The 57,671-nt window shown below is 60.3% G+C and carries 50 protein-coding genes and 2 pseudogenes (2 of these 52 cut by a window edge); 31 read left to right on the forward strand and 21 right to left on the reverse strand.

From position 1 onward, the window contains the following. Together PL597_RS14670 and PL597_RS14675 are read left to right on the forward strand one after the other, a co-directional pair. Positions 1-471, forward strand: partial view of a cache domain-containing protein gene (locus tag PL597_RS14670; protein ID WP_077983203.1) — the 3' end only. Its footprint begins 927 nt before the window's first position; 471 of the gene's 1,398 nt are visible here — the last part of the coding sequence; its start codon lies beyond the left edge, outside the window; the stop codon is at positions 469-471. Continuing rightward, positions 468-1,100 (forward strand): response regulator, encoded by a 633-nt coding sequence (locus PL597_RS14675; RefSeq protein ID WP_077983158.1) that lies wholly within the window; start codon positions 468-470, stop codon positions 1,098-1,100. The genes PL597_RS14670 and PL597_RS14675 overlap by 4 nt, the downstream gene beginning before the upstream one ends. A 62-nt stretch (positions 1,101-1,162) precedes the next feature. Here PL597_RS14675 and PL597_RS14680 read toward each other — a convergent pair whose 3' ends face one another. From PL597_RS14680 to PL597_RS14700, 5 genes are all read right to left on the reverse strand, one after another. Next, on the reverse strand, positions 1,163-2,275 hold the full coding sequence (locus tag PL597_RS14680; protein ID WP_077983157.1) for a TRAP transporter substrate-binding protein: 1,113 nt from the start codon (positions 2,273-2,275) through the stop codon (positions 1,163-1,165). 69 nt (positions 2,276-2,344) lie between these two features. Continuing rightward, positions 2,345-3,850, reverse strand: coding sequence for a TRAP transporter large permease (locus PL597_RS14685; protein WP_162520530.1), 1,506 nt, complete (start codon positions 3,848-3,850; stop codon positions 2,345-2,347). An 18-nt stretch (positions 3,851-3,868) separates the two neighbouring features. Beyond that, on the reverse strand, positions 3,869-4,417 hold the full coding sequence (locus PL597_RS14690; RefSeq protein ID WP_077983156.1) for a TRAP transporter small permease subunit: 549 nt from the start codon (positions 4,415-4,417) through the stop codon (positions 3,869-3,871). A gap of 326 nt (positions 4,418-4,743) precedes the next feature. Beyond that, the gene (locus PL597_RS14695; RefSeq protein ID WP_271365576.1) at positions 4,744-5,670 is read right to left on the reverse strand and encodes an MYG1 family protein; all 927 of its coding nucleotides are present in this window, start codon (positions 5,668-5,670) and stop codon (positions 4,744-4,746) included. A 327-nt stretch (positions 5,671-5,997) separates the two neighbouring features. Next, positions 5,998-7,131, reverse strand: coding sequence for an ROK family transcriptional regulator (locus PL597_RS14700; protein ID WP_269825282.1), 1,134 nt, complete (start codon positions 7,129-7,131; stop codon positions 5,998-6,000). A 291-nt stretch (positions 7,132-7,422) separates the two neighbouring features. Between PL597_RS14700 and PL597_RS14705 the strand changes: the two genes are divergently transcribed. From PL597_RS14705 to PL597_RS14720, 4 genes are all read left to right on the forward strand, one after another. Beyond that, positions 7,423-8,415: an ABC transporter substrate-binding protein gene (locus tag PL597_RS14705; protein WP_271365557.1), complete on the forward strand. Its 993-nt coding sequence runs from the start codon at positions 7,423-7,425 to the stop codon at positions 8,413-8,415. 102 nt (positions 8,416-8,517) lie between these two features. Further along, a complete protein-coding gene (locus PL597_RS14710; RefSeq protein ID WP_254229092.1) occupies positions 8,518-9,615 on the forward strand; it encodes an ABC transporter ATP-binding protein in 1,098 nt (365 codons plus the stop codon). Continuing rightward, positions 9,612-11,297, forward strand: coding sequence for an ABC transporter permease (locus tag PL597_RS14715; RefSeq protein WP_191217422.1), 1,686 nt, complete (start codon positions 9,612-9,614; stop codon positions 11,295-11,297). The genes PL597_RS14710 and PL597_RS14715 overlap by 4 nt, the downstream gene beginning before the upstream one ends. 81 nt (positions 11,298-11,378) lie before the next feature. After that, entirely contained in the window at positions 11,379-12,341 is a 963-nt protein-coding gene (locus tag PL597_RS14720; RefSeq protein WP_137411845.1) for a hypothetical protein, read from the forward strand. A 53-nt stretch (positions 12,342-12,394) separates the two neighbouring features. On the opposite strand, the gene PL597_RS14725 is transcribed toward PL597_RS14720, so the two are convergent. Next, entirely contained in the window at positions 12,395-12,565 is a 171-nt protein-coding gene (locus PL597_RS14725) for a helix-turn-helix transcriptional regulator (RefSeq protein ID WP_271365558.1), read from the reverse strand. A 7-nt stretch (positions 12,566-12,572) separates the two neighbouring features. Here PL597_RS14725 and PL597_RS14730 point away from each other — a divergent pair. Further along, a pseudogene (locus tag PL597_RS14730) lies at positions 12,573-12,725 on the forward strand (antibiotic biosynthesis monooxygenase); the annotation flags it as partial. A 45-nt stretch (positions 12,726-12,770) separates the two neighbouring features. On the opposite strand, the gene PL597_RS14735 reads toward PL597_RS14730, so the two are convergent. Continuing rightward, positions 12,771-13,691 (reverse strand): LysR family transcriptional regulator, encoded by a 921-nt coding sequence (locus PL597_RS14735; RefSeq protein WP_149148346.1) that lies wholly within the window; start codon positions 13,689-13,691, stop codon positions 12,771-12,773. 150 nt (positions 13,692-13,841) lie between these two features. Here PL597_RS14735 and PL597_RS14740 point away from each other — a divergent pair, with 150 nt between their 5' ends. The 8 genes and pseudogenes from PL597_RS14740 to PL597_RS14775 all read left to right on the forward strand — a co-directional run bounded on the left by PL597_RS14740 (position 13,842) and on the right by PL597_RS14775 (position 20,533). Then, a complete protein-coding gene (locus PL597_RS14740; protein WP_137411847.1) occupies positions 13,842-14,501 on the forward strand; it encodes a hydrolase in 660 nt (219 codons plus the stop codon). A 153-nt stretch (positions 14,502-14,654) separates the two neighbouring features. Beyond that, positions 14,655-14,861: pseudogene (locus PL597_RS14745) on the forward strand (glycerol kinase); the annotation flags it as partial. Between the two features lie 142 nt (positions 14,862-15,003). Continuing rightward, a complete protein-coding gene (locus PL597_RS14750) occupies positions 15,004-15,819 on the forward strand; it encodes a DUF2189 domain-containing protein (RefSeq protein ID WP_077983152.1) in 816 nt (271 codons plus the stop codon). A 278-nt stretch (positions 15,820-16,097) separates the two neighbouring features. Next, positions 16,098-16,913 carry a cytochrome c oxidase subunit II gene (locus PL597_RS14755; protein WP_137411848.1) on the forward strand — a complete coding sequence of 272 codons (816 nt, stop codon included), beginning with the start codon at positions 16,098-16,100 and terminating at the stop codon, positions 16,911-16,913. Positions 16,914-16,968: 55 nt separating this feature from the next. Further along, entirely contained in the window at positions 16,969-18,747 is a 1,779-nt protein-coding gene (locus PL597_RS14760) for a cytochrome c oxidase subunit I (protein ID WP_271365561.1), read from the forward strand. Beyond that, a complete protein-coding gene (locus tag PL597_RS14765; protein WP_271365562.1) occupies positions 18,744-19,448 on the forward strand; it encodes a cytochrome c oxidase subunit 3 in 705 nt (234 codons plus the stop codon). The genes PL597_RS14760 and PL597_RS14765 overlap by 4 nt, the downstream gene beginning before the upstream one ends. Before the next feature lie 12 nt (positions 19,449-19,460). After that, the gene (locus PL597_RS14770) at positions 19,461-20,186 is read left to right on the forward strand and encodes a heme-copper oxidase subunit III family protein (protein WP_191217423.1); all 726 of its coding nucleotides are present in this window, start codon (positions 19,461-19,463) and stop codon (positions 20,184-20,186) included. Between the two features lie 14 nt (positions 20,187-20,200). Next, complete coding sequence (locus PL597_RS14775) at positions 20,201-20,533, forward strand: cytochrome C oxidase subunit IV family protein (RefSeq protein ID WP_077983198.1); 333 nt, start codon at positions 20,201-20,203, stop codon at positions 20,531-20,533. Positions 20,534-20,549: 16 nt separating this feature from the next. Here PL597_RS14775 and PL597_RS14780 read toward each other — a convergent pair whose 3' ends face one another. Beyond that, entirely contained in the window at positions 20,550-21,596 is a 1,047-nt protein-coding gene (locus PL597_RS14780; RefSeq protein WP_165691217.1) for a GlxA family transcriptional regulator, read from the reverse strand. 86 nt (positions 21,597-21,682) lie between these two features. Between PL597_RS14780 and PL597_RS14785 the strand changes: the two genes are divergently transcribed. The 6 genes from PL597_RS14785 to purU all read left to right on the forward strand — a co-directional run bounded on the left by PL597_RS14785 (position 21,683) and on the right by purU (position 29,170). Continuing rightward, on the forward strand, positions 21,683-22,936 hold the full coding sequence (locus PL597_RS14785) for a sarcosine oxidase subunit beta family protein (RefSeq protein ID WP_149148341.1): 1,254 nt from the start codon (positions 21,683-21,685) through the stop codon (positions 22,934-22,936). Positions 22,937-23,004: 68 nt separating this feature from the next. After that, positions 23,005-23,325 carry a sarcosine oxidase subunit delta gene (locus tag PL597_RS14790; protein WP_149148340.1) on the forward strand — a complete coding sequence of 107 codons (321 nt, stop codon included), beginning with the start codon at positions 23,005-23,007 and terminating at the stop codon, positions 23,323-23,325. Continuing rightward, positions 23,322-26,312 (forward strand): sarcosine oxidase subunit alpha, encoded by a 2,991-nt coding sequence (locus PL597_RS14795; protein WP_149148339.1) that lies wholly within the window; start codon positions 23,322-23,324, stop codon positions 26,310-26,312. The genes PL597_RS14790 and PL597_RS14795 overlap by 4 nt, the downstream gene beginning before the upstream one ends. A gap of 13 nt (positions 26,313-26,325) precedes the next feature. Further along, positions 26,326-26,880: a sarcosine oxidase subunit gamma gene (locus tag PL597_RS14800; protein WP_173991459.1), complete on the forward strand. Its 555-nt coding sequence runs from the start codon at positions 26,326-26,328 to the stop codon at positions 26,878-26,880. A gap of 15 nt (positions 26,881-26,895) precedes the next feature. Then, positions 26,896-28,164, forward strand: a complete 1,269-nt coding sequence (gene glyA, locus PL597_RS14805) for a serine hydroxymethyltransferase (protein WP_137411856.1) — start codon at positions 26,896-26,898, stop codon at positions 28,162-28,164. Positions 28,165-28,285: 121 nt separating this feature from the next. After that, a complete protein-coding gene (gene purU, locus PL597_RS14810) occupies positions 28,286-29,170 on the forward strand; it encodes a formyltetrahydrofolate deformylase (protein ID WP_137411857.1) in 885 nt (294 codons plus the stop codon). 76 nt (positions 29,171-29,246) lie between these two features. Here the strand turns inward: purU and PL597_RS14815 are convergent, their stop codons facing one another. Beyond that, a complete protein-coding gene (locus PL597_RS14815; protein ID WP_137411858.1) occupies positions 29,247-30,476 on the reverse strand; it encodes an MFS transporter in 1,230 nt (409 codons plus the stop codon). A gap of 121 nt (positions 30,477-30,597) precedes the next feature. On the opposite strand from PL597_RS14815, the gene PL597_RS14820 reads away from it, so the two are divergent. The 9 genes from PL597_RS14820 to PL597_RS14860 all read left to right on the forward strand — a co-directional run bounded on the left by PL597_RS14820 (position 30,598) and on the right by PL597_RS14860 (position 40,547). Beyond that, on the forward strand, positions 30,598-31,191 hold the full coding sequence (locus PL597_RS14820; protein WP_162520527.1) for a TetR/AcrR family transcriptional regulator: 594 nt from the start codon (positions 30,598-30,600) through the stop codon (positions 31,189-31,191). A 246-nt stretch (positions 31,192-31,437) separates the two neighbouring features. Further along, positions 31,438-32,490, forward strand: coding sequence for an NAD(P)-dependent alcohol dehydrogenase (locus PL597_RS14825; RefSeq protein WP_137411859.1), 1,053 nt, complete (start codon positions 31,438-31,440; stop codon positions 32,488-32,490). A gap of 369 nt (positions 32,491-32,859) precedes the next feature. Next, positions 32,860-33,744, forward strand: coding sequence for an AraC family transcriptional regulator (locus tag PL597_RS14830; RefSeq protein ID WP_077983140.1), 885 nt, complete (start codon positions 32,860-32,862; stop codon positions 33,742-33,744). Between the two features lie 97 nt (positions 33,745-33,841). Continuing rightward, positions 33,842-34,753 carry an ABC transporter substrate-binding protein gene (locus tag PL597_RS14835; protein WP_077983139.1) on the forward strand — a complete coding sequence of 304 codons (912 nt, stop codon included), beginning with the start codon at positions 33,842-33,844 and terminating at the stop codon, positions 34,751-34,753. Between the two features lie 69 nt (positions 34,754-34,822). Further along, positions 34,823-36,325 (forward strand): sugar ABC transporter ATP-binding protein, encoded by a 1,503-nt coding sequence (locus PL597_RS14840; RefSeq protein ID WP_077983138.1) that lies wholly within the window; start codon positions 34,823-34,825, stop codon positions 36,323-36,325. Beyond that, on the forward strand, positions 36,315-37,292 hold the full coding sequence (locus tag PL597_RS14845) for an ABC transporter permease (RefSeq protein WP_137411860.1): 978 nt from the start codon (positions 36,315-36,317) through the stop codon (positions 37,290-37,292). Before PL597_RS14840 ends, PL597_RS14845 begins: the two co-directional genes overlap by 11 nt. Positions 37,293-37,331: 39 nt before the next feature. Continuing rightward, positions 37,332-38,063 (forward strand): SDR family oxidoreductase, encoded by a 732-nt coding sequence (locus PL597_RS14850; RefSeq protein WP_065654942.1) that lies wholly within the window; start codon positions 37,332-37,334, stop codon positions 38,061-38,063. An 88-nt stretch (positions 38,064-38,151) separates the two neighbouring features. Continuing rightward, positions 38,152-39,762, forward strand: a complete 1,611-nt coding sequence (locus tag PL597_RS14855; protein WP_137411861.1) for an FGGY-family carbohydrate kinase — start codon at positions 38,152-38,154, stop codon at positions 39,760-39,762. 59 nt (positions 39,763-39,821) lie between these two features. Next, positions 39,822-40,547, forward strand: coding sequence for an SDR family oxidoreductase (locus PL597_RS14860; RefSeq protein ID WP_080794037.1), 726 nt, complete (start codon positions 39,822-39,824; stop codon positions 40,545-40,547). Positions 40,548-40,642: 95 nt separating this feature from the next. Here PL597_RS14860 and PL597_RS14865 read toward each other — a convergent pair whose 3' ends face one another. Continuing rightward, complete coding sequence (locus PL597_RS14865) at positions 40,643-40,939, reverse strand: PRC-barrel domain-containing protein (RefSeq protein ID WP_003522015.1); 297 nt, start codon at positions 40,937-40,939, stop codon at positions 40,643-40,645. 274 nt (positions 40,940-41,213) lie between these two features. On the opposite strand from PL597_RS14865, the gene PL597_RS14870 reads away from it, so the two are divergent. Continuing rightward, on the forward strand, positions 41,214-42,350 hold the full coding sequence (locus tag PL597_RS14870) for a polysaccharide biosynthesis/export family protein (protein ID WP_137411864.1): 1,137 nt from the start codon (positions 41,214-41,216) through the stop codon (positions 42,348-42,350). Between the two features lie 11 nt (positions 42,351-42,361). Here PL597_RS14870 and PL597_RS14875 read toward each other — a convergent pair whose 3' ends face one another. From PL597_RS14875 to tssC, 11 genes are all read right to left on the reverse strand, one after another. Continuing rightward, positions 42,362-43,267: a protein kinase domain-containing protein gene (locus tag PL597_RS14875; RefSeq protein ID WP_137411865.1), complete on the reverse strand. Its 906-nt coding sequence runs from the start codon at positions 43,265-43,267 to the stop codon at positions 42,362-42,364. Then, the gene (gene tagF / locus PL597_RS14880) at positions 43,260-44,663 is read right to left on the reverse strand and encodes a type VI secretion system-associated protein TagF (RefSeq protein ID WP_137411866.1); all 1,404 of its coding nucleotides are present in this window, start codon (positions 44,661-44,663) and stop codon (positions 43,260-43,262) included. Before tagF ends, PL597_RS14875 begins: the two co-directional genes overlap by 8 nt. A gap of 81 nt (positions 44,664-44,744) precedes the next feature. Beyond that, positions 44,745-48,224 (reverse strand): type VI secretion system membrane subunit TssM, encoded by a 3,480-nt coding sequence (gene tssM, locus PL597_RS14885; RefSeq protein ID WP_137411867.1) that lies wholly within the window; start codon positions 48,222-48,224, stop codon positions 44,745-44,747. Further along, complete coding sequence (gene tssL, locus PL597_RS14890; protein WP_191217425.1) at positions 48,221-49,723, reverse strand: type VI secretion system protein TssL, long form; 1,503 nt, start codon at positions 49,721-49,723, stop codon at positions 48,221-48,223. Before tssL ends, tssM begins: the two co-directional genes overlap by 4 nt. Further along, a complete protein-coding gene (tssK, locus tag PL597_RS14895) occupies positions 49,720-51,060 on the reverse strand; it encodes a type VI secretion system baseplate subunit TssK (RefSeq protein WP_137411869.1) in 1,341 nt (446 codons plus the stop codon). Before tssK ends, tssL begins: the two co-directional genes overlap by 4 nt. Continuing rightward, a complete protein-coding gene (locus tag PL597_RS14900; protein ID WP_170985646.1) occupies positions 51,050-52,255 on the reverse strand; it encodes a type VI secretion system-associated FHA domain protein in 1,206 nt (401 codons plus the stop codon). Before PL597_RS14900 ends, tssK begins: the two co-directional genes overlap by 11 nt. Before the next feature lie 4 nt (positions 52,256-52,259). After that, positions 52,260-53,264: a type VI secretion system baseplate subunit TssG gene (gene tssG, locus PL597_RS14905; protein WP_137411871.1), complete on the reverse strand. Its 1,005-nt coding sequence runs from the start codon at positions 53,262-53,264 to the stop codon at positions 52,260-52,262. Between the two features lie 9 nt (positions 53,265-53,273). Continuing rightward, complete coding sequence (gene tssF / locus PL597_RS14910; protein WP_271365565.1) at positions 53,274-55,055, reverse strand: type VI secretion system baseplate subunit TssF; 1,782 nt, start codon at positions 55,053-55,055, stop codon at positions 53,274-53,276. After that, the gene (tssE, locus tag PL597_RS14915) at positions 55,048-55,557 is read right to left on the reverse strand and encodes a type VI secretion system baseplate subunit TssE (protein ID WP_077983194.1); all 510 of its coding nucleotides are present in this window, start codon (positions 55,555-55,557) and stop codon (positions 55,048-55,050) included. Before tssE ends, tssF begins: the two co-directional genes overlap by 8 nt. After that, a complete protein-coding gene (locus PL597_RS14920; protein ID WP_137411873.1) occupies positions 55,550-56,374 on the reverse strand; it encodes a type VI secretion system accessory protein TagJ in 825 nt (274 codons plus the stop codon). Before PL597_RS14920 ends, tssE begins: the two co-directional genes overlap by 8 nt. After that, a protein-coding gene (gene tssC, locus PL597_RS14925; protein ID WP_137411874.1) for a type VI secretion system contractile sheath large subunit crosses the window boundary here: on the reverse strand, positions 56,371-57,671 show its 3' portion. 94 nt of this gene lie beyond the right edge of the window; the window shows 1,301 of its 1,395 coding nt (coding positions 95-1,395); its start codon lies off the right edge, out of view; it ends in the stop codon at positions 56,371-56,373. The genes PL597_RS14920 and tssC overlap by 4 nt, the downstream gene beginning before the upstream one ends.

Below are 57,671 nucleotides of genomic sequence, written 5' to 3' on the forward strand. Positions count from 1 at the left end.
CACGATCTTCGCCCGCGTGTCCTCGACGATCTGGGGCTGACGGCAGCTCTGGAATCCCTGATCTCGAGTTTTTCCGAACGCACGGGAATTGCGGCGACGCTTGAATCCGTGGCCTTCAAGCATATGCTTGTCCCGGAGGCGCGGGTTGCGCTTTACCGTGTCGCACAGGAAGCGTTGACCAATATCGAGCGCCATGCCGGCGCGACGCAGGTCGCCATCCGGTTTTCCAGCCGCGATGAACGGGTCCAGATGGATGTCAGCGACAATGGTCGTGGATTTCCGGCCGTTCGGAAGGAGAACGGGATGCCGGCAAGCAAGGGGCTCGGTTTGAGAAACATGCAGGAACGCATGACGCATTTCGGCGGCAGGCTGGATGTCGAAAGCTCCGCCAGGGGAACCGTTCTGCGCGCGGTGCTGCCCATCACTGCCATGAAGGATCGCAATGACGGCTTACAGGAGGCCGCCGAGTGACCGTTCATCCGATCCGTGTGTTGTTGATCGACAACCATCCTCTGGTTCTGGACGGGTTGAGGGCCGTCCTTGAGACTTACGAGCATCTCGAAGTCGTTGGAACCGCGGTATCCGCCATGGCCGGTATCGATGCGGCTGTCGCCACGCGGCCCGATGTGGTGCTGATGGATATCAATATGCCGCAGATCAATGGCATCGATGCCCTGGAACTGTTCAAGGAAAAGCAGCTTTCCGCCCGGGTGCTGATGCTGTCGATGCATGACAGCCGGGAATATATATCTACATCGGTGATGTATGGTGCAGCCGGTTACATTCTGAAGGACGTGGCGACCGAAGAAATAGTCGCCGCAATCGAAACCGTGGCTGCCGGCGGCACCTATTTTTCCTCTGGCGTTCGCGATGTGCTAATGGAGGGGGCGTCCGGCAGGCTGAAGGCGCTGACGACACGCGAACAGGAAGTTCTGCTGCTGATCGCGCGCGGAAAGAGCAATCGTGACGCTGCGCTGGCGCTCGACATTGCCGAGCGCACGATGGAAACCCATCGCAAGAACATCAAGAGGAAACTGGATATAGCGACGACTGCCGGTCTCATCCGTTATGCGATCGATAACGGGCTTATCAAAGAATAGCCGCCAAAGGCCAGAGGCCCCGGAATGTCGCCATCCAGGGGCCTCGTAAAGTCTATGCCTGCTTATTTGCCGGCCGTCTGCATGGCATAGCCGTAGCTGTCATAGGTATATTCGGCGACGCGGAACCATTCGAAGCTCTCGTCGCGGAACTTCTTCCAGCCCGGATAGATCTTGGCCCATGCGGGATGCTTCTGGGTGTACTCGTCATAAAGCTCGAAGGTCGCCTTATAGGCGGCGTCGAGCACATCGCGGGGCAGCGGGCGAAGCTGCGTGCCCTTGGAAACCAGCGAGCGGATCGCATCCTTGTTCTTGACGTCGTACAGCGCCTGCATGTTGATGTTGGCGGCCTTGCAGGCGGTGTCGAGCGCTGCCTTGTATTCATCAGGCAGTGCTGCATACTGGTCCTTGTTGATGAAGAAGTGGATCGTCAGTCCACCCTCCCAGAACGCGGGATAATAGTAGTATGGCGCGATCTGGTAGAAGCCGAGCTTTTCGTCGTCATAGGGACCGACCCACTCAGCGGCATCAATGGTGCCCCGTTCCAGCGCCGGATAGATGTCGCCGCCCGGAAGCTGCTGCGGCACCGCGCCAAGCTTGGCGAGCACCTGTCCGGCGACGCCGGCAATACGCATCTTCAGGCCCTTGATATCCTCGAGGCTCTTGATCTCCTTGCGATACCAGCCGCCCATCTGGGCACCCGTCGCTCCACCGGGAATGCCGATGACGCCGTAGTCGGAGAGAAATTCGTTGTAAGCCTCGTTGCCGCCGCCATGGTAGAGCCATGCGTTCTGCTGGCGGGCGTTCAGGCCGAAGGGGATGGTCGAACCGATGGCGAATGTCGGATCTTTCCCCGTGAAATAGTAGCCGCAGGTATGGGAAATCTCGACGGTATTGGCTTTTACGGCGTCGATGGCCTGGGCTCCTGGAACGATTTCACCAGCCTGAAAGACCTGGATTTCGAACTTGCCGCCCGTAATGGCCTTCAATGCATTGGCCATGACCACGGCGCCGCCATAGATCGTGTCCAGATTGTTCGGGAAGCCGGACGTGAGACGCCAGCGAATAGTTGGCAATGACTGGGCTATGGCGGGTGTCGCAAGTGCCGAAGCAGCCGCAGCCGCTCCTGCAAGTACGCCGCCCGACAAGAGTTGTCTGCGACCTGGGTTGACCTTCATAGATTACCTCCTCCTATTGAATGTCAGCGATGTTTGTTACGGGGGGCGCTTTCGCGCCCGGCCGATTTGTCAGGGCGCGCCCGGCTTTCCGAAGCTCGGTGCGCTGTTGCCCGGCGCCAGGAAAGGATTGGCGAAAGGATCGGCGTCCGTACCTGCGCCCGGCATCGGTACATTGATATGGACGGCGGAAGGATCGGCCTGTTTCACGCCTGACTTGTAGTGCATCACGATGCCGGGGAAGGCGATGATGATGATGACCATGGTCAGCTGGATGAACAGATAGGGAATGGCGCCCAGATAGATCTGGGACGAGGTGACCGGCTGGATGGTCTGTCCGGTGATCCGGTCCTTGTAGGCGCGCGTGGGTGCAACGGACCGCAGGAAGAACAGCGAAAAGCCGAAGGGCGGGTGCATGAACGACGTCTGCATGTTGACGGCCAGCATCACGCCGAACCAGATCAGATCGATGCCAAGCGCATCGGCGACCGGCGCCAGCAGCGGGATGATGATGAAGGCCAATTCGAAATAGTCGAGGAAGAAGGCCAGGAAAAAGACCAGCAGGTTGGCGACGATCAGAAAGCCGATCTCGCCGCCCGGAACCGACGTCATCAGATGCTCGACCCAGACATGGCCGTTCACGCCATAGAAGGTCAGGGAAAAGACACGCGCGCCGAGCAGGATGAGCAGAACGAAGGACGACAGCTTTGCCGTGGCGTACAGAGACTGCTGGATCAGCCCGAAATTGAGCTTGCGGTTGGCAAGCGCAAGGGCGAGCGCGCCGACAGCACCCATGGCGCCGCCTTCCGTGGGGGTGGCGATGCCGAGGAAGATCGTGCCAAGCACGAGGAATATCAATACGAGCGGCGGTACCAGCGAGGTTATGACCTTGAGCAAGAGCTTGGTGCCGCGCAGGGTCCGCGCCTCCGGCGGCAGGGCCGGGACTTTCGTCGGACTGATGATCGAGGTCACGATGATATAGACCGTATAGGCGGCCACGAGCATGAGACCCGGAACGAGCGCGCCCTTGTACATGTCGCCCACTGAGCGGCCGAGCTGGTCAGCCAGCACGATCAGTACGAGGCTGGGTGGGATGACCTGCGCCAGTGTGCCGGAAGCCGCAATCGTGCCGGCGGCGACCTTGCGGTCATATCCATAGCGCAACATGATGGGAAGCGAGATGAGGCCCATCGAAATAACCGAGGCGGCGACGACGCCGGTGGTGGCGGCCAGAATTGCCCCGACGAAGATGACGGCGAAGGCGATGCCGCCGCGGACCGGTCCAAACAGCTGGCCGATCGTGTCCAGCAAGTCCTCCGCCATGCCGCTCTTTTCAAGAATGAGCCCCATGAAGGTGAAGAACGGGATGGCCAGCAGCGTTTCATTCGACATCTGGCCGAATATGCGATCGGGGATGGCCTGGAACAGCGTCACTGGCAGCAGGCCGAGCTCTATTCCGACAAAGCCGAAGAAAAAGCCGACGAAGGCCAGGGCGAAGGCGACGGGGTAGCCGAGCAAAAGCACGATGATGAGCGCCGCAAACATGATGGGCGCGAGATTTTCCGCAATGAATGCCATTGTTGTTGTTTCCTTCGATCAGAGCAGTGCGGCGGCGGCGTCAGCCGCTGCAACCGGATCGGGGATATCGCCGCGCAGGATCGCGACACGCTTGATGAGTTCCGAAACGCCCTGAATGGCCAGCAGGCTGAAGCCAATCGGTATCAGCGCCCAGACGGGCCATTGAATGAGGCCGCCCGTGTTGTTTGAAACCTCACCGGACGCAAGTTTCTGCAGAAACACCGGCCAGGAGAGATAGACCGTGATGAGGCAGAAAGGCATGAGAAAGAAGATGGTCCCGAGAATATCGACCCACAGCTGCCCCTTGCGCGGAAGACTTCCATAGACCAGATCGACCTTCACGTGCTCGTTGTTGAGAAGCGTATAGGCGGCGGCGATCAGAAACACGGCGGAAAACAAATACCACTGCGATTCAAGCCAGGCGTTGGAGCTCATCGAAAACGCCTTGCGCATGGCTGCATTGACGGCGCTGATAAAAATGGCCGCGAGAAGCAGCCAGGAAACACCTTTGCCAATGGCTGCATTGGCGGCATCAATGGCACGCGAAGCGGCCAACAGAAATTTCATGACATCCTCCCCGAAAGCGGTCGCGTATTCCTCAATACGTGTGTGACCGCCATAATTCGGGCAGGATAACCACGGCGGCCCGATGCTCAAGGGCGCGCGCCGGCGAACTTCTCAGGACGTACCAAGAACTGGGTATGGGCAAGATCAAAACCCACATCCAAGCATATGTTTCGCCTCCCGCTGTTTGTTCCAGGAGGCGTTTTTGCGACGCGTACGGTCAGTATCGCGATCGGCGATCTCAAAACCGCCCAGGCGGCGCCACCGACATTCGACGACAAGCACGGCTTTGGCAATGCAGATTTGCCGCTTGATTGGCGACCATGCCACTATTTGGTTGCGGTCGCCTCTTTTACCGCCAACGCCGCCATGGCCAGTGCAGCATCGCGGGTTCTCGCCGCTGCGACAAACCGGCCGTTGTGGCAGAAGCTTGCGCCTTCGACGCCGCAAACCGCTTCCAGATCATTATCCGTCAGGCCTGCCCAGGCGGCCGGCAAATCCGCCCGCAGCTCAAAACCTTCATCCGCGCGACGAATGCCGGTAAGGCACCAGTCGTTGTGACGCGGATGAACGACGAAAAGCAAATGGTCCGCCCCCGCCTTCACGATGGCGGGCCGGAACGGCATGCCCACCGGCAGTTCCAGAATATGACCCTCGCCGGCATCCGCGATAGCCCGGTTTACCAGCGTCTCGGCCCGCAATTTCGCGGCGCTGTTGGCAATCTTTGCCTCCACGAAGCTGCGGGCGATGGCCAACGCCGCGTGGAAACTGCGATTGTCCGCTTCGGGATCTGTCTCGTCGAAAACAGGCTTCAGAGTTTCGAGCAGGACGGGCAGGGTCAGTCCCGCGAGCGGCCCGGCTGTGGAGGGGCTGAGCGCACCGTTGTCGACCAGATCGACCGGCAGCACGAAGCTGGCGTCGAAAGAGGCGTGAATGGTTTCGATATGGTCTTCCGGAACGCCAAAGGCGGCAAGATAATCGCGGCCGAAATGCTTCCAGATCAGTCCGAACGAACTATAGGGCTGACCGTCCTTGCGCAACGGCGCGCCGCGCTGGTGGTGATCAAAGGCTCCCTTTGCTGCGTCATAAGAGCCGCCGACGTCGTAGACGATGCGATCTGCGCCGGGTGCGATCCATTCGGGCGCCCTGCTGCGGATCAGGCGTGCCTGCGGGAAAAGCTGCGTCAGCACAACGCTCGACAGCAGTTCGTCGGCATGGAAGCCACCGGAATGGGTGACGAGGAAGTCCGGTATCATGTCAGGATGCGCCTTGTTGTTTGCGGAAGGTCCGCCTGAGAGTGGCACCTGATACCCTTTGCCGGAGGTCATCTCAACCCGCTATTCGCCATGGAGGCTAAAAGCAATGACATGCTGGATGTGGTGATGTGTGGGAAGGGTGGTTTGCGAAAGCGCCAAAGAATTTGCCGGGTCGTGTGCGCTGCTCGCCATCTTCGACGCCAACGCGGCGATTTCATTTAACACAAAGGGAGCGGAATCGCGCGGTGACTTCTATATTCAGGGGCGTTTCTGGACGATGGAGGCTCTTCTGGACAATACACTGGGGCACGTAACGGCCATGAGGCGTTATGCCCAGCCCTTCAGCGCCCGCCCGGAATAATAGCTGGGCGTGATGGCGCGGTAGATCGGTATGCTGGCGGCGCCCAGGTGAGGCAAGTCGCTCATGATCGATTTGCGTATCTCCGGCGGCTCGACGAAAAAATCCTCGCCGAGTATATCCAGAGAGCCGATACGCCGCACGATATGTTCGACAATCCAGTCCGGCAGCGATCCACCGAAAATGATGGCTGCCGGATCCATCGTGCGGGCGACTGTCAAAGAAAGCAGGCGAAGCTGATCCGTTGCCCGTTCAAGCCAGGACGCCACGGCGGGATGGTCGGCATAACTCTCGTCAATATCCTTCAGACGTCGAATGGCGACGCCCTGAGCAGCCAGAGTGTCGCACAGGTCCTGTCCCGAGGGGCGGGGATGGGATTTTGGAAACAGTCCGCCGAACTCGCCGGCATTGCCATTGGTGCCGCGATAGAGATGGCGCTGCACCACCAGCGCACCGCCGATGCCATATGTCAGCCAGATCATCGCGAAGTTTCGGATATTGCGGCCTGCACCATAATAGAGTTCGGAAAGAATGACGGTATTGCCGTCATTTTCGTGAAAGACCGGGAAATCGAAATAGGGCTGAAAGTCCTTGTCGACGTCGATATCGCGCCAGCTTTCGAACTGCTTGATGCGGAAGACATGGCCGCGATCCCGCTTGAAATGGCCGGGAAAGCTGATGCCGCAGCCTAGCACATCTTTTTTTCTTATCTTCGCTTTTTCAAGCACTTGCCGGGCGGCCGCCTCGGCCATCTCCATAATGTGCTCGAAACTGTGCCCCTCCAGTTCCGATCTGATTTCCTGTCTTATAGTGCCATTGAGATCGGCCACGCAGACACGCAGATCGTCAGGATTGAAGTAGACCCCCAGCGTGAAAAGCCCGTTCGGGTTGATTTCGATGGCTGTGGACGGTTTCCCCCGTTTGCCGTCATTGCGGGCTTCCTCCGCTTCGATGATGAGGCCGGATTCCAGCAGATTGGCCGTCAGGCGGGTAAGGGTCGGTGCGGAAACATCCATTTCGCGCGCCAGTTCGATGCGCGACATGCCTCCCTTACCGCGCAAAATCTCGAGCAGACGCCGCTCATTATAGCCGAGATCGATCAAACAAGTCTCCCGCGAGAAATCATGTCGGATGATTAGCGAAAATTACGCGATTGTACACCGCGTTTCGCCGTAAATCGCGCCATTGAAACTGCGCGTCTGTAAATCGAAATCAGGGAATGATGTGTTTTTTCAATAGGATATTTTATTGTCATAATCGAAATAAATTTCGGCTTGACTAATTAATTTACGTAAAGAAAATAAATAGCAGACAACGGGTAGCGACAGGCAAAACCAAAAAGAAATCATGTCGCCGGGCCGGTCTGTCAGGGAACAAAAAAACGGAGCCCCCTCATGCGTCAATCATGCACTATTTTCGCGCGCCTTTTTGCCGGCGCCACTTTCCTTGCCAGCGCGGCTTTCGCTCATGCCGAAGGCAGCGTCGTGGTCTATTCCGCTGCCCCGCAGCAGCTCATGGACGAATTGCTGCCCATGTTCGAAAAGAAAACCGGCACCAAGGTCGAGCTTGTCAAAGCCGGATCGGGCGAGCTGATGAACCGCATCAAGGCGGAGAGCGGCAAGCCGGCGGGCGACGTGATCTGGAGCGTCGACGGGACGGTTATCGATTTCTCCGCCGACCTTTTCGAGCCATACAAGCCGGTTGAGGCTGCATCGATCAACCCTGCCTTTTCACCGAGCGCGAATTGGGTGCCTTTCACGGCTGTCGTCACGGCCTTTATCGTCAATAAGGAGGCCCTGAAAGGCGCTCCCGTTCCGACGTCCTGGGCCGATCTGGCAAAGCCGGAATATAAGGGCCTGATTTCTTCGGCCCGCGCCGATCAGTCCGGCTCGGCTTATATTCAGATGGCAACGGTATTGCAGGATTTCGACAGCGAGGAAAAGGGCTGGGAAATTTATACCGGCATCCTCACCAACTCTGTTCTTTCCACCTCTTCAGGCGCGGTGCCGCGTTTCGTCAACGATGGCGAACAGGCTGTTGGCATTACGCTGGAAGATGCCGCGCTGCGCTACAAGCTCGGCAACGCGCCGGTCGAGATCGTTTATCCGAAAGAGGGTACGGCAATCGCGCCTGACGGCATGGCGCTCGTCAAGGGAGCGCCGAATGCTGACAATGGCAAGGCTTTCATCGATTTCATCGTCTCCAAGGAAGCGCAGGAAATCGTGGTGAAGGCGGGTCGTCGCTCGGTTCGAACCGATGTTCCCGCCAATCCGGCGCTTGTTCCGCTGGCCGATGTTCCCGATGCGAAATACGATTTCAAATGGGCTGCAGACAATCGCGCGGGTCTGATGGAAAAGTGGAACGAGACATTGCTCGACGTTCAGTAAGATAATTGCCGGGGACGGCGCAGCGGCGACCGTCCCCCTTTATTTCATTCACAATTCGCTTTTCGTTTGTCCAGCGTGGTCACGGGCCGTGCAGGATCTGTCATGGAGCAGCACATGGCCGCCGTGGAAATTACCAGCATCAAGAAAAGTTACCGGGATGTCGTCGCTCTCTCCGACATCAATATCTCCATCCCCTCGGGATCGTTCTTTACGCTTCTCGGTCCGAGCGGATGCGGCAAGACGACCCTCCTGCGCACGATTGCGGGGTTTCACCAGCAGGATAGCGGCAGTATCAGCATCGAAAGACAGGCGATCGAACATGTGCCCGCACACAAGCGCGATGTCGGCATGGTTTTTCAGGATTATGCGGTCTTCCCGCATATCTCCGTCTTCGACAACATCGCCTTCGGTTTGAAGCAGCGCAAGGCGTCTTCCCCCGAGATTCGCGAACGGGTCGGCAAGATTCTCGACATCGTGCAGCTCGCTCCCTACGCCAGGCGCATGCCGCATGAATTATCCGGCGGTCAGCAGCAGCGTGTCGGCCTTGCGCGTGCGCTCGTCATCAATCCCAAAGTGCTGCTGATGGACGAGCCGCTATCCAACCTCGATGCGAAACTGCGTGTGGATCTGCGGCGCGAGCTGCGCGAAATCCAGCAAGCCATGAACATTACCACGGTTTATGTGACCCATGATCAGGAGGAGGCGCTTGCCATGTCCGATCTCGTCTGTGTGATGTATGGCGGCGTCATCCAGCAGGCCGCAGCGCCCTGGGAGGTTTACAACAACCCCGCCAATCGTTTCGTCGCCTCCTTTGTGGGGGCAAACAATTTCCTGACGCTGGATCGTGCGGGTGGGCGGACCTCCATTTCCGGGCACGGCGTAGGGTTGCCGCAGGTCGACGCCATTGCGCCGCAACGAACGGTCGTTGCCGCCATCCGTCCCGAAGCCATTACCGTCGGTTCGCCTGCGACAGATGGTCAAGGCCGCATCGAACTGCCTGTCACCATAAGGCAGGTCAGCTTCACCGGCCGCGAGATGAATGTCGCCGCGGTGCTGTCGTCGGGAGAGGAAATCGAGGCGATCACCAAGCCGTCGCCTGACATCATCGCCCTTCAGCCCGGCCAGAAAACGGTTTTCTCCTGGTCTGCCGGTGATACCAAGCTCTTCGGTGAAGGCGTTACCGGGGAGCGCCTGTCATGACGGATATGACCGCGACTTCAATGCCCGGAGGGTTTCGTTTGCGGCTGCCGGGTTTCTGGACAAGCGTGACGGTGCTTGCCGTTATCCTTTTGGCTGTCTTCCTGGTCCTGCCGATCTTTAGCGTATTCTTCATCAGTTTCTTCGACGCCAAGACGGGTGCTTTCGGTTTCGGCAACTATGTGCAGGTGCTGACGCGGCGTTTTTATACCGTGGCATTGTGGAATACGTTGGTCATCGGCGTGCTCGGCATGTTGGGGGCCTGCCTGCTCGGTATTCCGCTTGCCTTCTGCACCTCGCGTTACCGCATTAAGGGCCGTACATTCATTGCCACCTTCGCGGTGCTGGTTCTATGTGCACCGCCCTTCATCGGCGCCTATGCCTGGATCATGCTGTTCGGCGCCAACGGCGCAGTCACCAATCTCCTGTCTTTCGCCGGTATTTCCTTGCCGACCATTTACGGGATACCCGGCATCGTGATGGTCTTCAGCCTGAAGTTCTTTCCCTATATTTTCCTGATGACGGAAAATGCGCTGAACACCATCAACAAATCTTATGAGGATGCGGCGGAAAACCTCGGTTGCACGGCGTTCCAACGGTTCCGCAAGATCACCTTGCCGCTGGTCTTTCCGGCAGTCAGCACCGGCGCGATCATCTGCTTCGTCTTGTCCATCGCAGATTTCGGAACGCCGGCAATCCTCGGCAAGGGCATCAGGACGCTCTCGACCATCGCCTATGCGCAATATACCTCCGAAATGGCGGGCACGCCGACCATGGCAGTCACGATTTCCATGGTGATGATCGCTATTTCCATGGCCGCACTTCTGTTGCAGCGGCACATTCTCTCCAAACGCCGTTACGCCAGTTCTTTGACGAACCGGCCGGTTAAACAGCCCATGCGCCCGTTGAAATCGTTCATCGTGCATGGCTTCTGCTATCTGGTCGTCTTTGTCGCCATGCTACCGTCCCTTACGGTCATCTACACATCGTTCCTTGCGACGAACGGCCCTGTCTTCACAGGCGGTTTCGGGTTGGACAGCTATGCCCGCATTCTTCGCGATTCACCGCAGGCGATTGCCAACAGCTTCACCTTTGCGATTGCAGCCGTGGTGTTGATCGCCATCGTTTCCGGCCTGCTCTCATTCATCGTGGTCAGGCGGGACAATGCAGTATCGGGCTCGCTCGATCTTCTGCTGATGGTACCCTATCTGATACCCGGCGTCGTCATGGCAATCGGCTACGTCACGACGTTCCGTTATCCGCCTTTTGACATCACTGGCACGGCGCTCATCATCATCCTGTTGGTGTTTATCCGCCGCCTGCCTTACGGCGTCCGCTCCACGACCTCGATCCTGCGGCAGATCAAACCCTCCATCGAGGAGGCTGCGGTCAATCTCGGCGCTTCTCCGGCAAAGACGTTCATATCGGTGACGGTGCCGCTGATGTTGCCAGGTCTCATCATCGGTTCCTTGATGAGCTTCATCACCGCCATAAACGAATTGTCCTCGACGCTGATCCTCTACACGGCGCGGACGATTACGATGCCCGTGCTGATCTATATTCAGGTGATTGACGGCGAGTTCGGCACGGCCGCGGCTCTTTCCACCTTGCTTCTCGTCAGCACCGGACTTTGCGTCTTCGTCGTCTTCCGGCTTTCGGAGGACAAGGAAGCCTCTTTCGTCTGAAGCCATCAAACAACATTCAAAACTGCAGCAGCGGCGACCCATGTGTCGCCGCCAGCCTCCCTCTGCAAGGACACCGGAAAGATGAATATCGCGAGCTTTTCGCAATCGAAATACAAGAACGCCGCAAAGCCGGGGGACGATGTGGCGCTTCTCATTCCCGGACGGGTTCTGGCCGTTTTCGACGGCGCGACCGACCCGACCGGAGCAAATTACGGCGGGCTGACTTCCGGCCGCATTGCGGCTCTCGCCGCCGCCAATGCCGTGGCTGAGATGAGCCTTGACGGCAGGCTGGAAACGCTTGCCGCGCCCGCGCTTTTTCAGAATATCAGCGATATCCTGAAAAAGGAGGCGCAGCGCATCAATGCCGGCCATCCGCCATCGACCACCCTGGCGATCGTGGCGGATATGGGCGACAGCTTCCGCCTGCTGCTTGCCGGCGATTCCGGCGTCAGGATCAACGGCACCCGTCTGTTTCAGCACACGAAGCTGATCGATACGGTAAGTACTTCGGCGCGTATATTCGTATTCAAACAGCTTCTCGCCGTCATCGGTGACGGTGATGCGGCTGAAGCAAGAACGCGTGCGACGATCTTCTCCGGCCTGCGTTCGGCGGTCGCAAACGGTATCATGACGGCGCGGGATGCGGAAAATGCCGTCACTGCCGCAGCCGGGATGAGCGGTCTTGAGAACGACGTTGAAACGGTCGAGGAATTCCTGATGGGCGGCATCCGTGTCCAGCCGCAATTCGCAAACCAGCATGGGCATGTGCTGGGTTACGCCTCGGTGAATGGCGGAACGGTCATGCAGGAGGGGACGGTTGACCTCCGCATTGCCAAAGACGGGCTCTCGAGCGTTGAAATATTCTCCGACGGCTATTTGTCCTTGCCGGCTGGGACGGATGTTGCGGCCTGGGAAGCGGAATTCGCGCGTGTCGAGGCGGCGGATTTTCACAAGCTGGGCGAGTATCCGTCCGTCAAAGGTTCGACAACGGCGGAGTTCAGTGATGACAGGACCGTCATTTGCCTCAACCTGGCTCAAGGGTAGTCCAGTTTACGAACCTCATGTGAGCCGGCCGACATCGCATATCGATGTCGGCATCATTCGCGATTGGTCAGCTTGAGATGTTTGCTGACGGAGACGGCCATGCCGCGCCGGCTGGCGCCAAGTTTCGCATAGATGGTCTTCAGGTGGAATTTCACGGCCGCTTCCGAAAGGCCGAGATCGTGAGCCATTTCCTTGTTGCTGCGGCCTTTGGAGAGAAGTTTCAAAACGGTGGTGGTTAATGTCGATGCCGTTCAGGGAGCAGGAAATGTCAACGAGTTCTGTTCCGATCCGCAATTCGTCGGAAAATTCCGGAAACTGGACGCCGTCTGTAGGAGCAAGTTTCACACATACACCGTCGGCAATTTGTTTCTCCCGAAACCCATGCCCGAAAAAACCGATAGGGTGCGCTCGGTTTTGAAAACGTGCCGGTCAGGTGGCTGCCGGGGGGCTTCCTCCGGCATTGGAACGGAACGCCGTCGCCGCGCCATGGTCAAAGCACTCGATCAGAATTTCGGTCAGCACCCGGATTTTTCTTGCAGGATGCTGGCCGGGCGGTCTGACGACAAATATTCCCGCCGGCGGCGGCGGATAGCGTTTCATGACGCGGACCAGCTCGCCGGAGTCCAGATGATCCTTGATGAGATCGTCGGGCAACACGGCTATCCCCAGACCGGCGGTTGCGGCGACGGCGAGGGCGGCCCCGTTGTCGGCCTTGAAACGTCCCTGTGGACGAATGCTTGTCACCCCGTCTCCATCCATCACCTGCCAGGTCTCCGTTCCTTGCATGAGAGCCTGATGGGTTAGGAGTTCTTCCGGTGTCTCGGGAGAGCCATGGACCCTGATATAGTCCGGGCTGGCGACGAAACTTCCGTAGAGCGGGCCGACGCGTCTGGCGACAAGGTTGGAATCCTGAAGGTGGCCCACCCGGATCGCACAATCATACCCTTCTGCGATCAGATCCACGAAACGATCAGTGTAACAGGTCTGAACCTGGAGTTGGGGATAGCGGCGCGCCATTTGCGCAATCACCCGTGCGAAATGCGTCGGGCCGAAAGAAAGCGGCGCAGCAATCCGCAGACGCCCGCGGAGCTCGCCAGCCGGAAGAATTGTCTCCCTCGCCACATCGATTTCAGCTGAAATCCTTGCCGCATAGTCCCGGAAGGTTGCGCCTGCTTCTGTCAGGGAAGCGCCGCGTGTGGATCGGGCCAGAAGCTGGACACCAAGCTCGGCTTCAAGCCTTAAGAGCCGCCGGCTGACCATCGACTTGGAGATGCCGAGCCGCAGCGCGGCCGAAGTGACGCCTCCCGCATCTGCAACTTCGACGAATGTCCGAAGATCTTCGATATCCACTCAGCGTTCCTCATTCTGCGACACAGCTCAACGCTGACAATGACTACCGCATCATAAACAGGAATGACAAGTTTCGCCCCGCGGCAACGCCCGAAGGGGTGCATGTCTTTGCGCAAGCGCTTCAATAAAACGCCAACATAGGATGAACCCATGACCTTTCGTAACGGCCTCGATTCACTTCTCCGCCCTGAAGATTCCGTCCTCGTTCTGATCGATCATCAGCCCTATCAGCTCGCAAATCTCAACAGCCACGATCCGCAGGCTGTGGTCAACCTCACGACCGCACTGGCGAAGCTGGCAAAAGCCTTCAATGTTCCGACGGTTCTCACCAGCGTAATCGCGGCGCGCGGCGGACTGCTCTTCAAGCAGATTACCGACGTGTTTCCGGACCAGGAAGTCATCGATCGCACCTGGGTGAACACCTGGCAGGATGAGAATGTGGTGAACGTCGTCAAGGCGACCGGCCGCAAGCAACTGATCATTGCGGGTCTATGGACCGAGGTCTGCGTTGCAATGCCCGTCATCCAAGCAGCCGGCGAAGGCTGGGACGTAACCGTGATCACCGATGCGTCTGGCGGGATTTCCAAGGAGTCTCACGAGGTCGCCATTCAGCGCATGATCGCAGCCGGCGCGAACCCGATGACGGTAATGGCGCTCGCCGGCGAATGGCAGCGCGATTGGGCGCGCACCGAGCATGTCGAGGAACTGACCGAAATTCTCATCCAGCACTTCGGCGGCAGCGGCATCGCCTATCTCTGGGAACAGCAGCTTCTCAACACGCCGGCGCCGGCCATAAAGGGCGGCCAATAGAGCCGGAGAGGGATGGTGCGGGCGTCTATTGGCTCCCGCATTCCGTCGCCTCAAGCTTATTCTCTGACCCTGCAAACGAAGTCGGCGCAGCCCCATGGTAAAGGGAGGCCCCCGGCTTTGATCGCTTGCCTATGGGCGCGCGCATAGGCAAGCGAGTTGACGGCGCTCGGTCTGGCGGAACTGTGCGGCGTCGATGTTGCGGCCCTGCGAGGCGATGCCGAGATATTCGCGCCCGACGGATCGGTCGATGCCGAAGACCATGCCCGCTTCGTACGCGCCATAGACACTGCGCGGAGCTGGCAACGATCCAAAACCTGCGCAAGTGCGGCTCTGTCGGTTGTGCCGACGGCGGGCATCTGATGTCTCCAATTTAAACAACAGGCGACAAAGGCGCCAGAATTTGATAAATTACAAAACAGCCGGTTGCGGTTTTACGCCTCGATAGAAGTCACCGAGCGTTCCTGTACCGCCAGCCGGATCATGGCGCAGGAGGAGAAGTGCTATGACGGCATTCCATGTCATGTCCGGTGCAAGTGGTGAATTTGCCCGCCCGGAAGTCCGCAAGATTGGCATCCCGGATATCGTGGATGCGTTGAAGCTGGGACTTGAGGACTTTAAAGAAAAGCCGTCCCACTATGTTTTTCTCTGTCTTATGTATCCGATCGCCGGTGTTTTTCTGGTGATGTGGAGTTCCGGCGCCAATTTGCTGCCGGTTATTTATCCGCTGATGTCGGGTTTTGCACTGATTGGTCCGATCGCGGCCATCGGGCTTTATGAAATCAGTCGGCGGCGCGAAAAGGGGCTGGATAGCTCCTGGCGGCATGCACTGGAGGTTCGTCACTCTCCGGCCCTGCCGTCTATCATCGCGGTCGCCGTCATGCTGTTGGTGCTTTTCGTCGTCTGGCTGATTGTTGCGCAGAGCATCTACACTGCGACTTTCGATGCGACCGGTCCGGTTTCGCTCTCTACCTTTCTGTCGGACGTATTGACGACCTCGCAAGGTCTCTCCCTCATCATCTGGGGGAATCTCGCGGGTTTCGTTTTCGCGGTCGTCGTGCTGGCGACAACGGTGGTGGCGTTTCCGCTGCTGCTCGACCGGGATGTCGGCGCAGTCGCGGCGGTGGATGCGAGCATCCGCGCCACGCTTGCCAACCCGGTTCCCGTGGCGCTTTGGGGATTGATCGTCGCGGCCTTGCTCGTTGTCGGCACGATCCCGGTTTTTATCGGCCTCGCGGTCGTCATGCCCATCCTCGGCCACTCGACCTGGCACCTCTATCGGAAACTGATCGTGTCCGATTATCCGAGCCGTACGCCTTGAATTGATAGAGGAAATATATCCGTAGATCATCCTTCCTGCCGTTGCGGCCCCGCTGAGGGGAGCCGCGGCGGTTGGAATGGCCACGCAGAGTGCGGGGACGCCATGTGGTATCGTTTTCTTCAGATCCGTCTGCTTTTCGCGATTGCCTTCCCGATTGAAGCAGGCGCACAGGAAGGAGCCGCTACCATAATTGCTCGCCCGACTCATTTATGAGATAATGCTAATATATTTTGCGATGGGTTTTGGAAGCAGTCGTGGCCGGGTCACGGGAGGAGACGATGGCTGTCGTTGTGGTTCTCGTTCTGCTGGTAGTGGGATCGATCGTGTTCCACCTGCTGAGCCCGTGGTGGTGGACGCCGATAGCGTCGAACTGGAGCTATATCGACAATACGATCATCATCACTTTCTGGATCACCGGCTTCGTTTTCTCCGCCATCGTGCTGTTCGTCGCCTATTGCGTGTTCCGCTTCAGGCACCGCGCCGGAAATCGGGCGGCATATGAGCCTGAAAACAAGCGCCTGGAATGGTGGCTGGCGGGCGGGACCGGGGTTGGGGTGGCGGCGATGCTTTTGCCGGGCCTCTTCGTATGGAACCAGTTCGTAACCGTCCCTGACGGTGCGAGCGAGGTGGAGGTCGTCGGTCAGCAATGGCAATGGAGTTTCCGGCTGCCGGGAGCGGACGGACGGCTCGGGCGGGCGGATACGCGCGCTATTGGACCCAACAATCCGCTCGGCCTGAACAGGAACGATCCCGCCGGAATGGACGATGTCATCGTTGAAGGCGGCGAGTTGCATCTGCCCGCCGGCAGGCCGGTGAAAATGCTGCTGCGCGCGGTCGATGTCGTGCATGATTTTTACGTGCCGGAGTTCCGGGCAAAGATGGACATGATCCCCGGTTCGGTCACCTATTACTGGTTCACGCCGACCCGGACGGGGACATTCGAGGTTCTCTGCGCGGAACTGTGCGGTGTGGGCCATCCGCAGATGCGCGGCACCGTCGTCGTTGATACCGACACCGATTATCAAGCCTGGCTGGAGCAGCAGCCGACTTTCTCGAAATTGCTGGCCTCGGCGGAAACGTCGGCGGCCAGATGAGCGTCGTGCATATTGAGAGGGGAAGACCGCATCGGGGGAACAGGGAGGATGGAACATGGTCGAGATTGGATCTGGCGCCGGGCAGGTCATTCAGCCCGCTGAAGTCGAGGACGTCGAGCTTTATCACCCGAAAAGCTGGTGGACGAAATATGTTTTCAGCCAGGACGCCAAGATCATCGCCATTCAATATTTCCTGACAGCCATCGCAATCGGCATGCTGGCGCTGGTGCTTTCCTGGCTGATGCGCCTGCAGCTCGGTTTTCCCGGCTATTTCTCCTTCATCGACGCGGAACATTATTATCAGTTCATCACCATGCATGGCATGATCATGGTGATTTACCTGCTCACCGCGCTGTTTCTTGGCGGTTTCGGCAACTATCTGATCCCGCTGATGCTCGGCGCGCGCGACATGGTGTTTCCCTATGCCAATATGCTGAGCTACTGGCTCTACCTCTCCGCCGTCCTTGTGCTGGTGGCCGGTTTCTTCGCACCCGGCGGGCCGACGGGCGCCGGCTGGACGCTCTATCCGCCGCAGGCGCTTCTTTCTGGAACGCCGGGCGGGCGCGACTGGGGCATCATCCTGATGCTGTCATCGCTGATCCTGTTCATCATCGGCTTTACTTTGGGCGGGCTGAATTACGTCGTCACCGTGTTGCAGGGACGCACGCGGGGCATGACGCTGATGCGCATGCCATTGACGATATGGGGCATATTCACGGCGACCGCCATGGCGCTGCTCGCTTTCCCGGCGCTCTTCGTCGCCGCCGTCATGATGCTGTTCGACCGGCTGCTCGGCACGAGCTTCTTCATGCCGGCCATCGTGGAGATGGGCGAACAATTGAAGCAGGAGGGCGGCAGTCCCATCCTGTTCCAGCACCTGTTCTGGTTCTTCGGCCATCCGGAAGTCTATATCGTCGCACTTCCCGCCTTCGGCATCGTCTCGGATCTGATCAGCACCCATGCGCGCAAGAATATCTTCGGCTACCGCATGATGGTCTGGGCGATCGTCATCATCGCGGCGCTGAGCTTCGTCGTCTGGGCGCATCATATGTATGTCAGCGGCATGAACCCGAATTTCGGGTTCTTTTTTGCAACCACGACGCTGATCATCGCGGTGCCGACGGCGATCAAGGTCTATAATTGGGTGCTGACGCTCTGGCGCGGCGATATTCATCTCACCCTGCCGATGCTATTTGCGCTCGCCTTCATCGTCACCTTCATCAATGGCGGATTGACCGGCCTATTCCTTGGCAATGTCGTCGTCGATGTGCCGCTTTCGGATACGATGTTCGTGGTCGCCCATTTCCATATGGTGATGGGGGTCGCGCCGATCATGGTGATCTTCGGTGCGATTCACCACTGGTATCCGAAAGTCACGGGCCGGATGCTGAACGAGGCGATGGGGCACGTCCATTTCTGGATCACCTTCCTTGGTGCCTATGCCATCTTCTTCCCGATGCATTATCTCGGGCTGATGGGCGTGCCGCGCCGCTATTACGAGCTGGGCGAAACCGCCTTCATTCCAGATTCGGCGCACACGTTGAACATATGCATCACCGTGGCCGCGCTCATTGTCGGTGCGGCGCAATTGCTGTTCGTGTTCAATCTCGAGTGGAGCCTGCGGTGGGGCAAGAAGGCCGTCGGCAATCCGTGGCGGGCCACGACACTGGAATGGCAGACGCCGCAGACGCCGCCGGTTCATGGCAACTGGGGCAAGGAACTGCCGGTCGTTTATCGCTGGCCGTATGATTACAGCGTGCCTGGCGCGGCTGAGGACTTCCTGCCGCAAAACCAGCCGGCTTCGGCGGGGTCGTCCGAGAGGGCCTTGTCATGAGCGCCATCCTTGTCTTCATGGCCGGTATCGCCGGCATCATCGGCTGGTGGATGGCGCGGCAGCGGCTGGCCTCGAAGCCCTGGTTGGAAGTTGGTCTGGCAGGCGATGCGCCGGAGATGCAGGGATCGTCGGTGACAATTGCGAAGCTCGGACTTGGGATATTTCTGGCGGTGGTCGGTGCATTGTTCACCTTGCTCATCAGCGCCTATCTCGGCCGCATGGGCGGCGCCGACTGGTGGGGTATTCCGCTCCCCGGACTGTTATGGGTGAACACCGCGGCGCTCGCCGCCAGCAGTCTGGCGCTGCAATGGGCGAAAACCGAAACCCGTCCGGATCATCGCGACAGGCTGAATGCGGCTCTTGTGACAGCCTTTGCGACGGCTGTTTTCTTTGTGGCCGGTCAATTCCTGGCGTGGAGGCAACTTATCTCCGCAGGCTATGTTCTGGCGGATAACCCATCGAACAGCTTCTTCTACATGATTACCGGCCTGCATGGCCTGCATATATTGGGCGGGCTCCTCGTACTTGGGCGCACCGCAATCCGTGCCCGGAGAGAGCCCTTGTCGGCAAGAATGCGCCTGAGTGTGGAGCTGTGCGCGATCTACTGGCATTTCATGCTGGTCGTCTGGCTCATCCTTTTTGCGCTTTTCGCCGGCTGGGCGAATAGTTTTGCCGATCTCTGCCGTCAATTGGTCACCTGAGGAGTGTCGATCATGGCCGCATCCAGGGAGGAAAGACCGATTAGTGATCCGCATCTGCGGCCGGCTGGACTGCGCGGCGTCGCCGCCGATCTGTCATCGGACCAGCGGGCGTTCAAGAACGTCTCCTGGGGCAAGGCAATGATGTGGATATTCATTCTGAGCGATATCTTCATTTTCGGCTGTTTCCTGCTGGCCTATATGGCGGCGCGCATGTCGGCCACCGCGGCCTGGCCCAATCCGAGCGAGGTTTTCGCGCTCACGATTGCCGGCAGGCACATTCCGCTGATCCTGATTGCCATCATGACCTTTGTTCTTATCAGCAGCAGCGGCACGATGGCCATGGCCGTCAACTTCGCATATCGCCGCGACCGTCGCAAAACCGCCGCGCTGATGGTGGCGACGGCAGCGCTTGGCGCGACATTCGTGGGAATGCAGGCATTCGAATGGAGCAAGCTGATCGCTGAGGGTGTTCGTCCCTGGGGAAACCCGTGGGGTGCAGCGCAGTTCGGTTCGGTTTTCTTCATGATCACGGGCTTTCATGGCACCCATGTTTCCATCGGCGTCCTGTTTCTTCTCATCGTCGCGCGCAAGGTGTGGCGGGGAGATTTCGATGAGGAAAGGCGGGGGTTCTTCACCAGCCGCAAGGGGCAATACGAGATCGTCGAGATAACGGGGCTTTATTGGCACTTCGTGGATCTGGTGTGGGTCTTTATCTTCGCATTCTTTTATCTGTGGTGAGTGAGGATGGCATCATGGCGCAGCAACAGTCACAACAGGGACAGCAGCATCCGATAAGACTTTACATGGTGGTCTGGGGGCTGCTTTTCGTTCTCAGCGCCTTCTCCTATATGATCGATTATCTCGGTATCCAGAGCTATCCGAGATGGTCTCTCATCATCCTGTTCATGATCCTGAAGGCGGGGTTGATCATGGCGATTTTCATGCACATGGCCTGGGAACGGCTGGTCCTGATCTACGCAATCCTGTTACCGCCGGTTCTCGTGCTCGTCTTTGCAGCCCTGATGGCCTCGGAATCCAGCTATACGGCTCTTACCCGGCTGACCTTCATGGGGGCGGGTTCCTAGAACCGACGCAAGATTTTCAGGATTGTGGAAGCAGCACGCCGACGGCGAATTCCTCGTCGGTCGCGACGTGGCCGACCTGAGTCTTGCGGTATTCGCTGGGGGTGAAACCGCGCTCGGCTCTGAGCGTGCGGGAAAGGTGCGGCGCATCGCAAAAACCGGTGGCGAGCGCAATCTGGGTGATGCTGTCACGCGTCGTGCGCAGGAGCGACAAAGCGCGATCAAGCCGCAGTTCGAGATAGACCTTTGAAGGCGTTGCGCCCAGGTCGGTGAGGAAACGCCGTTCGAGGCTGCGGCGGCCAAGGCCGAGATCACTCGCCAGTTCCTGCACGGTTCTCGGAACCTCGATATTCTGCTGCATCCGCAGGATCGCTTTTTTGATGAGGGGATCGTTGGCCTTGCGCGCGCTCTGCTGGCCGGGTTGAGGTTTTTCGCCGCTCAGCGCACTGTCGATCATCATGATGTTGAGGCTCTTGATGGCGGCGGACTGGCCGACATGGCGCTCGACAAGGAACGCCGCCAGATGCGCTGCTCCATGGCCGCCGGAACAGGTCAGCCGGTCGCGGTCGATGACGAAGATCTGGTCGGAAATCATCTGGACGGTATCGAAACGGTCGAGAAAGTCCTGGCGGTGGAACCAGCTCACGCAGCAGCGATAGCCATCGAGCAGGCCGGCCTCATGCAGGATGAAAACGCCGGTGCAGAGCCCGACGATGGGAACGCCGGCCGCTGCCCGCTCTTTCAGGAAGCGCAGCGCTTCATGCGGCAGGGCGCTGTGATCGCTGATCAAACCGCCGACAACGACGATATAGTCGTAATGCGCAGCGTCCATCAGCCGCGTGTCCGGCTGCACCTTCACGCCGCAGCTCGACTGCACGCTGCTCAAACTTGCCGAGAGCACCGACCATTCGCACAGGATAGGCCGTGAACGGTCCGCCTCATCGGCCGCAAGGCGCAGCACATCGACGAAATTCGCGAAGGCCGACAGCGTGAAGCGGTCGGCAAGCAGGAAGGCGACGCTGAGGCGTTTTCTGGCGCGGTGTGAGGTCATGACGCAAATATTCATGCAAACAGACGCGATTGTCCAGCCGGGGCGCGGCAAATGCTCCTAGCTTTTGCGACACGAGATTTTCCAACCATCGGGTCCCGCTCATGACGCGTTTTAATGCCTTCAATCTTTTGCGGAATGCTCTGACCGGCCACAAGGACTGGGACGAGCAATGGCCCGACAGTCAGCCGAAAGCCGAATATGACGTGGTCATCGTCGGTGCCGGCGGCCATGGTCTGGGCGCTGCCTATTATCTGGCCAGCCAGCACGGCATCACCAATGTCGCCGTCATCGACAAGGGCTGGCTCGGCGGCGGCAATACCGGCCGCAACACCACGATCATCCGCTCGAACTATCTCTATGACGAGAGCGCCCGTCTTTACGATCACGCCGTCGATCTGTGGGAGAACCTGAGCCAGGAATTGAACTACAACGTCATGTATTCAAGGCGCGGCGTGTTGATGCTGGCGCATAATGTGCACGATGTGCAGAGCTTCAAGCGCCACATCCATTCCAACCGTTTGAACGGCGTCGACAATCGCTGGCTCAGCCCGGAAGAGTGCAAGGATTATTGCCCGCCGCTCAGCATTGCGCCGAATGCGCGTTACCCCGTCATGGGCGGCGCGCTTCAGGAACGGGCCGGCACGGCGCGACACGATGCGGTCGCCTGGGGTTATGCGCGCGGCGCCGCAGCCCGTGGTGTCGATATCATCCAGAACTGTCCGGTCACCGCCATTCGCCGTAACGCCGATGGCTCCGTCGCGGGCGTCGAGACGGCGAGGGGCTTCATCAAGGCGAAGAAGGTTGCGGTCTCGGCCGCCGGTCACACCTCGGTCGTCATGGACACGGCCGGCGTGCGTCTGCCGCTTGAAAGCTATCCATTGCAGGCGCTGGTGTCGGAGCCGATCAAGCCGATTTTCCCCTGCGTGGTCATGTCGAACGCCGTCCACGCCTATATCAGCCAGTCCGACAAGGGCGAGCTGGTCATCGGCTCGGGCACGGACCAGTATACCTCCTATTCGCAGCGCGGCGGCCTGCCGCTGATCGAACATACGATCGCGGCCATCGTCGAAATCTTCCCGATCTTCAACCGCATGCGGATGCTGCGCAAATGGGGCGGCATTGTCGATGTGACGCCGGATCGCTCGGCCATTCTCGGCAAGACGCCGGTCGACGGGCTCTACGTCAATTGCGGCTGGGGAACCGGTGGCTTCAAAGCAACGCCGGGCGCCGCCCACACGTTCGCCTGGACCATCGCCAAAAACGAACCGCACCCGATCAACGCGCCGTTCACGCTGGAACGCTTCCGCTCCGGCCGCCTGATCGACGAGGCCGCCGCCGCCGCCGTGGCGCATTAATTTCCACGCATTTTCCGGACGTAAAACCGCTTCGCACTTTTACTGGAAATGCTCCGAGGATTTGAACCATGCTTTTGATCCGCTGTCCCTATTGCAACGAAACGCTGCCCGAAGCCGAATTCACCTATGCCGGCCAGGCCCATATCGTCCGCCCGGCCGACCCGTCGTCGCAAAGCGATGAACAATGGGAGGAATTCCTGTTCATCCGCGAAAACGTCAAAGGTCCGCATTTCGAGCGCTGGCGGCACCTGCACGGCTGCGGTCGCTTCTTCAACGCCGTGCGCGACACGGTGAGCGACCGGTTTCTCACGACCTATCGCGCGGGTGAGCCGCGCCCTGAACTGTCTACGCTGACACGCGCACCAGCAAGCTCAGAGGTGTCGAAATGAACTCCTATCGCGTTTCCGGCCGTGGCCGGGTGGATGCTGCCCGTTCCGTGAGCTTCACCTTCGACGGCAAGACCTATCGCGGCGTCAAGGGCGACACCGTCGCTTCCGCGCTTCTCGCCAATGGCGTGCATCTGATGGGCCGCTCGTTCAAATACCACCGCCCGCGCGGCCCGGTGGCGGCGGGTTCCGAGGAACCCAATGCGCTGATCGGCACCCGCCGTAGCGCCGGTCGGTTCGAGCCGAATACCCGCGCCACGGTGCAGGAGATCTGGAACGGGCTCGAAACCACCTCGCAGAACAAATTTCCGAGCCTGAAATTCGATATCGGCGCGGTCAATGACATGGCCTATATGCTGTTTTCGGCGGGCTTCTACTACAAGACCTTCATGTGGCCGAAGAGCTTCTGGGACAAGGTCTATGAGCCCTTCATCCGTGCAGCGGCCGGTCTCGGCGTTTCGCCGACGGAAGAAGATCCCGATACCTACGCCTCGCGCAACCTGCATTGCGATGTGTTGATTGTCGGCGCCGGTCCTGCCGGTCTTGCAGCGGCGCGTGCGGCGGCGGTCGATGGTCTCAAGGTCGTGCTGGTCGATGAAAATGCCGAAGCCGGCGGCACGCTTTTGTCCGAACCCCAGGCGAAGATCGACGGCAAGCCAGCGTGGACCTGGCTTGCGGATGAATTGACGGCCCTGAAGGATCGGGGCGTCAAGGTCATGACGCGCACGACGGCGATTGCCTATTACCACCAGAACATGATCGGCCTTTGCGAAAAGCTGACCGACCATCTCGAAACCGTGCCGAAGGATACGCCGCGCGAGCGCCTGTGGCGCGTTCGGGCGCGTCAGGTGGTGCTGGCGCAGGGCGCGCTGGAAAAGCCGCTGGTTTTCCACGGCAACGACCGGCCGGGCGTGATGCTGGCGGGTGCTGCCCAGACCTATCTCAACCGCTATGGCGTCAAGGTCGGCAACCGGCCGGTGGTCGTGACGAGCCATGACAGCGCCTGGTATGCGGCTTTCGATCTTCACGGCGCCGGCGCGCGCGTCCAGGCGATTGTCGATACCCGCGCCAAGGTGCGCGAGGAGCTGGTGAACGAGGCGCGTGCGCTCGGCATTCCCGTCAAGCTGTCGCATACGGTCACGGCGACGTCGGGGCGGCTGCGCGTCAAGTCGGTCCGCGTCAATCCGGTGAACGGTTCCACGGTTCGTGCGGGACAGGAGATCGCCTGCGACGCGGTGCTGATGTCGGGCGGCTGGACGCCGTCGCTGCATCTCTTCTCTCACACGCAGGGCAAGCTTGCCTGGGATGACGAGCGGACGACCTTCGTGCCCGCCATGACGAACGAGGACTGCGTGATCGCCGGCGCCGGGCGCGGCCTGTGGGGCATCGAGGCCGCGCTGAAGGACGGCGCAGAAAGGGGCCGCGACGTCGTCGCAGCGCTTGGCAAGACCGCTAACGTTTCCAGCCATGCGGTGGATCATGATCGTACCGGCAGCGGCGTTTCCCACACCGAACTGCCGAGCGACCGCGACGCCGGCAAGGCCAAGGCCTTCGTCGATTACCAGAATGACGTGACGGCCAAGGATTTGCGGCTTGCCGTGCGCGAGGGCATGCGCTCCATCGAGCATGTCAAGCGCTACACCACCAATGGCATGGCCACCGATCAGGGCAAGATGTCCAACATCAACGGCCTGAACATCGCGGCGGAAGCACTCGGCAAACCGCAGCCGCAGGTGGGACTGACCACCTTCCGCCCACCCTATACGCCGACGACCTTCGGGGCCTTTGCGGGTTATCACCGCGGCGCGCATTTCGAAGTGACGCGCAAGACGCAGATCGACGGCTGGGCTGAGGAGCATGGCGCGGTCTATGAACCGGTCGGGCAATGGCGTCGTGCCTGGTATTTCCCGAAGCCGGGTGAAGACATGGACGCGGCCGTCGGCCGCGAATGCCGGGCGGTGCGCCAGAGTGTGGGCATTTTCGACGCCTCGACGCTCGGCAAGATCGAAGTGGTCGGTCCTGACGCGGTCGAGTTCATGAACCGCATGTATACCAATCCCTGGACGAAGCTTGCCGCCGGCCGCTGCCGTTATGGCCTGCTGCTCGGCGATGACGGCTTTATCCGTGATGACGGCGTCATCGGCCGCATGACCGAGGACCGTTTCCACGTCACGACCACCACGGGCGGTGCCGCCCGGGTGCTGAACATGATGGAGGACTACCTCCAGACCGAATGGCCCGATCTTAATGTCTGGCTGACTTCGACCACCGAACAATGGTCCACCATTGCGCTGAACGGTCCGAACGCGGCCAAGCTGCTTGCGCCGCTGGTGGAAGGTGTCGAACTGACGGAAGACGCTTTCCCGCATATGTCCTGCGTGGAATGCACCGTGGCCGGCATGCCGGCGCGGCTGTTCCGCGTCAGCTTCACCGGCGAGATCGGCTTTGAGGTCAACGTGCCGGCGCCGCTTGGCCGCAAGCTGTGGGAAATCCTGTGGGAGGCCGGTCGGCAATATGGCATCACGCCTTATGGCACCGAGACCATGCATGTGCTGCGCGCTGAAAAGGGTTACATCATCGTCGGCCAGGACACCGACGGCACGGTGACGCCCTATGACGCCGCGATGGGATGGGCGGTCGGCAAATCAAAGCCCGATTTCGTCGGCAAGCGCGGCCTTGCCCGCCCCGATCTCGTCGCCAAGGACCGCCGCCACCTCGTCGGCCTTCTCACCGAAGACCGCTCCAAGCTGGAAGAGGGCGCGCAGATCGTCTTCGATGCGAAACAGCCGATACCGATGAAAATGGTGGGTCACGTCACCTCCTCCTATCACTCGGATGCGGTTGGCCAGCCGATTGCGCTGGCGCTGGTTGAGGGCGGCCATGATCGGATGGGTGAGACCGTCTACATTCCGATGCTGGACCGCACCATTGCCGCAAAAATCACCGGGATGGTCTTCGTCGATCCCGAAAATACCCGCCTGAAGATTTGACCTGGAGATGACAATGAATATGCGCGTTTCCTCCCCTGTTCCCGGCACGCTGGCCGAGAGCAAAGCTGCCCGGGTCAGCGTTCTGGCCGCGCAGGCGCGGCTGTCGCTGCGCGCGCGCGGCGATCTCGCCCCGCTCAACGCCGCCCTTGGCCTGACCTTGCCCGACCGGATCGGCCTCCGCGCCGCTTCGGGCGACATTGAGGTCCTGCGCCTTGGCCCCGACGAATGGACCGTGCTTGCACCTGTCAGTGCGGTTGACGGGCTGATTGCCGCCTGCGCAGGCGTTTACGCCAGCCATCCGCATAGTCTCGTCGATATTTCCGGACGGGAAGTGACGCTGCTGATCGAAGGTGCGCAGGCCGCCGAGTTGCTGACGCTGGGCTGCGCCCGCGACATCGACACCATTGCGGTGGGCGAGGGACGCCGGACGATTTTTGACGGCGTCAGCGTGGTGCTCTGGCGCGATGCGGAAAACCGTTTCCGTATGGATATCTGGAACAGTTTCGTATCGCATCTTGGCCATCTGCTTGAAACAGGCTGCAAGGAACTTGCGGCGGACATCGCCTGATCTGGAGGAGAAAAAATGCTCAACCGACTGTCACATAATACCGTTTCGGACACGGTGATCGCCGACGCCATCGCCGAGGAACTCGATCGCCAGAAGACGCAGATCGAGCTGATCGCTTCGGAAAACATCGTCTCCGCCGATGTTCTGGCGGCGCAAGGCTCGGTGTTGACCAACAAATACGCCGAGGGTTACCCCGGCAAGCGTTATTACGGCGGCTGCGAATTCGTCGACAAGGTCGAACAGGTCGCCATCGACCGGTTGAAGCAACTCTTCGGCGCGGAATTCGCCAATGTGCAGCCGCATTCCGGCGCGCAGGCCAATCAGGCGGTGTTCCTGGCTCTGCTGCAGCCGGGCGACCGGATCATGGGCATGTCGCTCGCTCATGGCGGTCACCTGACGCACGGTTCGCCGGTGACGATGTCTGGAAAGTGGTTCGACGTTGTTTCTTACGAGGTCGATGCTGATACACATTTGATCGATATGGAGAAGGTGCGGGCAAAGGCGCTGGAGACCAAGCCGAAGCTGATCGTGGCGGGCGCATCGGCCTATCCGCGCCAGATCGATTTTGCCGGCTTCCGCAACATAGCCGACGAAGTCGGCGCCTACCTTATGGTCGATATGGCCCATTATGCCGGTCTGATCGCCGGCGGCAAATATCCGAACCCCGTGCCGCACGCCCATGTCGTCACCTCCACCACCCACAAGACGTTGCGCGGCCCACGCGGCGGCGTGATCCTCACCAACGATGCCGATCTCGCCAAGAAGCTGAATTCGGCGGTCTTCCCCGGCAATCAGGGTGGCCCGCTGATGCATGTCATCGCCGCCAAGGCTGTGGCTTTCGGCGAGGCACTGCGCCCGGAATTTTCCGATTACGCCGGCCAGGTCATCGCCAACGCACAGGCGCTGGCGAAGGTACTGACCGATGGTGGGCTGGGGATCGTCTCTGGCGGAACCGACAGCCATATGGTGCTGGTCGATCTGCGCCCGAAGGGCGTCACCGGAAAGGCTGCCGAAATCGCGCTGGAGCGGGCGGGTCTCACCTGCAACAAGAACGCCATTCCCAACGATCCGGAGAAGCCCTTTGTCACCTCCGGTATCCGGCTCGGCAGCTCCGCCGGCACCACACGCGGCTTTGGTGTCGCCGAATTCGAACAGATCGGTGCTCTGATCCTGCGTGTCATCGATGCCCTGTCCAAAAATGCCGAGGGTGACGCCGCAATCGAGGCCGAGGTGCGGGCAGAGGTTACTGCACTTTGCGAGGCCTTTCCGATCTACGGTTCGTAAGCCGCCTCGCCGGGCTTCGGCAAGTCTCAATCGCCGTCCTGACCATGGCCGGCGGTTCATCGGCAATCGGCGGGAAAGCGCAGGCGATCCGTCCGTGCGGCAAAGACCCAGGGAGCAGAATTTGACAACCTATATCATGACAGTCTCGTGCCCGGCGCGCCGTGGCATCGTCGCCGCCGTATCCGGTTACCTCGCCCGGTCCGGCTGCAACATCAATGACAGTTCGCAATTCACCGACCAGGAGACGGACCGCTTCTTCATGCGGTTGAGTTTCGTTTCCGAACAGGGATCGGGACGCGATGGGCTGCTCGACGGCTTCGGTCCCATCGCGGCCGATTTCGATATGGATTATGACATTCACGACCTCTCGCGAAAGACGAAAGTCGTGATCATGGTCTCGCGTTTCGGCCATTGCCTCAACGATCTGCTCTATCGCTCCCGCATCGGTGCGCTGCCGGTCGAGATCGTCGCGGTGATTTCCAATCATCTGGATTACCAGAAGCAGGTGGTGAACGAGGATATTCCCTTTCACCACATTCGTGTCACGCCGGAAACGAAGCCCGAGGCGGAAGCCGCGATCTTGCAGGTGGTGCGGGATACCGGAGCGGAGCTTGTGGTGCTGGCGCGTTACATGCAGGTCCTGTCGGACCGGCTGTGTCAGGAAATGTCAGGTCGTATCATCAATATCCACCATTCCTTCCTGCCGTCTTTCAAGGGTGCCAACCCTTACAAGCAGGCCTATGAGCGCGGCGTGAGGCTGATTGGCGCGACCGCCCACTACGTCACCGCCGATCTCGATGAAGGGCCGATCATCGAGCAGGATACGATCCGCGTGACCCATGCCCAGAGCGCGATGGATTATGTCAGTCTTGGCCGGGATGTAGAAAGCCAGGTTCTTGCGCGGGCCATCCACGCCCATATTCATCACCGGGTCTTTCTGAACGGAAACCGAACTGTCGTCTTTCCCGCGTCCCCCGGAGAACATGTGTCCGAGCGCATGGGCTGAGCGCAGAGCCCCAGCCCATGCAATTGAGGTTTATCCCGAGCGGCTTCTCGCCCGGGATGACCTCGATCCTTTGTTCTTACTCCGCAGGTTGCTGCATTGCGGCCGCAGGGCCGGATCGTTCGCGATTTCCGGAAAGGGCGCGCTGGCCGAGCCCAATGATGACGACGGTCGAAAGGCTGGCGGCGACGGACACCCAGAAACCGTTATCCGGGCCGAAATTATCGATCACCCAGCCGGAGACGAAGGCGCCGAGCGCCATGCCGATACCGATGCCGGTCATCACCCAGGTTACACCTTCCGTCAGCATCGATTCCGGTACGCGGCGCTCGATCAGGCCGAATGAGGTGATGAAGATCGGCGAGATTGCAACGCCGCTGAGGAAAACGGCAAAAGCGAGAAGCGCAACGGAGGTGTTGGCGACAAGCAGCGGCAGGGCGGTGAGCGCAAGCACGCTGACGGCAATCAGCAATTGTCGTTGCAGGGGCATTTTGGGATTGAGTGCGCCAAGGATGAGGCCGACCACGAAGGAGCCGATTGCGTAAACGCCGATGACGAGGCTGGCGGCTTCCGGTTGACCAAGCGCCTTGGTGATTGCGACGGCGCTCACCTCGGCCGTGGCGAAAGTCGAGCCGACGAAGATCAGGGCAAGCGTGATGATCTGGACCGGCCGCAGGAAGATAGCCGAACGCTGCCGGCGGCCGCTTTCAACCGGCCGCACCTTGGGCTCGGTCGAGCGTTGCAGAAGGAAAGCAAAGGTGCCAAACGCCAGGAAGGTGGTGCTGATCATCATGCCCGCTTCCGGAAAGAGCGAAACCGCAAGTCCAACGGAAAGCGAGGCGCCGGAGATGTAGACGAGTTCATCTGCGGCGGATTCAAAGGCGAAGGCGGTGTTCAGTTCAGGTCGGTCGCGGAAGATTTCCGTCCAGCGGGCGCGCATCATGGCGGGAATGCTTGGCATGGCGGCGGCGAGGAAGGCGGAAAGGAACAGCGTCCAGGCAGGCCATTTCTGATTTGTCGCGATAATCAGTACCGCAAAGGCGATGACCGAGACGATGGTGGCGGGGATGAGGACCTTACTCTGCCCTTTGCGGTCCACCAGTCTGGAGATTTGCGGGGAGAGGGCGGCATTGGTCAATGCAAAGGTTGCCGAGACGGCGCCGGCCAGCCAATATTCGCCATGGGTCTGGGAAAGCATGGCGACGATGCCGATCGGGGCCATGGCAATGGGGAGGCGGGCGAAGAAGCCGGCGGCGGAAAAGCCTTTTGCGCCTGGAGCCCGGAAAATTTCTCTGTATGGATTAGACATCGGGATGCACCTTGTTCGAAGGGTGTCCACCACATACATACGTGGCGTATGTTAATGAAATAATTGCATACGGCGCGTATGTCAACTAATATACGTGACGTATGAGAAAAATGGAGAAGAAATGCGCAAACCTCGCAGTGAAATGATTGCCGAGACGCGGGCGAAGCTTCTGGCTACGGGCCGCAAGGCCTTTGGCAGCATCGGTTATGCTGAAGCGTCTATGGACGACTTCACCGCCGAAGCCGGTCTCACCCGTGGCGCGCTCTACCATCATTTCGGCGATAAAAAAGGCCTGCTTTCGGCCGTTGTGGCCGAAATCGACGCGGAAATGACTGCAAGGCTTTGTGATATTTCTTCGAGGGCCGATTCCCGGTGGGAGGGTTTTGTCGAGGAGAATCTCGGTTATGTGCGCATGGCTCTCGAACCGGAAATCCAGCGGATCATGTTTCGCGACGGACCGGCGGTGCTGGGTGATCCATCGCGCTGGCCAAATGCCAATGGCTGTATTTCCGCTGTCGCCCGAAGTCTGGAGGCGCTCCGGGAGGAAGGCACCATCGGTGACATCGATCCGGAGGCATGCGCCCGCTTCATCAATGCAGCAAGCAGCAGCGCCGCCCAATGGATCGCCAATTCCGACGATCCCGAAGCCACCTCGAAGCGGGCGGTTGAGAGTTTCCGGGCCTTTCTGGAAGGACTACGGATCAGGAAAGGTTGATCGATCCGGGCTATCGTTTGGTCTCGCGGGTGTCGATTGCTCCAGCGAATCGGAGGCTTGTTGAACGCGTCCGACGGCCTGTTCCGGCGGCGGATGATGAGAAACTCGAGACATCTCGATACAGTTTTTCCGACGCAAAGAAAAACCGTCCGATCCAGCCGATTTCTGTTTACTTTTGCCGAAATTGCACGCCATCACGCTTGCTGAATTCGCTGCCAGGCGTATCGCAAAACCACGGAGGATGAGATGAAGGCACTGGTGCTGGAAGAAAAGGGCAAGCTCTCGCTCAGGGATTTTGATATTCCCGGTGGAGCGGGTTCAGGTGAGCTCGGACCGAAGGATGTGCGCATCCGCACCCATACGGTTGGCATCTGCGGCTCGGACGTCCATTATTATACCCATGGCAAGATCGGTCATTTCGTCGTCAACGAGCCCATGGTCCTCGGCCACGAGGCTTCCGGCACGGTGATCGAAACCGGTTCCGATGTCACCCATCTGAAGGCGGGTGATCGCGTCTGCATGGAGCCCGGCATTCCCGATCCCACATCACGCGCCTCCAAGCTCGGCATCTACAATGTCGATCCGGCTGTCCGCTTCTGGGCGACGCCGCCGATCCATGGTTGCCTGACGCCGGAAGTCGTTCACCCCGCAGCCTTCACCTACAAGCTGCCGGACAATGTGTCCTTCGCCGAAGGCGCGATGGTCGAACCTTTCGCAATCGGCATGCAGGCGGCCCTCAGGGCACGCATTCAGCCCGGTGATATCGCCGTTGTCACGGGCGCCGGCCCGATCGGCATGATGGTTGCCCTGGCAGCATTGGCCGGCGGTTGTGCCAAGGTCATCGTTGCCGATCTCGCTCAGCCGAAGCTCGATATCATCGCCGCTTATGACGGCATCGAGACGGTCAATATCCGCGAACGCAACCTTGCCGAAGCGGTTTCGGCCGCCACGGATGGCTGGGGTTGTGATATCGTCTTCGAATGCTCGGGTGCTGCACCCGCCGTGCTTGGCATGGCGAAGCTGGCGCGGCCGGGCGGTGCCATCGTGCTTGTTGGCATGCCCGTCGATCCGGTTCCGGTCGATATTGTCGGCCTTCAGGCCAAGGAGCTGCGGGTGGAAACGGTCTTCCGTTACGCTAATGTCTACGACCGTGCCGTTGCGCTCATCGCCTCCGGCAAGGTTGACCTGAAGCCGTTGATTTCCGCGACCATTCCCTTCGAAGACAGTATCGCCGGTTTCGACCGCGCGGTGGAAGCGCGGGAAACGGATGTGAAATTGCAGATCGTCATGCCGCAATAACGGCTGAAGCCTGCCGCTGATGATTGAGCGGCAGGGACGTTGCGGAAAAGTATGAGTGTGGCCTGCCGGCATCCGGCAGGCCACACGTCAAAATTTCACCTGAAATCGTCTTCGGCTGCGCATTGTCTGGGCGCATCACGCCAAATTGAGCGGAAAATTCGCCACGCCCGCCGCGTTTATAGTCAGCCCTTTCAGACGACTCTTCAATTCTCGACAAAAAAGAGTCAAAAAAGTATCGGCAATTTCTTCGGCGTGATGTGGATGCAGAGATGCCGCACGCCATATGCTCTCATCAACGCCTTGGACGAGCCATAAAGAGGAATGGCCCGCTCCGTGAATACGGCGGACGTAAGGATGGGAGGAACTATGATGCAGCCCGATCTGGAACTGGTGCACATCCGCAAGGGCGAATCTTTCGCTGCCTGGCGGCATGGCTATCCGTTCCGTACCGTGCGCTGGCACTATCATCCCGAATACGAAATTCATCTGGTCGTCGCGACGTCAGGCACCTTTTATATTGGTGACTTCGTCGGCCGCTTCGGCCCCGGTCAGCTCATCATGACCGGCCCCAATCTCCCCCAGAACTGGATCAGCGAGATCGAGCCGGACGAAATCGTGCCGACACGCTCTCTCGTGATCCAGTTTCCGGAGAGTTTTATCGAAGATGCCTGCGCCTCCATGTCGGAAATGGAGGTCGTGCGCGGCCTCCTTGATCGCAGCCGTCGCGGTATCCTGTTTGACGACGAGACGAGCGACCGCGTTCGTCCGCTCATCCTTAGGCTTATCGAGGCGCAGGGCCTGACCCGTCTGGCGCTCTTCTGGGAAATTCTCGATCTCCTGGTCAACGCGCCGTCTTCAGAAGTGCTGGCGAGCCTGAGTTACGAGCTCGATCTGACCGGTATAGGCGATAGCGGCATCAACCGTGCACTCTCGCATCTGCGCGAACATCTGACGGAACAGGTTGAGGAAATCGATCTCGCCGACATGGTGGGCCAGAGCCCGAGCGCCTTTTCCCGCGCCTTCAAGCGCCATACGGGAACGACGCTGGTGCGCTATCGCAATCAGTTGCGCATTGATCTTGCCTGCCAGATGCTGCTGGCGGATCAGGACGTGAAAGTGGCGGAGGTCTGCTACGATGTGGGCTTTTCCAACCTTTCCAATTTCAACCGGCATTTCCTGAAATTGAAGGGAATGTCGCCGTCGAGGTTCCGAACCATTTTTGCGGCCCAGAAGGCAGCTGTGATGGCGGAGTAAACCAGCGACACATCGCCGATTTCCAAGAATTCGGGCAGAGGTCTGTCCGGAAACGGGCACCTGTTGCCCCAACTTTCCAAACGGGAGGAAGAGTGAGATGAAAATGAAATCCAAGTTTCTGATGGCGACAGCCGCAATTGCAATGATGGCCGCTCCGGCGCTGGCGCAGGAAAAGCTGAAGATCGGCATGACCTTCCAGGAACTGAACAATCCCTATTTCGTATCGATGCAGGAAGCCTTGAAGGAAGCTGCCGCCAGTATCGGCGCTGACGTCGTGGTCACCGACGCCGGCCACGATGTGGCAAAGCAGATTTCCGACGTTGAAGACATGCTTCAGCAGAAGATCGACATTCTGCTTCTGAACCCAACCGACAGCGCCGGCATCGAAGCCGCCGTACACGCCGCGAAAGCTGCGGGCGTGATCGTTGTTGCTGTCGACGCCAACGCCAACGGCCCGGTCGATACCTTCGTCGGTTCCAAGAACCGTGATGCTGGCTATCAGTCGTGCAAATATCTCGGTACGTCGTTGAACGGCAAGGGTGAGGTTGCCATCCTCGACGGTATCCCGGTCGTTCCGATCCTGCAGCGCGTCGAAGGCTGCAAGGCTGCACTCGCGGAATTCCCCGAGATCAAGCTCGTCGACACGCAGAACGGCCGTCAGGACCGCTCCGTTGCTCTCGGCGTCGTCGAAAACATGATCCAGTCGCGCCCGAACCTCGCCGGCATCTTCTCGGTGAATGACGGCGGTGCCATGGGAGCGTTGGCTGCTATCCAGGGTTCCGGCAAGGACATCAAGCTGACCTCGGTCGACGGCGCCCCGGAAGCGGTGAAGGCAATTGCAGACGGTGGTCCGTTCATCGAAACCACCGCGCAGTTCCCGCGTGACCAGGTCCGTGTCGGCCTTGCCATGGCGCTCGCCCAGAAGTGGGGTGCTCGCGTTGTGCCGAAGGAAGTACCGATCGACGTCATGGTCGTCGACAGCAAGAACGCCGGCGAGTTCAGCTGGTAAGAACGCCTCCCGCGTCCCGTCCCCGCTTCATGCGGGGGCGGGGCAGTCCCGACCATTGAGGAGGGTGAAATGCTGGAACTGAATGGAATAAGAAAAAGCTTTGGCAAGATCGAAGTCCTGCGTGGCGTCGACCTTGAGGCGCGCGCCGGCGAGGTGCATGCGCTTCTGGGCGAAAACGGCGCAGGCAAGTCGACGCTGATGAAAATCCTGTGCGGCATTCTGCAGCCCTCGGAAGGGACGATCCGCATTGATGGCAAGGATCGCCGCTTCGCCAACTATGACGAGGCGATTGCCGCCGGTGTCGGCATCGTTTTTCAGGAATTCAGCCTGATCCCCTATCTCAACGCCGTGGAAAACATGTTTCTTGCCCGCGAAATCCGCGGGCCGCTGCGCCTTTTGAACAAGGGCGCGATGCGCAAGCGCGCCGCGGAAATCATGAGCCGGCTGGCGGTTGATGTTCCGCTTGACGTGCCGGTGCATCGCCTTTCGGTTGCCCAGCAACAATTTGTCGAGATCGCCAAGGCACTGTCGCTCGATGCCCGCATTCTCGTGCTCGACGAGCCGACCGCCACACTGACGCCTTCCGAGACGGAGCATCTATTCACGGTCATGCGCGAGCTGCGGCGTCAGGGTGTGGCAATCATCTTCATTTCGCACCACCTCGAGGAAATATTCGAGATCTGCGACCGCATTACCGTTCTGCGCGACGGCGAATTGATCGGTTCCTGCCTGACCTCGGAAGTCGACAATGACCGCCTGGTGGAGATGATGGTCGGTCGGCGCATCGAAGCCAGCTTTCCGCCCAAGCCGCAACTTGATCCCGCCGCCGCAAAGGTGATCGAAGTCGAAGAGCTGCAATTGAAGAAGGGCGGTCCCGTCTCGCGCTTTGCTCTGCGCAAGGGTGAGATCCTCGGCTTTGCCGGGCTCGTTGGCTCGGGCCGCACGGAAACCGTTCTCGCCATGCTCGGGGCACATTCCGCCTCGCGCCGCAAGATCAAGGTCGACGGTGTGGACACGCGCTTTTCCGGCCCTGATGAGGCGCTGATGCGCGGCATCGGCCTGCTGCCAGAAAGCCGCAAGGAAGAGGGGCTGATTACCAGCTTCTCCATCCTCCAGAATATTTCGCTGAACAACTATCGCAAGTACCGCAAGGCTCACTGGTTCCTCGATCTCAAAAAGGAACTGGAGCATACGACAAAAGCGATGGCGCAGGTGCAGGTCAAGGCGCAGGGGCCGTACGCCCGCGTCGACACGCTGTCCGGCGGCAACCAGCAGAAGATCGTGATTGCCCGCTGGCTGAACCATGACATGCGCGTCTTGATCTTCGACGAGCCGACACGCGGCATCGATGTCGGCGCAAAGGCAGAAATCTATTCGCTGATGCGCGAATTTGCCGCCAGGGGCCATTCGATCATCATGATCTCCTCGGAGCTGCCGGAAGTGATCGGCATGTCCGACCGGGTCTGCGTCTTCCGTTCCGGCGGCATCGTCGCCACCGTCGAAGGCGCAGACATCAATTCAGAAACAATAATGACAAACGCCACCACCGGGAGAGTTGAACATGTCGCTTGATGCAAACACCGGCACCGCCGCGAAAACGGGCGGCTTCAGTCTTGGCGCCATGCTGCGTTCGCCGCTCGCCCTGCCGCTGGCGGGCCTGATTGTCGTCTCAATCCTCATGGGGCTCGCGAGCGACAATTTCTTCAGCGTCAACAACATCATGAACGTGCTGCGGCAGGTATCCGTCGTCGGCATTCTGGCCGTTGGCATGACATTCGTCATCCTCACCGGCGGCATCGACCTGTCGGTCGGTGCGGTCATGGCGCTGGTCGGCACGCTGTCGGCCGGCCTGATGGTGAATACCGGACTGTCTCCCGCGGTTGCTTTGCCGGCTGGCCTCTTTATCGGGCTTGGTATCGGCATCTTCAACGGGGCGCTGGTCGCCTGGGGCAGGATGCCGGCCATCATCGTCACGCTCGCCACCATGGGCATGGCCCGTGGCCTCGGCCTCATCTATTCCGGCGGTTACCCGGTCAGCGGCATTCCGAGCTGGATTTCCTGGTTCGGCGTCGGCCGCGTTGGCATCGTTCCGGTGCCCGTTATCATCATGGTGGTGATCTATGCGGTGGCGTGGGTGCTGTTGCAGCGCACGGCCTTCGGCCGCCACGTTTATGCGCTTGGTGGTAACGAACTGGCCGCCCGTCTTTCGGGTGTGAAGACCGGGCGCGTCAAGCTTGCCGTCTATGGCATCTCCGGTGTGACGGCCGCTTTTGCCGCCCTCATCCTCACCGGCCGCCTGATGAGCGGTCAGCCCAATGCCGGTGTCGGCTTCGAACTGGACGCCATCGCGGCCGTCGTTCTCGGCGGCACGGCGATTGCCGGCGGCAGGGGCCTCATCCTCGGCACGCTCATCGGCGCGGTGCTGCTCGGCATTCTCAATAACGGCCTCAACCTGATGGGCATCAACCCCTATCTGCAGGATGTCATCAAGGGCGGCATCATTCTGCTGGCCATCTATATCGGGCGCGAATGGCGCTGAGCCGGCCTGGAAACATCTTCATAAACGCAGGAGAATTAAATGTCTGAATCGCTGCAAGGCAAGATCGCGGTCATCACCGGCGCCGCATCCGGCATCGGGCTTGCCACCACCGAAGCGCTGTTGGAACAGGGCGCAACCGTGGTCATGGTCGACTGGAACGAGAAGGCCCTGAATGATCTGGTCGCCAAGCTCGGCGACCGCGCCATCCCGCAGGTCACCAATCTGCTCGATGCCGACAGCTGCAACGCGATGATCCCGGAGATTCTCAAGAAGGTCGATCATATCGACATTCTCTATTGCAACGCCGGCACCTATATCGGCGGCGATCTCACCGAAACGACGCCCGAAGCCATCGACAAGATGCTGAATCTCAACGTCAACGCGGTCATGAAGAATGTTCATGCCGTCGTGCCGCATATGTCGGAGCGCAAGACCGGCGATATCGTCGTCACCTGCTCGATCGCCGGTCATTTCCCGACCTACTGGGAGCCGGTCTATTCCGGCTCGAAATGGGCGATCACCAGCTTCGTGCAGGGCATGCGTCGCCAGATGATCCCGCACGGCGTGCGCGTGGCGCAGGTCTCTCCCGGCCCGGTCGTTTCCGCACTTCTCGCGGACTGGCCGGAGGAAAATCTTCGCAAGGCCAAGGAATCCGGCAGCCTTATCGATGCGAGCGAAGTGGCCGATGCCGTCGTTTATATGCTGACGCGCAAACGTACCGTCACCATCCGCGACATGCTGGTCTTGCCGACCAACTTCGACCGCGTTTAATAATCTCTGAAGCGGCGGAAGAACCGGAACGGTTCCGCCGCTTTAACCTGTTTAAGCGCCGGATGATCCGCTCCGAGGAGTATCGCAAATGGCTTCCTATCTTGTTGGCGTCGATGTCGGGACCGGCTCGGCGCGGGCCGGTGTCTTTGATGTCGCGGGCAAGCTTCTCGCCACCGCCAAGCGCCCGATCAGCATGCATCGCGAGGATGGCGGCATTGCCGAACAATCGAGCGCAGAGGTGTGGCAGGCGGTCTGCGACAGCGTCCGCGAAGCCGTTTCCCGCGCCGGTATCGATCCGGCCGAGGTCGCCGGCATCGGTTTCGACGCCACCTGTTCGCTTGTCGTGCGCGGACCGGAAGATGAGACCCTGCCGGTGGGCGCACCCGATCATCCCGAGCGCGATATCATCGTCTGGATGGATCACCGCGCCGTCGAACAGGCGGAGCGTATCAATGCCGGCGAACATGCTGTGCTGAAATATGTCGGCGGCCGTATTTCCCCGGAAATGCAGACGCCGAAACTGCTGTGGCTCAGCGAAAACAGGCCCGACATCTATGCCCGGGCCGAGCATTTTTTCGACCTCACGGACTTTCTGACATGGAAGGCGTCGGGCGCGCTTGATCGCTCCGCCTGCACGGTAACTTGCAAGTGGACTTATCTCGCCCACGAAAAGCGCTGGGATGCGGAGTATTTCACCCGTATCGGGCTTGGCGATCTCGCCGAGCAGGGCTTTCGCCGCATCGGTCAAAGCGTCGTCCATCCCGGCACGGCGCTGGGTAACGGTTTGACGGAAGACGCTGCAAAAGCCATGGGTCTGGTTGCGGGCACAGCCGTTGCCGCGGGTCTGATCGACGCCCATGCCGGCGGCGTCGGCACGGTGGCTGCGGGCGGCGATGCGTCGCGATGCCTCGGTTATGTTTTCGGCACCTCGTCCTGCACCATGACGACCACCACCGAGCCCGCCTTTGTGCCGGGTGTCTGGGGGCCCTATTATTCGGCCATGGTTCCTGGCGCATGGCTGAATGAAGGCGGCCAGTCCGCTGCCGGCGCTGCCATCGATTATCTCGTGCAGCTGCACCCGGCCTATGCAGAGGCGAAGGCGCTTGCCGACAAGGAAGGCAAAGCCTTGCCGGTATGGCTCGCTGACCGGGCGCTCAATCTTGCCGCATCCGCTTCCGCTGCTGCAAAGATCACCGAGGATTTTCACGTGGTGCCGGAATTTCTCGGTAACCGCGCGCCGTTTGCCGATCCCCATGCACGCGCCGTCATCGCCGGTTACGGCACCGAGACCGGCGTGGATTCCCTCGTGGCGCTTTATGTGGCGGGTCTTCTCGGCCTCGGTTACGGGCTTCGCCAGATCATCGAAACGCAGGCCCGCAACGGCGCGCCGGTGGAAACCATCAGCGTCAGCGGCGGGGCAGGCGCTCATCCGCTTGCCCGGCAGTTGCTGGCCGATGCGACGGGGCTTCCCGTTGAACTGACCGAATGCGAAGAGCCGGTGCTTCTCGGCTCGGCCATGCTGGGCGCCGTTGCCGCTGGAACCTATCCCGACCTCATTGCCGCCATGCCGGCGATGTCGCGGATTGTAAGCTGCGCAAGGCCCGATCCTGATTTTCAAATGGTTCATCAGGTGCGTTACGACGCGTTCCTGGCGCTCCAGAGCGCTGCCCGCGCCATTCGCGCCTCCAGTCATTCCTGAGCGGCTCCAAGAACTCACATCATCCGGCCGTCATGGCCGCAAGAAATAAAGAGGATTCCATGCAGTTTTCCGGAAAATCCGTCATCATCACCGGCGCAGGAAAAGGCATCGGCCGTGCCTGCGCGCAACTGATGGCCGCCCGCGGTGCGGACGTGGTGGCGATCAGCCGCACGCAGTCCGATCTCGACAGCCTGAAAAGCGAAATCGGCGGACGTTCGATCCGCGTTGATCTTGCCGATGTCGCCGCCACCCGCGCTGCGATGGCGGAGGCTGGCCCCTGCGATTTCCTCATCAACAGCGCCGGCATCAACGTGCTGGAAAGCGTGCTCAACATGAGCGACGCGGGTTATGAAGCCGTGCTGGGGATTAACTTGCGTGCGGCCCTCGTCACCTGCCAGGAATTTGCCCGCGCCCGCATCGCAAATGGCGGCGGCGGCGCCATCGTCAACATCACCTCAATCGCCGGTCATCGCGGTTTTCAGGATCACCTGTGTTATGCGGCCTCTAAGGCAGGTCTAGAGGGCGCAACGCGCGTTCTCGCCAAGGAGCTCGGCCCCCACGGTATTCGCGTCAACGCCGTCGCCCCAACAATTACGCTGACTGAACTCGCAGCGGAAGCCTGGAACGACCCCGCAAAGAGCCAGCCGATGATGGTTCGTCATCCGCTCAACCGCTTTGCGGAAGCAGAAGAGGTGGCGCAGAGCATCGCGCTGTTGCTTTCCGATGACAGCAAGATGATTTCCGGCGCCGTATTGCCTGTTGACGGCGGTTTCCTCGCTGTTTGATGTGCGCGGGGAAGTCTGACGCGCAAACGCCTGCCCGACAATAAAAGAACGCCCGACAAACCGCCGGGCGCTCCTCTTAATGAATGACAATGCTATTAATGACGATGTTCTGGCATGTCCTTCAGCTGGTCCTTGGTCCATGACGTGACCGCGTGGACATCGCCGTCCTCATCCCGCATGAAATCAAGATCGCTAAGCGGTACTGCGACGGGCTTTGCGCCGATACCAAGAAAGCCGCCGACATCGATGATGGCGGTGCTGCCTGCCCCGACGCCGTGAACATGATCGACCTTGCCGACCTTGTGATCGTCTGCACCATAAACGGTGGCGCCTTCAAGAACGGACGGCGTCAATTCGGTTTCAACCAGGCGGACGTGATTGGTGTGATCCATTGTTCTTGCTCCTGTCGTGGTTTGCAGAAAACAAACTCCTCCAACGCAAAACCGTTCCATCGAATGGCGCTGGCCGGCGTCAGCCGGTGAGGTCTGGTGATTTCTCATCGGTACATTGTTGGGGTTTGCGGCAGGCGGTTTCGAAAAGGTTGCGGAATGGTCACACCTTTTCTCTGGAAGACAAGTTTTCGCTAAATTGCAACCGCTAAAGTTGTTGCGATGACGTGGCTGGATGTTATCTCTGCGTCAGGTTGAATCATCAAGGGGATGAGGGATGAAAAAGTTGGGGGCGGTTTTGCTGGTGGCTCTTTTGAGCGCATGTGCAAAGCCATCTGACGGACCGACCGCAGGCAATATCCGATCTGCGACTTTTCCTCGAACCAACGAAAAAATCCCAGTCATCGAGCTCGCGAATGCGTCGGCGGCTACGGTTTCCGCCGGAAGCCTGCAGAATGCTTCCGGCCCCGGCCTCACAGCGCTTCGCAACACCGGCTACAACGCCCAGAGATTGCGTCGCGGCGACGTGATCGACATCACCGTGCTGGATACCGGCGAAGACGGGCTTTTCTCCCCGACGCAAAGCAAGACGCTCAATCTCGGACGCTTTACGGTGGACCAGAGCGGATCGGTGAATATCCCCTTCGTAGGCAAACAAAGGGTGGTGGATTCGACACCCGAGGGGCTGCAATCGCAGGTCGTCGCCGGGCTCAAGGGATCAGCCGTGAACCCGCAGGCCGTCGTCACTGTCGTCGACAAGCCGACGAGCGCCGTCATGCTGAGCGGTGCGGTGAAAAACCCCGGAAAAATAATGCTTACCGCCCGTCAGGAGCGGGTGCTCGATGCGCTCAATCAGGCTGGCGGCCCGACCGTCGCTCCGGGCGCTGCCACGGTTACCGTCGTTCGCGGCTCGCACAGGGCGAGCGCGCCGCTTGACCGCGTCATGCGGGAAGACCGCCAGAATATCCGCCTGTCGCCGGACGATCAGATCATGATCGATGGCGATGCGGCGAGCTACACCGCGCTCGGCGCTTTCAAGAGCGCCGGCGAATTCCAGTTCGAAGCCGGAAAACTCACGCTGGCGCAGGCTGTCGGCCGCGCCGGCGGGTTGCTTGATGACCGTGCGGACGCACGCAATGTCTATGTTTTCCGCAACGAGATCATTCAGGTGCCGTCGGCAACCGCATCGGGCGCGAAAGGCCCGGTTGCGACGGCCACGACCGTGCGGCCGGTGATTTATCACGTCAATATGCGCGATGCTTCCAGCATTGCCCTCATGCAGCTCTTCCAGATGCAGAAGGGCGATGTGCTCTATGCCAGCAACGCGCCGCTGGTGGATTCGGCCAAGCTCCTGACCGTGTTCCAGAAGAGCGTGCCGACGGCCGCAGCACCGCTTCCCGGCGGCGGCAACTGACCAATTAAGCGCTACAAAAGCTGTAGCGCTTCCATCGCCGATTGCGGACGCGACGCGGGTTCGCCCTGACAACAGGCGTCCGCAAAATCCGTCAGCCTTTGCGTTGTTCGCACCTCGCCCGTCGCGATAAGCCGCCGGGCAAGCCGCCCCACGGAGAATATATCCTGATCCGGCTTTGCGGTTGCGTCCCGCATCCGTTCCGGTGCTGCAAATTCGTGCGAGGCGGCAAAGCGCATGCCCCGGTCCGCGTGTTTTTGGCCGATTTCCAGAGCAATGCCGAAATCGCCAAGCCTGCCCCTTTCGAAATCGCCATCCTCCAGCAGAATATTGGCTGGCGTGACATCGCAGTGGACGTACCCCCGTGCATGCATGGCGCTCAGCCCTTCCAGGAGGCGGCGAAGGATTGCGATCGCCTGCGGCGCGGTAACCGGCGGCTGCGATGCAAGCGATGCCAATGATTGCGGAAACCATGGCTGCAACAGGCCCGGCCGGCCATCGGCCAGTCTCAGCAGCGCCGATGTTTCCACCAGAAACGGATGGCGCAATGTCAGGCCGAGCTGCGCCTCCTCGCGTAATCTTTGCAGCAGCGCCGCGTCGTTTCTCAACGCCGGCGGCGTGGTTTTCAGGGCATGAAGGGAGCCGAGATCACGGTGCCGCACCTGCAGCAGCAGCGTGTTTTCGCTTTCGTAGGCAATCCGTTCAAGGGCAAAACTGTCGGCGATCCAGCCGGGTTTCGCATCGGAAAAATACGAGATTTTCCGGTCCAGCGCATTTCTGACCTGATCGATCAGGTCTTTCTGTTCTTCGGCAGGCCTTTCCCGCATGCCGTCATGGCGAATGCTTTGCCATAGATCGGAAAAGCGCTCGGAAACCTGCGGATAGGCAGGTCCGTCGCCCGTTTGTTTACCCTTACTCAAGCCGGTTTCCAATCACGATGGCGCTGACATTCTCGCGTGCGTCCTCGATCAACGCTTCCTGGATCAGGGCGCTGGCGCAATCCTTGATCGCAGTGTCGCCGACAATCTCGGCAATGGCTCGCTCCTTCAGGATTTGTACCAGCGGATAGCTGCACAGGAGCAGCCTGTCCTGCGCCCCCCAGTCTTCCCCGACGATATCCGGGCGGAATTGCTGGGAAAGGCCGACACATTGCGCGAGCTGCCTTTTCATGCCGACAACGACGTGATCGCGCGAAAGCTGATGCATGGTTCCGTTTTTCAGGAGATAGGCGCGCGCATCGCCGGACCACAGGACGCTCAGTCTGCGGCCGATAATGGAGGCAATGATGACGCTCGCCATCGGCCTGCCGTCGGCGCCCAGGGCTTGTCGGGAAAGAAGCAGGCTGTTGACGGTGCCGAGCTTTCCCCTGATCTGCTGCGCCATCACCCTGGGGCTTTCGGCATCGGGTGTCTCGGCAAGAGTATTTGTGGCCAGACGTGCTGCTTCCACGGCGCTGTGCGTATCGCCCTGTCCATCCGCTATGGCGAAGAGGGCAGGGGTCTGGGAAACGAAGAGCGAATCCGCGTTCAGGGAAAGCCGTGTTCCCGGGTGCGTGGCATAGCTGTAGATCACCGATGACGGCTGTTCGGTTGGCGGTGCGGGCGCGGACGTCATCACGGGCGGAGTTTTGGGTTTCGCACTTTCCTGCGCCTGTACGGATGTCGAGCGGTCCTCCTCGCTCTTGCCTGCCATGTCGCTGAAGAGGCGCAGGAAATCGGAAGCTTTCGGTTTGCCGTCGAATTTGAGACCGCGGGCACGGCGGCTGACGGGATCGATGCGCCACCAGAGGCTCGTCGGTACGCGGCCACGCACCATGTCCGCCGCATCATCATCGTCTTCCCGTGGTTTCGGCAGGCGCAGTTTCTTGACGGAGGTATTAAACCGGGACATGTCGAAATCGCCCGTCATGGATGTTTCGGCCAGCGCCTCGGCGGCCATGAACCAGGTATCGTCTAGATAGAGCGTTCTCGGGTGTTTCCGGAAGCTATTGAGCTGCGCGATGATGGCAAGCGGATATTTGCGCCCCACCCGGTCTGCACTGGGTACCAGCACGCCGGCATAGGCGCAGTTTCCCCATATGCCGTTTTCGATGATAAAGCGTATGGGCGGCGATGACGTAAATATTTCGGGCCATCGGCTCGAGAAAGTGTCCGCGCAGGCGTGCAGGCCGGATCGCATCCAGTCGTCAAATGTCCCGATCAGCTCCCGTTCAAGCCCATCGGAGATGAAGTCGCCATGGCTGGGGACCTTGCCGAAGAAGCCGATACGGTCGCTTTCCGCCGCGGTTTCGGCGGGCCTCGATGCCTGATTGGCCATCAGTCGTTATTGACCGCGTTGCTTTTCATCGTTGTTTTCATCATAGATCCCCTCCTTAAAAAACGGTGCGCTGCCCCGCCGCTAAAATTGCGCGGGGCAGGCAAAGCCGGCGATGGCGTCCAGCCTGAACGGGTTGAGAACTGAGCCGAACTGAATATCGAATTCGGCAGCCTGCCCGCCATTTGCAAATCGCACCCGCAGCAGATCGCCCGACTGGTTTTCGATGTCGGCGCCGTCGAACAGCCGGAATGGCGACCAGTCGCCGTTTTCGGTTTTCGCCTGCTGCCAGCCGCCCGGCTGGAAAGCGATGCGCGACAGGCTCGCCGTGTTTTCGCGCGAGGGCCAGGTGATCGATTTCGCCTGAATGGGGCCGTGATAATAAACCACCCGCTCGCCTTCGATTTCCAGCATCACCGCGCTGGAGGCATTGGTGAGCGAAACGGGTTTGACATTGATAGACACCGCCGGCGTCTCGCTGCCGTTCGGGAAAAAGGCGCGCGAAATCTTGTCGGCATTTTCGAACTGGGCAACGGCGCTGCTTGGAATGCCCGCGGCGCCGAAGGTGCCTTTCCAGCTCCAGGGGTTGGTCGTCTTGTCGACAAAGGCTTCCATTCGCTGTTTGAAGAAGGACTGGAAAACACCGGTCGGCCCAAAGAGACGGGTGAAATCCGCGATGGCGACATCGCGGGAAGATGACCTGTCGAAAGGATAACGCCCGGTCACGATGGAAGAGCAAAGGGATGCCGCATCGGCCGCCCAGAGTTCGGCAATGCGGCTGCGGGCGGATTTGACCGCAAGCGAGCCGACATCAGCCGCCACACCCGCCACCCACACATCGAGGGGCGCCGGCAATTCACGGGCCTGCTGCAACAGATCCTGATTGGCCTTGGTGAGTTGACTATCCACGTCGAACACCTTGGCGACTTCATCGGAGGTGGTTGCCGAACGGGCAAGCTGCTCGTTCAACATCTTGAAATGCGCGAGCAACTGTTCCGATGGCGAACCTCCGGCCTTGCCGCCATTGGCCTGCTCGCCCGTTGTGGCAGCGCCCTTCGCCGCCAGCATGTCCCGCAGTCTCGCATAGGGATCGGCTGCGTTCACCGTGGCGGCCAGAACGGCCGATGTTGCGTCGTCTTCAGCGGCGGAGGCGAGGGCGGCGGGGTCTGCTCCGGGGCGCAGATCGGTCGCCTCCGCGATCGATCTGGCAGCCTCCATCACGATATTGCGTTCATTGGCAAGCGCGCGGGTTGTTTCCACCGCGTCGCCAAGGGTCTGGGACGGCTTGACCCGAAGGTCGGCCAGCGTATCGGCCCATTTTTTCTCGAAACGGTCGAAATAGATTTGCAGCGCGGCCTGCGCCACCTGCTCGACGGTTGCGCCACGGAGTGCATCATCGGAACCGCGCACCCATCCTTCGGAAAGTGCGATGCGCGCCGCATGGGCGATCTGCGGAATGACGACGCTGCGATATCCCTCCGCCGTGAAAAGACCTTCGATGCCTTCCGCCATCGGCGCTTTGCTGCGCCGCTCGAAGGCGCGCTCTCCCAGCGGGCCGAAGGCCGTGGCGGGTGTCCATTCCATCAATTCCCGCGCCTGCGGAAGACCGGCGAGAATATCATAGGCGCGCGTGCCGACAGCCTGGTTGCGAATGGTTTCACGGGCAGTTGCGATGAGCCGTGCGTCGAGCTCAATCGGGGCGAGTACGCCGTCCGCCAGCGCTTTTGCATGCTGGTCGAGCGCTTCTCTCGCCGCCGCCCTTCCATCGCCGGGATAGAGGGAGGCAAACATCTGGTGCGTCTGCACGGTCAGGAAATCGGGGTCCAGCGGACCCATGCCGCCCAGCATTCCGTAGAGCTTCAGCGAATTGAAGGTGCGCGTGACATCCTTTTCATCCTCGAGCTGTTTCTGCAGCTGCACGATCATGCGCGGCAGGAGCAGGGCATTGAGCGCGCGCTGATAGGCGTCACGCTGCCGTCCCACGATCTTGCCTTCCTGATCGAGCCCGAAACTGACGTTCCACACTCTCTCGCGGGCAAAGCCGGAATTGACATCGCGCAGATTGTCGAGCGCGGGAAGGATGCGGAGAAAATCGGCGTCTGAAACATCGCGCACGGGAATGCCCTGAACAAGCTGTTCATAAGCGCCAAGTTTGCGATCTGCTTCGGCAAGCGCCTGTGTATTGGCGAAATAGGTGAAAATCCAGCCGGTGAAGACGATGGCGACTGCTGCGGCCGAAACACCATAGGCGATGCGTCGCACCAGCAATTGCCGTCCGGAAAGGCGCTTGTCGCGCATCACCAGCGCGGCTTCGGGGAAGATGACATCCTTGAAAAGCCGCGACAGGAAGTAGCTTCGGCGGGTTCGGGGCGCTGCGGGAGACCTTTCCGTTTCCGGCTGCGTTCCCGAAGCGAGATAAACGCCACGCAAAAGCGGCGCTTCGATCAGCGGGGACCGTGCGCAAAGTTCGGTCAGAGCCTCATGGAGCCGGTCTTTCAGCCGCGCGAGTTCGGCGGGGAAGCGGAAGATGCGGCCGCGCGTCTCGGCATTCTGCTCCTGCTGCAGGCGCTCGATCAGCATCGCATCAACCCGCTGTTGCAGCAGTTCGAACTCTTCCGTCAGGCGTTGCGGTAGATCCTCGGCGGTATAGCTCTCATCCAGCTTGAAGGTCGTGCCCCACACCTGCTGGCGGTCGGTCTTGTTGAAACCGTCGAAGAATTCGACGAAACCATGCAGCAGATCGGCCTTGGTCAGCACGATATAGACCGGAACGCGGGCGTGCAGATATTCATCCAGTTCCGAAAGCCGCTGGCGAATGGAGCGCAGTTCCTGCCGTTGTTCCTCGGCGTCGCGGGTGAGAAGATCGGGGATGGACAATGTCACCAGCGCGCCGTTGATCGGCTGCGAGCGGCGATAGCGTCTCAGAAGGCCGAGGAATCCTTCCCAGCCGGCTTTGGATGAGCCATCGAGGTCATCCTGTGTGGTGTAACGGCCGGCGGTATCGATCAATATCGCCTCGTCGGCGAACCACCAGTTGCAGTTACGCGTGCCGCCGATGCCCTTCACTGCGTTTTCGCCGAGCGCATCGCCAAGCGGAAATTGCAGACCGGAATTGGTGAGCGCCGTCGTCTTGCCGGAGCCGGGTGCGCCGAAGATCACGTACCAGGGAAGGTCGTAAATATAACCGAAACGCTTTTTCGTGACCCGCCGCAGCAGCGCCAGCGCTTCCTTGAGACGCATCTGGATCTCGCCGACCTCGGCCTGGCGGTTGGCCAGGGCTTCGCGCTCGATACTGTCGACAAGGTCCTTGTCCTGCTTGCGCCCGCGATAAATGGTGACGGAGATATAAAGCAGCCAGATGGCGAGAACAATGCCGATGGCGATGAGCCGGGCCTGCGTCGTTCCCAAGGGCTTGAAATCACCCAGCGCGACCAGATAGCCGTAAAACCAGATGACGATGCAGAGCGCGATCACCCATAACAGCGACAGGAAACGGCGGCCGATGAGAGCGGCATAGCTCTCGACATAGGATCGGATCGTATAAAAATAGCTCAATGGATTCATGGCTGTGCCTCTTGCGACTGCTGTCCCGAACTGTTCTGGATGGTCGGCGAGAGAATGCCGGCGTCGCTCAGTTTTTCATCGGGATTGGTCAGGACCATGATTTCCGTTCTGCGGTTGATCTGGCGGCCTTCCTCCGTTTTGTTGTCGGCGATCGGGTCGCTGTCGGCACGGCCTTCCGTCAGGATCGCCTCCGGGCCGGTGAATTGTGAAAGAATGTCCCCGACGGCCTTGGCGCGGGCTTCGGAAAGGTGCCAGTTGGACGGAAATTCCACCGTCTTGATCGGCACCGTATCGGTATAGCCGATGACAACGGCGCGGAATTTCTCAGCCGCAAGCGCGCCGCCGATACGCTGGATGAGATCGCGGAACTGCGGGCTGACATCGGCGCTGCCGGTGGAAAACAGGCCCGAATTGTTGATGCGAATGCGCAGCCGCCCGTTTACATCCGCCAGCGTGACAAGCTTCTTTTCGACTTCCGGCTGAAGGAAGGCCATCAGCTTTTCAAGCCGGGAGGGTTGCCGTGGTTCCAACGGCTTCGGCGGTTCCACGACCTTGGGCGTTTCGACGAGCGCCGGCGGCTGGGGCGGGCTTGCGATCAGCACGCTCGGCGTCTCGTTCGGTGGGAGATGGGCGAGCCTCTCGAATGTGACATCTGATGCGTTGTTGAGCGACAGCGTGAAGAAGAGATAACCAAGCGCAAAGGCAAGCGCCATCAGGGACAGCAGGGTCCACAGCGCAGCCATCGTGCGCAATGGCGTATGACGGGCTTCCACGCCTTTCCAGTGCGGCGAAAGCTCCCGTTCGAAGGCGCCGTATTGGCCAATCAGCGTCTTGTAGAGGCTGTCGCGGATGCGCGAAAGCTCCAGCGCGCCCTTTGGCGAAACGCGGGTGCGCCCTTCGAAAGCCAGCGACAGGCAGAGATAGATCAGCAGCAGCAGATCCTTGCTGGCGCCGGGCGACTGGTGGAAATGGTCGAGAATGTCGAAAACCCGGTCGCCGCCGGTGACATCGTTGTGGAAGGTGGTGACAAGGCCGGAGCGCGCCCAGCCTGCCCGCACGCCCCAGGGTTTGCTCAGAACGACATCATCCACCGTGGCGCAGACGACATAGTGCGCCGCTCTTGCCCGCTCGGGGCTGATGCGGGCGGAAGCGAGATCGCGCTCGTAGCGGGTGATCGCCTCAATGCAGGCGCGGCGAAGCTGATCGGGATCCGGCTCCGCATCGCTGAAGCGCAGCAGATGCGCGAGGTTGAGTAGGGGAGCGGCCGATTGCACGAGCGTCGGTACATCGCCGCCGCCGAAATGGAAACCGGAGAGCAGCTGATCGATCGGCATGGCGGCCGCGCTTGCCTTCGGTTGCCCGGCCGACGCGTCGGTCTCGACAATGTCTTCGAGGATCGCCGCCATGTTGCGGGCGTTCTGGTTGCGTCGGCGGCTTTCCTCGGTGATTTCGACCACTGTTGGCAAATCCTGCCAGGAGGAGGGGTTTTCCTTGCTCATTCGCGTAACGCCCACATTTCCATCTCAAGTCCGGGGAACTCGCCTGCCAGATGCAGGGCAATCGCGCCGGAGGTCTCAAGCTGCTTCCAGAGGGGCGATTGCGTGTCGATCTCGAAATAGACGGTGCCGGACCGATAGGGCAATTGCCGCGGCAGGACCGGCAGGGAGCGCACTGGAATGCCGGGCAGAGCCACATTGACCAGTTCAGAAATCCGCTCCACCGGCCCGACCTTGATCTGTGCCGGCAGACGGCGGCGAATGTCTTCGGCGGCCATATCCGCGCGCACTGCGAGCACGAAGCCGGCATCGCGCAGCAGCGTGCGATCGTGGATGGTGCCGACGCGGACGCCGTGGCGGCGCTCCACCAGTTCGATCGCCACGGCTGCCTGTTCCAGGACCGCTGACAGCGATGTGCGCAGATCGTCGAAAACCGCCCCGAAGGTGGCTTTCAAGTCCTCGTGCCGATAGGGCGGGAAATCCGTCGCCCGCTTTTTGTCCGTGGTGAAGGTTGCAAGCTCGCCGGCAAGCTGGATGCAGTCTTCGTAAAAACGGATGGGGTGAAAGCGCGTGGCGTTGGCGCAGCGATGCGCCAGCAGCGGATCGGCCCGATTGAGGATTTGCAGCAGGAAATAATCGCCCACTTCCGCCGTTCCCCTTATCGTCGGATCGCCGATGCGTTCGGCAATTGCCTGGGCACGGTGGCGCACGATCCCCAGAAGCTCCGTCAGCAATTCGTTGAGGCGGGGTGCCGCCGCGCAGCTCAGGCTCGGAGGAATGAAATCCGGGTCCAGAATGACCGCGCGATCAGAACGGACCTCGATGACCCTTGCAAGACCGATGAGATCGTAACCGGAGAGATCGTCGCCGGTTTTGAGGAATTTCAGGCTAAGACGGCCAACATCGATGGGCGCCACGAAATCCGTCTCGATATTGGTGTCGGAGACCTCATAGCTGGAGGCGGTGAAGCGCACATTGTTCGCATCGTTGCGTCCGCTGGCGGACATATCCGCCTTGCCCGGCTGCCGGGCCGGCAGGGCGAGATAGATAACGGCGTTCTTGACGCTTTCGTCGAGATCGAGCGGCGGCGGCAGGTCGGCATCTTCAGGCGCTTCGAAGGGCGTTCCATCGGGAAGAACGCCGCGCAGGTTCGACAGGGCGAATTGACCTATCGACAACGCGCTGCGGTCAACGCCGATTTCGGCGATGCCCCACGGATAAGGCGAGAGGTTGCGTGTGGCGTTGCGCACCAAGCGTTCGGTCCAGCGGTCGGATTGCTGAAAATGCTGAACGCGAAGAAACATGCCCTCGCTCCAGGCAACACGGTTCTCATGTCTCATCGTGGTTGTTTACCCCCTTTACATCGGCCTTAATCGCGTCAGGTTCCAGCGTGGGCGCGGCCTCACCGCGCGCTGCCCGCTGCAGGAACTGCCTGACCGGCAATGGACGGCCGTTTTCCTCAAATTGCTTTTTGTAAGTGGACCAGTAGTCGGTCTTCATGATCAGCCCCTGCCAGTCGCGGCGCTCGATTTTGGCACGAAGATCGTTGCCGGCATCGACAGAGGCTTCGAGAAGCCTCGGCTCGAGTTTTTGCGTGCAGCCATGGATCAGCGTTTCAAGCGAGGCGGCGAGCCGCCGCTGCTGGCGGATGAGCGTTTCCATCCGTTCGCTCAGGGAGGCTGACGAACCGTGGCCGGCGCTCTCGCCTTCAACGTCGAGAATGGCCAGACAGTCGGCGCTTTCCTGCTCCAGCACGGTCAGAAGATCGCCGATCTCCTGCGCAGTCGAAGCGCCCGCAGCCGATGCATCCTCTGGTGTCAGGTCTTCACCCGTTTCCGGGAAAACGCTGTCGAAATCCTCGTTACCTGAGGCCGAAACCGGACGAGAGATCATCACCGGCGTGTTCAGGGCGTCGGTATGTTCGTGCTCGCTGCTTGCAACCGGCTCCTCGTCCCAGTTATCCGGCAGAACGGTGCCTGTTCTACGCGCCGCGGGCGGCTCGCTCCAGCCGATCTCGACATTTCGCGAAATGGATTTCGCCTTCCGCTTCGTGCCCTCGCGCCATGTTTCGGACCAGTCGTCGGCGGAGGCGGTGTTGCCCAACACGCCGCCGGCCGAGCGGCCATTCGGGGCGATGTCGGCAAGTATCGCCGAAATGGTCAGCGGCTCGTCACTCATGCGCAGGGAAGCATCGGGATCGGAAAAATCCAGCTCGGCATCGCCGCTGATGGCAACGTGAAAAACCTGCCCGCCAATGTTGATTTGCGAACCGTCGCGGAGACGCGCGCTTTCGCCTTCCAGAAGCAGGCGGCCATCGACCAGCGTGCCGTTCGCGCTCTGGTCCAGTATCGTGAAACCTTCGCCATCGCGGCTGAGCGTGCAGTGCAGCTTGGAAACGCGCCGCTCATTGTCGTCGATCTGCCAGTCGCAATCGCGAGACCGGCCGATGACGCGGCGGCCGCGCTCGAAGCTCCACTGACTGGCTCTTGCGGCTCCGATATTTCGTGTGTCCTTGAGTGCAAGCTTCATGTTCATGCCCTCACGCGGAAATCGCCGAGCCTTCCCGCTCGGTCACCACAGCATCGGCGCTGTCTTTTTGGGCAGGCGCCACACGAGCCCAGCTGTTCCAGCCGAGGCGGGCGGGGGCATCGGGCTGGCCGAGGCGGCAAAAGGGAATGTCCTCCTTTTTCAGGATCACCTGCACATCGAAATGCAAGGCGCTTCCGACGAACAGGCGTGTCAGCGAAAATATCTCCGTAAGCCGCTTCGATCCGGGCGTCAGGGCCAGATAATCCGCATAGGCGACGGGACCGATCACGATCCGGAAGCCGCCGCTCATATCTTCGACAGCGCTTCCTGCCGTCGTGTTCTGTCCGAGCCTCAGCCCGGATGCCTGCCCGAGCTGACTTTGTTCGTGAAGCGGCAAAGCCACCCATCGCCGACGAAACTGCTCGACATTCACCGGAAGTCCCGTGAACTCGCAAAGCATGGAGGTCAGGGCCGAAACATTGCGGTTGCGGCCGGCCAGAAGGCCGCTGAAACGCAGGAGCGCATCTTCGCTCACGCCTGCCTTTTCCACCAGACCGGCTGTGCGGAACCCGGTGAGTGCAAGCAGGGTTTTGCGAAAACCGTTCTCCCGCTGCTCGGCCGACCAGCGCAATCCCCTTGCGAGGCGGTATTTTTCGGTCGCGGATACAAACAGTTCGCTGAACCTTACCGCGAACAGATTGAAGAAGCTTGCCAGCGCGCCGGAGCGACTGCGCTCTTCCCGCTGCAGCAATTCGCCATAGACCGGCGGCAGCGAACCGAGCGGCCCGACAATGGGCGCGAAGGCGGATTTCAGTTCGGCCTGGCCGCGTTTGCGGTTGAAACCGCTGATCGCCAGCGGGGTCGGCTGTGTTCCGCCATGAGCGCCGACGACAATCCCATCATCCGCCGAAACCAGCTGGGCGACGCGAAACGCGGTGGCGGGCTCAAAACGGCCGGGATCGTCGCTGAGAAGCGCGGCCTGCCGGTCTTTCATGGTTGGCGTCTGCTGTTCCATCCCGGTCTCCTAGAGCAGCGGCCGGTCGGCCGCGCGGGCCGGCCAGCGGGCAATCGGTTTGGAGTGGCCGCGCATCGTCGCGGTCAGCCGCGTGAAACTGTTGATCGAGGTGTAGAGCCCGAAGAAATGATTGAGGACATTGGCAAACACAAATGCGGCAGGCCGCGCGATCAGCGCGGGGTCGAACTCCACGGTGATATCCGTTCCCGGCACCATGGCCGATCCGATCCGGGCATGGGAATTCTGCGCCTCGACATTGCTGATCGCCTCCACGAGCTGCCGGGTCTCCGGGCTGTCCCTGAAGGAATAGAGCGACAGAATGTCCTTCAGTGCCGCGCCGCCGCTGTCGGTGAGGGAGAGATGGTTGAGGAGGAGATGCGAAATCAGCCGCCATTCACGCGCCGAGCGCTCGTTGACGCGGATCGCCGCGGTCGGCGGCATTAGCGCATGGATGGATTTTATAGCCTCGTTACCGGTCGAAAGCTGCAGGAAGGGGTGGCCGCCGCCAAAGGGAAGCTGGCTTGGCAGCTCGCGATTGATGCACAGCGTATCGATGCTCGCCACCATGTCGAGCGGTCCAAGCGGTCCGCGCTTCTGATCGACGAAGGCGATGTCCGTATCGGAAGAACCATCGTCGTCGAAACGGCGCTGTATCTGCCAGAAAACGTTTGCACCGTTGTTGCGCTGGGTGCGGCCGAAAAACGGGGAGGTCTTTTCCGTCTGTCCGGAACGGCTTGTCAGTTGAACGTTTTCGACGGCATAGATTTCGCGGGTCCGCTGCCGCCGTGCATCTGGCAGCAGCCGGTATTCCGTGCGCGTGCCATCGAGGCTGAGCGGTTCGCAGCTTTGTTTGAACAGGTTGATGACCGGCGAGGCGTTCAGCACGAAATCCCGGACCGATACCATGCGTTCAAGCTGTGCGTCCGCTGCATCCAGATAGATGTAAAGTTCGCAGTCGCCGCCGCTCCATTTGTCCAGCCCGTCGATGTCGAGAAAGAGAAATTTCTGTGGCAGCGCGAAGAACTCGGTGAGAAGCCGGTATCCGTCAAAACTGTTGGCCGGATAGGGCAACATGGCCTGATCACGGGAATAGCCCGATGGCGTGAGATTGCCGGCGGGCAGGAAAACGGCTTCCTTGTCCTCGGCGTGCCGCGCAAGCGCCATGCCCACGCAATGATTGGTCAAAAGCTCGTAAACCGCCGTGGCCTGCTGCCATGCGGCGGACAGAAAAACCTGAAGCTTCGTCAGGCCCATTTCCGGGAAAGTGCCGCCGCGCGGCGCCGTGCTGCGCAGCGAAAGCCGCAGGCAGCTGGCGGCGCCGGTAAACGAGGCCGAAAAAGGCGCGTCGATCGGCTGGCCGGACAGCGTTGCGGCTGCGATTTGCAGCGGCGCGATTTCCACTGCCTGCGTGGTGCGAAAACGGCAGCTTTCACCACCTACCGGCTCGGCAAGGATTTCGCTGTGTCGGGGAAGTGTCTGCACGGTTGCGAGCGCCGTGCTTGGGGTGAATTGAACCACGCTCATGGACGGGATCGGCGCAAGATAATGCGGGTAAAGCGTTTCCAAGAGGCTGTCCGACAGTTCCGGAAACTCGTCGTCCAACTTCTGGCGCACACGGGCGGCGGAATAGGCGAAGCTCTGGATCAGCCGTTCGACATGGGGATCGTCGGCGACATCGCCCGTCATGCGCAGCCTGCCGGCAATCTTCGGAAACGCCGCCGCGAAACGCGATGCGCGTTTTCGCAGCGCGAAGAGTTCGTCATTGTATTTTTCGAGAAAGCCGTCAGCCATTCGTCGCCTCCACCAGAAAAAGCTGCGTTGACGGATCGATCCGGGATTCGAAGCTGATCGGCGGCATGCCTTCCTGAAGGCGGAAACTTGCCTGTATGCGCATGCGAAGCGCCCGGTCGCCATCCGTGCGGTTTTTCAGGATCGTCACATGCACATCGGCAAGACGGGTTTCGAACAGGGAAATCCGTCGCTCGATGCTGCGTGCGAGCCGCGCCTTGGAGGCATCCGTCACCAGATTGGCCGAAAGAATGCCGTCCACGCCATAGCTCACCAGCGCATCGGTAAGCTCTTTCAGCGCTGCCGGCGGGCCGGCGGGGTTGCGGCGGGTATTGAGCAATGCCTCGAGATCGCGGCGGATCACCTCGCGCATCTCGCGTGCCTGATCCTTCAGGCTGACGAGCATATCCGTTTCCGCATCCGGCGCGTCATCGAGCAGCCGGTCCAGAACGGAGCGTGACAGCGTTCTCTGCCGCGCGCGATATTGCTCGAGCGGATCAACCACGGGCGATCTGCCTTTCATCGTCGGAGGCGGCGGAAAGGGAGCCGAGCTCGTGGAACGGCACCACATCGTCGCCAATTAGCAGGCAGCGCTGGCCTTGCCCGGTTGCCAGAGGCCGGTCATCCTCGCTCCATCGGGTTTCCCGGCCGAGGAGGAGGCCGACATCGTCCTTTGCACCGTGATAGATCGCCGGGAGCAGCACGGATGCGACCGCGCCGTCGCGCAATGTCAGCTCAGCCCCGCGGAAAGCGAGGTCGCGCGGGCGGCTCATCGGGTCGATGATGAGGCTTTCTATCCGATCGTAATCGATCCACAGGTAGCGACCGCCATTGGTCAGCACTTCCAGCGCATGCGGAATCCGGTCGTCCAGATCGCGAATATCGCCGGCGCTCTTGCCGTTGCGGCTGATTGGTACGTTGCCGCGTTTTTCATCGAGTTCAGCCAGTGCGGTTCTGGCGGCATCCGCATCGCCGCTGCGTGCAGCGATATTCGCCCGGATGGCCAGTTGGTCGAGTTCGGACGGGCCGCCGGGAAAATCTGGCACCGCGCCGGTTTCGAACCACGCATTGCGCGCGGCCATGGCGCGCAGCTGGTGGCGAAAGAGGGAAAACCCGACGCTGTCCTGCGGCGAAAATGTTGCGGCGAGATTGCACTGTGCATCGGCCTTTTCATAGTCGCCGGCAAGGACCAGCAGGTCGATGTAGAAATGACGGCCATCCTTGTCGGTCGGCTTTGATTTCACATGGTCCCGCGCGAGCCCAATTGCGTCTTGCAGCCGGTTGTCGTCCAGGAGGTGGGAAATATCGTCGCGCAGTGTCATGCGGATATCCTTTGCGGCTCGGCTGAAGACCGGGATGCGGCGGCGGGCGGCATCATGGTTTCGGCAATGAGGTGGAAGCTCGTGGAGACGTCATCGAGCTGGAAATGCGGCTGAAGGCGGACGGTGCAAGAGAATGTTCCGGGCTTGCCGGGAACCTCGAAAACTTTGATCCCGGCGGAGCGCAGCGGGTAGCGCGTGCGCAGCGCCGCTTCCGCATCGTCATTGCCAAGCGTGTATGAGGAAAGCCAGCCTTCCAGCTTGCGCTCTATCGTCGAGGCATCGCTCAGCTGGCCGATATCGTCGCGCATGATGACCTTGAGGTAATGCGAGAACCGGGAGGCGCACAGCACATATTGCAGCATGGCCGCGAGGCGGGCGTTCTGTCTTGCGGCTTCGCTGGAATAATGCCCGGGGGCATGCAGGGACTGGTTGGCGTTGAAGATCGCCATGCCGGAGAGATAGGTGGTGGAGACGGGCACGATGCCGAGATCGGAAAATTGCTGCTCCTGCCCGGTCGTCAGCTGCACTTCGACGGGCGGCTGCGCGGATAGGCCATTGCTCTCGATGCCGAGATCGAGCGGTGGCAATTGCCGGGAAGAGAGCATGCCGCCATCCACGGCATCCTGCGTCACACCGCGCAGATCCGCAAACCAGCCGGAATCGACGAAATTGCGCACGACCACCGTTGCAAAGGCGAAAGCGGCGTTGCCCCAAAGCAGGGTCTCGCCGCTTTCCGCCACATGCTCGCGGAATGGAAATCCGTCATCGCGCCCCCGCGCGTAGGGCCTGTATGGCGAGCGCATCAAAACGCGCGGCGCAACAAGGCCGACAAAGCGGGAATCGTCGCGTGCGCGAAGCGCATGCCAGCGAAGCCGCGATTTGTCCTGCTTCAGCGAGGAAAAGTCGTGAACTCGGCTGAGTTCGGAAAAATTCTGCAGGCCGACGGCGGAAGGTGCTGCCGCTGCGACGAAGGGGCAGAAGGCGGCCGCAGCCACCATGCCGATCTGTGACAGCGTGGTGATGGAATCGGCGCCCTGAAGATCATCGGGGGAAAAGGCGTAGTCGCCGATCAACAGGCCGACCGGCTCGCCGCCCGGCATGCCGAATTCGCGATTATAGACGACTTCGAAAAGATGGCTCTGGTCGAAGTCGGTGGCCCGTTCCGTGTTGCGGGCAAGATCGCGCCAGCTGGCGTTCAGCAGCTTCACCTTAACGTCGGCGCCGCGGCCAGCCTCACGAACGACCATGGCAAGCCCGCGCCATCTCGCTTCCATCGCCTGAAAATCAGGGTGATGGA

Source organism: Agrobacterium sp. ST15.13.013, from assembly GCF_027956525.1.
GTDB classification, from domain to species: Bacteria; Pseudomonadota; Alphaproteobacteria; order Rhizobiales; family Rhizobiaceae; genus Agrobacterium; species Agrobacterium salinitolerans.

Bases quoted from the DNA above. Each gene is read 5' to 3' on its own strand.
- PL597_RS14680 (WP_077983157.1), bottom strand. From the start codon at position 2,275: ATGAAGGTCAACCCAGGTCGCAGACAACTCTTGTCGGGCGGCGTACTT.
- PL597_RS14685 (WP_162520530.1), bottom strand. From the start codon at position 3,850: ATGGCATTCATTGCGGAAAATCTCGCGCCCATCATGTTTGCGGCGCTC.
- PL597_RS14690 (WP_077983156.1), bottom strand. From the start codon at position 4,417: ATGAAATTTCTGTTGGCCGCTTCGCGTGCCATTGATGCCGCCAATGCA.
- PL597_RS14695 (WP_271365576.1), bottom strand. From the start codon at position 5,670: ATGATACCGGACTTCCTCGTCACCCATTCCGGTGGCTTCCATGCCGAC.
- PL597_RS14705 (WP_271365557.1), top strand. From the start codon at position 7,423: ATGCGTCAATCATGCACTATTTTCGCGCGCCTTTTTGCCGGCGCCACT.
- PL597_RS14710 (WP_254229092.1), top strand. From the start codon at position 8,518: ATGGAGCAGCACATGGCCGCCGTGGAAATTACCAGCATCAAGAAAAGT.
- PL597_RS14715 (WP_191217422.1), top strand. From the start codon at position 9,612: ATGACGGATATGACCGCGACTTCAATGCCCGGAGGGTTTCGTTTGCGG.
- PL597_RS14720 (WP_137411845.1), top strand. From the start codon at position 11,379: ATGAATATCGCGAGCTTTTCGCAATCGAAATACAAGAACGCCGCAAAG.
- PL597_RS14740 (WP_137411847.1), top strand. From the start codon at position 13,842: ATGACCTTTCGTAACGGCCTCGATTCACTTCTCCGCCCTGAAGATTCC.
- PL597_RS14750 (WP_077983152.1), top strand. From the start codon at position 15,004: ATGACGGCATTCCATGTCATGTCCGGTGCAAGTGGTGAATTTGCCCGC.
- PL597_RS14755 (WP_137411848.1), top strand. From the start codon at position 16,098: ATGGCTGTCGTTGTGGTTCTCGTTCTGCTGGTAGTGGGATCGATCGTG.
- PL597_RS14760 (WP_271365561.1), top strand. From the start codon at position 16,969: ATGGTCGAGATTGGATCTGGCGCCGGGCAGGTCATTCAGCCCGCTGAA.
- PL597_RS14765 (WP_271365562.1), top strand. From the start codon at position 18,744: ATGAGCGCCATCCTTGTCTTCATGGCCGGTATCGCCGGCATCATCGGC.
- PL597_RS14770 (WP_191217423.1), top strand. From the start codon at position 19,461: ATGGCCGCATCCAGGGAGGAAAGACCGATTAGTGATCCGCATCTGCGG.
- PL597_RS14775 (WP_077983198.1), top strand. From the start codon at position 20,201: ATGGCGCAGCAACAGTCACAACAGGGACAGCAGCATCCGATAAGACTT.
- PL597_RS14780 (WP_165691217.1), bottom strand. From the start codon at position 21,596: ATGAATATTTGCGTCATGACCTCACACCGCGCCAGAAAACGCCTCAGC.
- PL597_RS14785 (WP_149148341.1), top strand. From the start codon at position 21,683: ATGACGCGTTTTAATGCCTTCAATCTTTTGCGGAATGCTCTGACCGGC.
- PL597_RS14790 (WP_149148340.1), top strand. From the start codon at position 23,005: ATGCTTTTGATCCGCTGTCCCTATTGCAACGAAACGCTGCCCGAAGCC.
- PL597_RS14795 (WP_149148339.1), top strand. From the start codon at position 23,322: ATGAACTCCTATCGCGTTTCCGGCCGTGGCCGGGTGGATGCTGCCCGT.
- PL597_RS14800 (WP_173991459.1), top strand. From the start codon at position 26,326: ATGAATATGCGCGTTTCCTCCCCTGTTCCCGGCACGCTGGCCGAGAGC.
- glyA (WP_137411856.1), top strand. From the start codon at position 26,896: ATGCTCAACCGACTGTCACATAATACCGTTTCGGACACGGTGATCGCC.
- PL597_RS14815 (WP_137411858.1), bottom strand. From the start codon at position 30,476: ATGTCTAATCCATACAGAGAAATTTTCCGGGCTCCAGGCGCAAAAGGC.
- PL597_RS14820 (WP_162520527.1), top strand. From the start codon at position 30,598: ATGCGCAAACCTCGCAGTGAAATGATTGCCGAGACGCGGGCGAAGCTT.
- PL597_RS14825 (WP_137411859.1), top strand. From the start codon at position 31,438: ATGAAGGCACTGGTGCTGGAAGAAAAGGGCAAGCTCTCGCTCAGGGAT.
- PL597_RS14830 (WP_077983140.1), top strand. From the start codon at position 32,860: ATGCAGCCCGATCTGGAACTGGTGCACATCCGCAAGGGCGAATCTTTC.
- PL597_RS14835 (WP_077983139.1), top strand. From the start codon at position 33,842: ATGAAAATGAAATCCAAGTTTCTGATGGCGACAGCCGCAATTGCAATG.
- PL597_RS14840 (WP_077983138.1), top strand. From the start codon at position 34,823: ATGCTGGAACTGAATGGAATAAGAAAAAGCTTTGGCAAGATCGAAGTC.
- PL597_RS14845 (WP_137411860.1), top strand. From the start codon at position 36,315: ATGTCGCTTGATGCAAACACCGGCACCGCCGCGAAAACGGGCGGCTTC.
- PL597_RS14850 (WP_065654942.1), top strand. From the start codon at position 37,332: ATGTCTGAATCGCTGCAAGGCAAGATCGCGGTCATCACCGGCGCCGCA.
- PL597_RS14855 (WP_137411861.1), top strand. From the start codon at position 38,152: ATGGCTTCCTATCTTGTTGGCGTCGATGTCGGGACCGGCTCGGCGCGG.
- PL597_RS14860 (WP_080794037.1), top strand. From the start codon at position 39,822: ATGCAGTTTTCCGGAAAATCCGTCATCATCACCGGCGCAGGAAAAGGC.
- PL597_RS14865 (WP_003522015.1), bottom strand. From the start codon at position 40,939: ATGGATCACACCAATCACGTCCGCCTGGTTGAAACCGAATTGACGCCG.
- PL597_RS14870 (WP_137411864.1), top strand. From the start codon at position 41,214: ATGAAAAAGTTGGGGGCGGTTTTGCTGGTGGCTCTTTTGAGCGCATGT.
- tagF (WP_137411866.1), bottom strand. From the start codon at position 44,663: ATGGCCAATCAGGCATCGAGGCCCGCCGAAACCGCGGCGGAAAGCGAC.
- tssM (WP_137411867.1), bottom strand. From the start codon at position 48,224: ATGAATCCATTGAGCTATTTTTATACGATCCGATCCTATGTCGAGAGC.
- tssL (WP_191217425.1), bottom strand. From the start codon at position 49,723: ATGAGCAAGGAAAACCCCTCCTCCTGGCAGGATTTGCCAACAGTGGTC.
- tssK (WP_137411869.1), bottom strand. From the start codon at position 51,060: ATGAGACATGAGAACCGTGTTGCCTGGAGCGAGGGCATGTTTCTTCGC.
- PL597_RS14900 (WP_170985646.1), bottom strand. From the start codon at position 52,255: ATGAACATGAAGCTTGCACTCAAGGACACACGAAATATCGGAGCCGCA.
- tssG (WP_137411871.1), bottom strand. From the start codon at position 53,264: ATGGAACAGCAGACGCCAACCATGAAAGACCGGCAGGCCGCGCTTCTC.
- tssF (WP_271365565.1), bottom strand. From the start codon at position 55,055: ATGGCTGACGGCTTTCTCGAAAAATACAATGACGAACTCTTCGCGCTG.
- PL597_RS14920 (WP_137411873.1), bottom strand. From the start codon at position 56,374: ATGACACTGCGCGACGATATTTCCCACCTCCTGGACGACAACCGGCTG.